General features: G+C 61.2%; 55 protein-coding genes and 1 pseudogene (1 of these 56 only partly in view). 24 read left to right on the top strand and 32 right to left on the bottom strand.

The window, feature by feature from the left end:
• Window positions 1-32 carry the start of a GntR family transcriptional regulator gene (locus QP324_RS06985; protein WP_284815261.1) on the bottom strand. It extends 337 nt beyond the left edge of the window, so the window shows 32 of its 369 coding nt (coding positions 1-32); the start codon lies at window positions 30-32; the stop codon falls past the left edge of the window.
• Between the two features lie 360 nt (window positions 33-392).
• On the opposite strand from QP324_RS06985, the gene QP324_RS06980 reads away from it, so the two are divergent.
• Window positions 393-3,824 carry a pyruvate carboxylase gene (locus QP324_RS06980; RefSeq protein WP_284815259.1) on the top strand — a complete coding sequence of 1,144 codons (3,432 nt, stop codon included), beginning with the start codon at window positions 393-395 and terminating at the stop codon, window positions 3,822-3,824.
• Between the two features lie 172 nt (window positions 3,825-3,996).
• Here the strand turns inward: QP324_RS06980 and QP324_RS06975 are convergent, their stop codons facing one another.
• The 7 genes from QP324_RS06975 to QP324_RS06945 all read right to left on the bottom strand — a co-directional run bounded on the left by QP324_RS06975 (window position 3,997) and on the right by QP324_RS06945 (window position 10,528).
• Window positions 3,997-5,121: a DUF1648 domain-containing protein gene (locus tag QP324_RS06975; RefSeq protein WP_284815258.1), complete on the bottom strand. Its 1,125-nt coding sequence runs from the start codon at window positions 5,119-5,121 to the stop codon at window positions 3,997-3,999.
• On the bottom strand, window positions 5,118-5,495 hold the full coding sequence (locus QP324_RS06970) for a GntR family transcriptional regulator (RefSeq protein WP_179387448.1): 378 nt from the start codon (window positions 5,493-5,495) through the stop codon (window positions 5,118-5,120). Before QP324_RS06970 ends, QP324_RS06975 begins: the two co-directional genes overlap by 4 nt.
• Window positions 5,496-5,635: 140 nt before the next feature.
• On the bottom strand, window positions 5,636-6,658 hold the full coding sequence (locus QP324_RS06965) for an ABC transporter permease (protein WP_284815255.1): 1,023 nt from the start codon (window positions 6,656-6,658) through the stop codon (window positions 5,636-5,638).
• Window positions 6,655-7,236, bottom strand: coding sequence for an ATP-binding cassette domain-containing protein (locus QP324_RS06960; protein ID WP_284815253.1), 582 nt, complete (start codon window positions 7,234-7,236; stop codon window positions 6,655-6,657). Before QP324_RS06960 ends, QP324_RS06965 begins: the two co-directional genes overlap by 4 nt.
• Before the next feature lie 42 nt (window positions 7,237-7,278).
• Window positions 7,279-7,722 carry a hypothetical protein gene (locus tag QP324_RS06955; protein ID WP_225745886.1) on the bottom strand — a complete coding sequence of 148 codons (444 nt, stop codon included), beginning with the start codon at window positions 7,720-7,722 and terminating at the stop codon, window positions 7,279-7,281.
• Between the two features lie 23 nt (window positions 7,723-7,745).
• Entirely contained in the window at window positions 7,746-9,509 is a 1,764-nt protein-coding gene (locus tag QP324_RS06950) for an acetyl/propionyl/methylcrotonyl-CoA carboxylase subunit alpha (RefSeq protein WP_284815250.1), read from the bottom strand.
• A gap of 155 nt (window positions 9,510-9,664) precedes the next feature.
• A complete protein-coding gene (locus QP324_RS06945; protein ID WP_150850515.1) occupies window positions 9,665-10,528 on the bottom strand; it encodes a sulfurtransferase in 864 nt (287 codons plus the stop codon).
• Between the two features lie 248 nt (window positions 10,529-10,776).
• Between QP324_RS06945 and QP324_RS06940 the strand changes: the two genes are divergently transcribed.
• Both QP324_RS06940 and QP324_RS06935 read left to right on the top strand, forming a co-directional pair.
• On the top strand, window positions 10,777-11,838 hold the full coding sequence (locus QP324_RS06940; protein ID WP_250411331.1) for a Cj0069 family protein: 1,062 nt from the start codon (window positions 10,777-10,779) through the stop codon (window positions 11,836-11,838).
• 88 nt (window positions 11,839-11,926) lie between these two features.
• Entirely contained in the window at window positions 11,927-12,820 is an 894-nt protein-coding gene (locus tag QP324_RS06935) for a DUF4282 domain-containing protein (protein ID WP_284815247.1), read from the top strand.
• Window positions 12,821-12,931: 111 nt separating this feature from the next.
• Here the strand turns inward: QP324_RS06935 and QP324_RS06930 are convergent, their stop codons facing one another.
• Genes QP324_RS06930 through QP324_RS06910 form a run of 5 tightly spaced genes read right to left on the bottom strand, consistent with a single transcriptional unit; the run spans window position 12,932 to window position 16,401 of the window.
• The gene (locus QP324_RS06930) at window positions 12,932-13,672 is read right to left on the bottom strand and encodes a hypothetical protein (protein ID WP_284815245.1); all 741 of its coding nucleotides are present in this window, start codon (window positions 13,670-13,672) and stop codon (window positions 12,932-12,934) included.
• Between the two features lie 15 nt (window positions 13,673-13,687).
• Window positions 13,688-14,104 carry a DUF3151 domain-containing protein gene (locus QP324_RS06925; protein ID WP_284815243.1) on the bottom strand — a complete coding sequence of 139 codons (417 nt, stop codon included), beginning with the start codon at window positions 14,102-14,104 and terminating at the stop codon, window positions 13,688-13,690.
• Between the two features lie 31 nt (window positions 14,105-14,135).
• Window positions 14,136-14,723, bottom strand: coding sequence for a nucleoside triphosphate pyrophosphatase (locus tag QP324_RS06920; RefSeq protein WP_284815241.1), 588 nt, complete (start codon window positions 14,721-14,723; stop codon window positions 14,136-14,138).
• Window positions 14,723-14,932, bottom strand: coding sequence for an acyl-CoA carboxylase subunit epsilon (locus QP324_RS06915; protein ID WP_284815239.1), 210 nt, complete (start codon window positions 14,930-14,932; stop codon window positions 14,723-14,725). Before QP324_RS06915 ends, QP324_RS06920 begins: the two co-directional genes overlap by 1 nt.
• Before the next feature lie 8 nt (window positions 14,933-14,940).
• Window positions 14,941-16,401, bottom strand: a complete 1,461-nt coding sequence (locus tag QP324_RS06910) for an acyl-CoA carboxylase subunit beta (protein WP_284815236.1) — start codon at window positions 16,399-16,401, stop codon at window positions 14,941-14,943.
• Between the two features lie 349 nt (window positions 16,402-16,750).
• Here QP324_RS06910 and QP324_RS06905 point away from each other — a divergent pair, with 349 nt between their 5' ends.
• Genes QP324_RS06905 through QP324_RS06895 form a run of 3 tightly spaced genes read left to right on the top strand, consistent with a single transcriptional unit; the run spans window position 16,751 to window position 19,206 of the window.
• Window positions 16,751-18,019 carry a hypothetical protein gene (locus QP324_RS06905; RefSeq protein ID WP_284815234.1) on the top strand — a complete coding sequence of 423 codons (1,269 nt, stop codon included), beginning with the start codon at window positions 16,751-16,753 and terminating at the stop codon, window positions 18,017-18,019.
• Window positions 18,020-18,052: 33 nt separating this feature from the next.
• Window positions 18,053-18,625 (top strand): hypothetical protein, encoded by a 573-nt coding sequence (locus tag QP324_RS06900; protein ID WP_198492602.1) that lies wholly within the window; start codon window positions 18,053-18,055, stop codon window positions 18,623-18,625.
• A 2-nt stretch (window positions 18,626-18,627) separates the two neighbouring features.
• Window positions 18,628-19,206, top strand: a complete 579-nt coding sequence (locus QP324_RS06895; protein ID WP_005326721.1) for a hypothetical protein — start codon at window positions 18,628-18,630, stop codon at window positions 19,204-19,206.
• A gap of 112 nt (window positions 19,207-19,318) precedes the next feature.
• Here QP324_RS06895 and QP324_RS06890 read toward each other — a convergent pair whose 3' ends face one another.
• The 5 genes from QP324_RS06890 to QP324_RS06870 all read right to left on the bottom strand — a co-directional run bounded on the left by QP324_RS06890 (window position 19,319) and on the right by QP324_RS06870 (window position 24,189).
• Window positions 19,319-20,809, bottom strand: a complete 1,491-nt coding sequence (locus QP324_RS06890) for an alpha-amylase family protein (protein WP_284815232.1) — start codon at window positions 20,807-20,809, stop codon at window positions 19,319-19,321.
• Window positions 20,806-20,991: a hypothetical protein gene (locus QP324_RS06885; RefSeq protein ID WP_284815230.1), complete on the bottom strand. Its 186-nt coding sequence runs from the start codon at window positions 20,989-20,991 to the stop codon at window positions 20,806-20,808. Before QP324_RS06885 ends, QP324_RS06890 begins: the two co-directional genes overlap by 4 nt.
• Window positions 20,991-21,812, bottom strand: coding sequence for a carbohydrate ABC transporter permease (locus QP324_RS06880; protein ID WP_086587903.1), 822 nt, complete (start codon window positions 21,810-21,812; stop codon window positions 20,991-20,993). Before QP324_RS06880 ends, QP324_RS06885 begins: the two co-directional genes overlap by 1 nt.
• Window positions 21,812-22,726: a carbohydrate ABC transporter permease gene (locus tag QP324_RS06875; RefSeq protein ID WP_239278927.1), complete on the bottom strand. Its 915-nt coding sequence runs from the start codon at window positions 22,724-22,726 to the stop codon at window positions 21,812-21,814. Before QP324_RS06875 ends, QP324_RS06880 begins: the two co-directional genes overlap by 1 nt.
• Window positions 22,727-22,938: 212 nt before the next feature.
• A complete protein-coding gene (locus QP324_RS06870; protein WP_284815229.1) occupies window positions 22,939-24,189 on the bottom strand; it encodes an ABC transporter substrate-binding protein in 1,251 nt (416 codons plus the stop codon).
• 401 nt (window positions 24,190-24,590) lie between these two features.
• On the opposite strand from QP324_RS06870, the gene QP324_RS06865 reads away from it, so the two are divergent.
• The 3 genes and pseudogenes from QP324_RS06865 to QP324_RS06855 form a co-directional block, all read left to right on the top strand.
• Entirely contained in the window at window positions 24,591-26,243 is a 1,653-nt protein-coding gene (locus QP324_RS06865; RefSeq protein ID WP_239278901.1) for an ABC-F family ATP-binding cassette domain-containing protein, read from the top strand.
• Window positions 26,240-27,484 carry an MFS transporter gene (locus tag QP324_RS06860; RefSeq protein ID WP_239228946.1) on the top strand — a complete coding sequence of 415 codons (1,245 nt, stop codon included), beginning with the start codon at window positions 26,240-26,242 and terminating at the stop codon, window positions 27,482-27,484. The genes QP324_RS06865 and QP324_RS06860 overlap by 4 nt, the downstream gene beginning before the upstream one ends.
• Window positions 27,484-27,932, top strand: a pseudogene (locus QP324_RS06855) (integrase core domain-containing protein); the annotation flags it as partial. The gene QP324_RS06860 and the pseudogene QP324_RS06855, both read left to right, overlap by 1 nt.
• Window positions 27,933-27,961: 29 nt before the next feature.
• On the opposite strand, the gene QP324_RS06850 reads toward QP324_RS06855, so the two are convergent.
• A complete protein-coding gene (locus tag QP324_RS06850; protein ID WP_284815225.1) occupies window positions 27,962-28,948 on the bottom strand; it encodes an ABC transporter ATP-binding protein in 987 nt (328 codons plus the stop codon).
• A 44-nt stretch (window positions 28,949-28,992) separates the two neighbouring features.
• Between QP324_RS06850 and QP324_RS06845 the strand changes: the two genes are divergently transcribed.
• The gene (locus tag QP324_RS06845; RefSeq protein ID WP_284815224.1) at window positions 28,993-29,862 is read left to right on the top strand and encodes a biotin--[acetyl-CoA-carboxylase] ligase; all 870 of its coding nucleotides are present in this window, start codon (window positions 28,993-28,995) and stop codon (window positions 29,860-29,862) included.
• 24 nt (window positions 29,863-29,886) lie between these two features.
• Window positions 29,887-30,327 (top strand): hypothetical protein, encoded by a 441-nt coding sequence (locus QP324_RS06840; protein WP_284815222.1) that lies wholly within the window; start codon window positions 29,887-29,889, stop codon window positions 30,325-30,327.
• Here the strand turns inward: QP324_RS06840 and budA are convergent.
• Window positions 30,305-31,036 carry an acetolactate decarboxylase gene (gene budA, locus QP324_RS06835; protein ID WP_204610019.1) on the bottom strand — a complete coding sequence of 244 codons (732 nt, stop codon included), beginning with the start codon at window positions 31,034-31,036 and terminating at the stop codon, window positions 30,305-30,307. The two genes, QP324_RS06840 and budA, sit on opposite strands and share 23 nt — an antisense overlap.
• A gap of 79 nt (window positions 31,037-31,115) precedes the next feature.
• Between budA and QP324_RS06830 the strand changes: the two genes are divergently transcribed.
• The 3 genes from QP324_RS06830 (at window position 31,116) to QP324_RS06820 (ending at window position 33,877) form a co-directional block, all read left to right on the top strand.
• Entirely contained in the window at window positions 31,116-32,231 is a 1,116-nt protein-coding gene (locus tag QP324_RS06830) for a 5-(carboxyamino)imidazole ribonucleotide synthase (RefSeq protein WP_284815289.1), read from the top strand.
• 24 nt (window positions 32,232-32,255) lie between these two features.
• Window positions 32,256-32,756, top strand: a complete 501-nt coding sequence (gene purE, locus QP324_RS06825) for a 5-(carboxyamino)imidazole ribonucleotide mutase (RefSeq protein ID WP_005322524.1) — start codon at window positions 32,256-32,258, stop codon at window positions 32,754-32,756.
• 257 nt (window positions 32,757-33,013) lie between these two features.
• On the top strand, window positions 33,014-33,877 hold the full coding sequence (locus QP324_RS06820; RefSeq protein ID WP_284815220.1) for a type IV toxin-antitoxin system AbiEi family antitoxin domain-containing protein: 864 nt from the start codon (window positions 33,014-33,016) through the stop codon (window positions 33,875-33,877).
• Here QP324_RS06820 and QP324_RS06815 read toward each other — a convergent pair.
• Window positions 33,874-34,125, bottom strand: coding sequence for a type II toxin-antitoxin system Phd/YefM family antitoxin (locus QP324_RS06815; protein ID WP_284766786.1), 252 nt, complete (start codon window positions 34,123-34,125; stop codon window positions 33,874-33,876). The genes QP324_RS06820 and QP324_RS06815 overlap by 4 nt on opposite strands.
• A gap of 69 nt (window positions 34,126-34,194) precedes the next feature.
• Between QP324_RS06815 and QP324_RS06810 the strand changes: the two genes are divergently transcribed.
• Entirely contained in the window at window positions 34,195-34,461 is a 267-nt protein-coding gene (locus tag QP324_RS06810; RefSeq protein ID WP_284766785.1) for a type II toxin-antitoxin system RelE/ParE family toxin, read from the top strand.
• Here QP324_RS06810 and rbsD read toward each other — a convergent pair.
• The 6 genes from rbsD to QP324_RS06780 are packed head-to-tail and all read right to left on the bottom strand — an operon-like array spanning window position 34,458 to window position 40,125.
• The gene (rbsD, locus tag QP324_RS06805) at window positions 34,458-34,832 is read right to left on the bottom strand and encodes a D-ribose pyranase (protein ID WP_284766784.1); all 375 of its coding nucleotides are present in this window, start codon (window positions 34,830-34,832) and stop codon (window positions 34,458-34,460) included. The genes QP324_RS06810 and rbsD overlap by 4 nt on opposite strands.
• The gene (locus QP324_RS06800) at window positions 34,825-35,733 is read right to left on the bottom strand and encodes a ribokinase (RefSeq protein WP_284815218.1); all 909 of its coding nucleotides are present in this window, start codon (window positions 35,731-35,733) and stop codon (window positions 34,825-34,827) included. Before QP324_RS06800 ends, rbsD begins: the two co-directional genes overlap by 8 nt.
• Window positions 35,730-36,644 carry a substrate-binding domain-containing protein gene (locus QP324_RS06795; RefSeq protein ID WP_284815217.1) on the bottom strand — a complete coding sequence of 305 codons (915 nt, stop codon included), beginning with the start codon at window positions 36,642-36,644 and terminating at the stop codon, window positions 35,730-35,732. Before QP324_RS06795 ends, QP324_RS06800 begins: the two co-directional genes overlap by 4 nt.
• Window positions 36,645-36,656: 12 nt before the next feature.
• Window positions 36,657-37,598, bottom strand: coding sequence for an ABC transporter permease (locus tag QP324_RS06790; protein WP_239234986.1), 942 nt, complete (start codon window positions 37,596-37,598; stop codon window positions 36,657-36,659).
• Window positions 37,595-39,139, bottom strand: coding sequence for a sugar ABC transporter ATP-binding protein (locus QP324_RS06785; protein ID WP_284815215.1), 1,545 nt, complete (start codon window positions 39,137-39,139; stop codon window positions 37,595-37,597). Before QP324_RS06785 ends, QP324_RS06790 begins: the two co-directional genes overlap by 4 nt.
• Window positions 39,136-40,125, bottom strand: a complete 990-nt coding sequence (locus tag QP324_RS06780) for a LacI family DNA-binding transcriptional regulator (RefSeq protein ID WP_284815214.1) — start codon at window positions 40,123-40,125, stop codon at window positions 39,136-39,138. Before QP324_RS06780 ends, QP324_RS06785 begins: the two co-directional genes overlap by 4 nt.
• A gap of 130 nt (window positions 40,126-40,255) precedes the next feature.
• Here QP324_RS06780 and QP324_RS06775 point away from each other — a divergent pair, with 130 nt between their 5' ends.
• From QP324_RS06775 to galK, 6 genes are all read left to right on the top strand, one after another.
• Window positions 40,256-40,699 (top strand): YdcF family protein, encoded by a 444-nt coding sequence (locus tag QP324_RS06775; protein ID WP_284815212.1) that lies wholly within the window; start codon window positions 40,256-40,258, stop codon window positions 40,697-40,699.
• A 195-nt stretch (window positions 40,700-40,894) separates the two neighbouring features.
• Complete coding sequence (locus QP324_RS06770; protein WP_284815210.1) at window positions 40,895-41,794, top strand: aldose epimerase; 900 nt, start codon at window positions 40,895-40,897, stop codon at window positions 41,792-41,794.
• An 11-nt stretch (window positions 41,795-41,805) separates the two neighbouring features.
• A complete protein-coding gene (locus QP324_RS06765; protein WP_284815208.1) occupies window positions 41,806-43,455 on the top strand; it encodes a sodium:solute symporter family protein in 1,650 nt (549 codons plus the stop codon).
• Window positions 43,456-43,465: 10 nt separating this feature from the next.
• Window positions 43,466-43,708, top strand: a complete 243-nt coding sequence (locus tag QP324_RS06760) for a hypothetical protein (RefSeq protein WP_005322508.1) — start codon at window positions 43,466-43,468, stop codon at window positions 43,706-43,708.
• A complete protein-coding gene (gene galT, locus QP324_RS06755) occupies window positions 43,708-44,802 on the top strand; it encodes a galactose-1-phosphate uridylyltransferase (protein WP_284815207.1) in 1,095 nt (364 codons plus the stop codon). The genes QP324_RS06760 and galT overlap by 1 nt, the downstream gene beginning before the upstream one ends.
• Window positions 44,795-45,994 (top strand): galactokinase, encoded by a 1,200-nt coding sequence (gene galK, locus QP324_RS06750; protein WP_284815205.1) that lies wholly within the window; start codon window positions 44,795-44,797, stop codon window positions 45,992-45,994. The genes galT and galK overlap by 8 nt, the downstream gene beginning before the upstream one ends.
• A gap of 139 nt (window positions 45,995-46,133) precedes the next feature.
• Here galK and QP324_RS06745 read toward each other — a convergent pair whose 3' ends face one another.
• Complete coding sequence (locus tag QP324_RS06745) at window positions 46,134-47,177, bottom strand: RNase H family protein (protein WP_225745858.1); 1,044 nt, start codon at window positions 47,175-47,177, stop codon at window positions 46,134-46,136.
• A gap of 251 nt (window positions 47,178-47,428) precedes the next feature.
• Here QP324_RS06745 and QP324_RS06740 point away from each other — a divergent pair, with 251 nt between their 5' ends.
• The 3 genes from QP324_RS06740 (at window position 47,429) to QP324_RS06730 (ending at window position 50,452) form a co-directional block, all read left to right on the top strand.
• Entirely contained in the window at window positions 47,429-48,331 is a 903-nt protein-coding gene (locus QP324_RS06740; RefSeq protein WP_239278913.1) for a DUF559 domain-containing protein, read from the top strand.
• Between the two features lie 187 nt (window positions 48,332-48,518).
• On the top strand, window positions 48,519-49,682 hold the full coding sequence (locus QP324_RS06735; RefSeq protein ID WP_284815287.1) for an NRAMP family divalent metal transporter: 1,164 nt from the start codon (window positions 48,519-48,521) through the stop codon (window positions 49,680-49,682).
• Complete coding sequence (locus QP324_RS06730) at window positions 49,682-50,452, top strand: putative hydro-lyase (protein ID WP_284815203.1); 771 nt, start codon at window positions 49,682-49,684, stop codon at window positions 50,450-50,452. The genes QP324_RS06735 and QP324_RS06730 overlap by 1 nt, the downstream gene beginning before the upstream one ends.
• Here the strand turns inward: QP324_RS06730 and QP324_RS06725 are convergent.
• The 4 genes from QP324_RS06725 to QP324_RS06710 form a co-directional block, all read right to left on the bottom strand.
• The gene (locus QP324_RS06725) at window positions 50,449-51,069 is read right to left on the bottom strand and encodes a GntR family transcriptional regulator (RefSeq protein WP_284815201.1); all 621 of its coding nucleotides are present in this window, start codon (window positions 51,067-51,069) and stop codon (window positions 50,449-50,451) included. The genes QP324_RS06730 and QP324_RS06725 overlap by 4 nt on opposite strands.
• Window positions 51,070-51,137: 68 nt before the next feature.
• Window positions 51,138-52,919 carry a biotin carboxylase N-terminal domain-containing protein gene (locus tag QP324_RS06720; RefSeq protein ID WP_284815200.1) on the bottom strand — a complete coding sequence of 594 codons (1,782 nt, stop codon included), beginning with the start codon at window positions 52,917-52,919 and terminating at the stop codon, window positions 51,138-51,140.
• Entirely contained in the window at window positions 52,909-54,483 is a 1,575-nt protein-coding gene (locus tag QP324_RS06715; protein WP_284815198.1) for a 5-oxoprolinase/urea amidolyase family protein, read from the bottom strand. The genes QP324_RS06720 and QP324_RS06715 overlap by 11 nt, the downstream gene beginning before the upstream one ends.
• Window positions 54,483-55,244: a LamB/YcsF family protein gene (locus QP324_RS06710; RefSeq protein WP_269954103.1), complete on the bottom strand. Its 762-nt coding sequence runs from the start codon at window positions 55,242-55,244 to the stop codon at window positions 54,483-54,485. Before QP324_RS06710 ends, QP324_RS06715 begins: the two co-directional genes overlap by 1 nt.
• Window positions 55,245-55,467: the final 223 nt, after the last annotated feature.

The following is a 55,467-nucleotide window of genomic DNA, read 5'->3' as shown; positions in this document are numbered from 1 at the left end:
AGCTGTTGATAAATAGGCCGAGTATCGCTCATGGTGCGGCCTCTCGTGTATGTGGCATGTGATTCCTTCCCTGGTGTGTGGGTTTACCACCTATGTGGGTAACCATATAGCCGGGGAGGCGTTTGGTCAACAACGGTTTACTTGGGTACGCAGGTGTCCCCGCTGCATATTTTGTTGAGGTAAAAATTTGCAAGATTTACAGAATAGCTAACCCTGTTATTACTGGTCGGGCGGCAGAAACCGTCCGTGCAGCGGTTTAAGCGCTGGATGGTGTGGCAAACTCCGCTTGAAAATGGGCAGACAAGGAAGGTTTCGATCTCTAAACTGAGATACGGATCACCCGAGTGGAGACGTTGTATCTCAGCGCCTTCCGAGTTGAAAGGAACACCGAAGTGGCTAATCCCGCGCTTCCATCGTTCAAAAAGATTCTGGTAGCCAACCGCGGCGAAATCGCTGTGCGTGCATTCCGTGCTGCCTTTGAGACCGGGGCAAAGACCGTCGCGGTCTATCCTCGCGAAGACCGAAACTCCTTCCACCGCGCCTTCGCGGATGAGGCCGTCCGCATCGGCGCCGAGGGGCAGCCGGTCAAGGCATATCTGGACATTGATGAGATTATCCGCGCCGCCAAGAAGGCCGAAGCGGATGCCATTTACCCCGGCTATGGATTCCTTTCGGAGCGCGCGGATCTTGCTCGTGCGTGTGAGGACAATGGCATTAAGTTCATTGGTCCGACCCCAAGCACGTTGGACCTCACCGGTGATAAGGCGGCTGCGGTTAGTGCGGCAAAGGAAGCCGGGCTGCCGACGTTGCAGGACTCGGAGCCATCGACGGACGTCGATAAGCTGGTGGAATACTCCAAGGACTTTAACTTCCCCGTATTCGTTAAGGCTGTCGCCGGTGGCGGCGGGCGCGGCATGCGCTTCGTGGAATCCGAGGATCAGCTGCGCGAAAAGGCGGCCGAGGCTTCGCGCGAGGCGGAGGCGGCGTTCGGTGACGGCAGCGTGTACCTAGAGACCGCGGTCATCAAACCACAGCACATCGAGGTACAAATTCTGGCCGATAGCCAGGGCAATGTGGTGCACCTCTTTGAGCGTGACTGCTCGGTGCAGCGCCGCCACCAGAAGGTGGTAGAGATTGCGCCGGCGCCGTCACTGGATTCCGAGCTGCGTGACCGCATCTGCCAGGATGCGGTGAAGTTCTGTGAGCACATCAATTACGAAGGCGCGGGCACCGTGGAATTCCTTGTCGATGAGCGCGGCAATCACGTCTTCATCGAGATGAACCCGCGTGTGCAGGTGGAGCACACCGTGACCGAGGAAATCACCGGCGTAGACATCGTCAAGGCCCAGATGAATATCGCGGCCGGCGCTTCGCTGGAAGATATTCACCTCGCCCAAGACAAGATTTCCATCACCGGTTCGGCCCTGCAGTGCCGCATTACCACCGAGGACCCGAATAACGGCTTCCGCCCGGATACCGGCACGCTGACCGCGTATCGTTCGCCGGGCGGCGCCGGCGTGCGCCTGGACGGTGCAACGTCCGTGGGCGCAGAGGTTTCGCCCAACTTCGACTCCCTGTTGGTGAAGATGACCTGCCGCGGCGTCAACTTTGAGCAGGCCGTCCAGCGCGCCCAGCGTGCGCTGAATGAGTTCCATGTCTCTGGCGTAGCCACCAATATTGGATTCCTGCGTGCTTTGCTGCGCGAGCCGGACTTCACCAAGACGCGCGTGAACACGGGCTTCATTAGTGATCATCCGGACCTGCTCAAGGCTCCACCGGCAGTCGACGAATCTGGTCGCATCCTCGAGTACATCGCGGAGACCACCGTCAATAAGCCCAACGGTACGCGCCCAACGGCGCTGCGCCCCTTTGATAAGCTCCCCGAGCTAGACCTTTCCGAGCCGCTGCCGCGCGGTTCCCGAGATGACCTGCTCGAGTTTGGTCCGCAAAAGTGGGCGGAGAAGATCCGCCAGCAGAATGCGCTGATGGTTACGGATACCACCTTCCGCGACGCCCACCAGTCCCTGCTGGCTACCCGCGTGCGTAGTACCGCCCTGGTTTCTGCAGCCGAAGCCGTAGCCCGCATGACCCCGAACCTGTTCTCGGTCGAGGCATGGGGTGGTGCAACTTATGACGTCGCCATGCGCTTCCTTCACGAGGACCCATGGGTCCGCTTGGACATGCTGCGCGAGGCTATGCCAAACCAGAACATCCAGATGCTCCTGCGCGGACGCAACACTGTGGGCTATACCCCGTACCCAGACTCGGTCTGCCGCGGCTTTGTCCAGGAAGCAGCCAAGTCCGGCGTGGACGTCTTCCGCATCTTTGATGCTCTTAACGACGTCTCCCAGATGCGCCCAGCCATCGATGCCGTCCTCGAGACCAATACCACCGTTGCTGAGGTGGCCATGGCGTACTCCGGTGACCTTTCCTCGCCGAAGGAGAACCTGTACACGCTGGATTACTACCTCAAGCTGGCCGAGCAGATTGTAGAGTCCGGAGCCCATATCCTTGCCATCAAGGATATGGCCGGTCTGCTCCGCCCTGAGGCCGCTTCCAAGCTGGTTATGGCGCTGCGCAAGGAATTCGACCTGCCGGTGCACGTGCACACGCACGATACCGCGGGCGGCCAGATGGCAACCTACTATGCGGCCGCCTTGTCCGGCGCCGACATTGTCGACGGCGCCTCCGCGCCGTTGGCCGGCACCACCTCGCAGCCGTCGCTGTCCGCCCTTATTGCAGCATTCTCTCAGTCCAAGCGCGATACCGGCATCGACCTGCAGGCCGTATCGGATCTCGAGCCCTACTGGGAAGCCGTCCGCCAGCTCTACGCCCCGTTTGAGAACGGTATCCCTGGCCCGACCGGTCGCGTGTACAAGCACGAGATTCCGGGCGGCCAGCTGTCCAACCTGCGTGCCCAGGCCGTTGCCCTCGGTTTGGCAGACCGCTTCGAGGTCATCGAGGACACCTATGCAGCAGTCAATGAGATGCTGGGCCGTCCGACCAAGGTCACCCCATCCTCCAAGGTTGTAGGCGATCTTGCCCTGCACCTTGTTGGCGCCGGCGTCGATCCTGCAGACTTCGCCGCTAATCCGACGAAGTTCGATATTCCGGACTCGGTCAACCAGTTCCTCCGCGGCCAGCTCGGTACCCCTCCGGGCGGTTGGCCGGAGCTGCGCGATAAGGTGCTCGATGGCCGCGAGGAAACCGGCGCCAAGGTGAGCGAGGTTCCTGCGGAAGAGCAACCGCATCTGGAATCCGATAACTCGGATGAGCGCCGTGCCAGCCTGAATCGCCTGCTATTCCCGAAGCAGTTCGAGGAATTCAACGAGTTCCGCCGCAAGTACGGCAACACCGAGGCACTGACGGATACCACCTTCTTCTATGGTCTTACCGAAGGCGAAGAAAAGGTCGTCCACTACTTCCCAGAGGACTCCACCGATCGCGCTGACCTCAAGCAGGTCGTGGTGCGTCTCGACGCCGTGGGTGAGCCGGACGAAAAGGGCATGCGTAACGTGGTTCTCAACGTCAACGGCCAGATCCGCCCGATGAAGGTGCGCGACGAGAACGCCGAATCCACGGTCGCTACCGTAGAAAAGGCCGACCCCTCCAACGAGGGCCACGTCGCCGCACCATTTGCTGGTGTGGTCAACCCGACCGCCAAGCCTGGCGACGAGGTTAAGGCCGGCGACCAGATCGCGGTCATCGAGGCGATGAAGATGGAAGCATCCATCTCCGCCACCAAGGATGGTGTGGTCGAGCGCGTGGCCATCGGACAGGCCACCAAGGTGGAAGGCGGCGACCTCATTGCCGTCATCAACTAACTGACGCACGCCAGCGCCCCGCTTCCTTCGCTCAATCCTCTAGGAAGCGGGGCGCTGTGCTATCTGCGGGTGGCTTTTCGCGATTTTCGTCCATATAAACCACCAAAACCGTCGACGAAATCGGCGGTTTATATGGACAAAAATCGTGATTCAGTGTGGAGTGCTAAAATTTTCAGCCTAGTAGGGAAGGCAGCGCTATTGAGCCGACTAGAACTAGAAGTGTGATGGCGAGGAATGCCTTGGCCTGCCAGCGGGCGAAGTTAAACGACACGCCGGTGCCGAAGCGCTTATCCACTAGTACCGCCGGATCCTCTGGGTTGTAGTACATCACGCCCCATTTATAGAGATGGTCATTGTCCGGTGATTCTTTGTCTTCATCGGGAAAGCGGATTCCACGCAGTTGCTCGGATAATTGAGATTGTTTGGAGAGAAGAAATGCAACCAGTCCGATGCTGCCACCGATGGTAAGAACCAACATCGTGATAACGGCGGCGCCGTTAAACCGCTGAAATTGCGGTACAGGGCCGGTTACTTGCAGGAAGGCCATGCCGGCACACACGAGCAGGGTGAGAACTCCCATTCCGGTGTTTGTGAAGGCGAGGTTGGCTTCATTGCGCAGTCGAGCTTTAATGCTGCGTTCTGAACGTGGGGATACCTCACTATGTGCGATAAAAGAGCAGATGATGGCGAAAAGCAAGAGCATTCCTAAGGCGATGAAGGAGATAGAAAATACGCTGCCGATATTCTTTTCGCTCCAATTATCCGCCTCCATGGAAGAATTCCAGTGCACTGGAACGGGGTCAGGAATATCCGACCAGTGGGAAGCGACGATGATGGCACCGGCCGCGATGCACAATAGGGAGGCGAGCATTGTTACCCACGGAAAAGTCGGCGTGGGGATGCCTTCGAATTCGGGTGTGCCATTGGCGGTGGTGGAAACACGAGCAGCGATGGTGGTTTCGACCTCGTCGAACCAATCGCCGGCCTTTTTCGCCGCGATGATGCGGCGGCGTTGAGAGATGTAAGCCCACAAGCCGCCGAGCGTCACCAAGAGGGACGGTACGGCGGCGAGTAGTGGCAATTTCCAGGCAAAGAGGGACAGAATTGTTGCCGCGATGCCGGAGCCCCAAGTACGGACCTTGTATCCAGCAAGCGCAGAGGTAACTGCACTATCGGAAAGGTAGTCCTTTGGCACGCGCACACCGAGCGGTGTGCCGGGCGAGGCAAGGGAGGGCGTTTGGGCCATAATCCAGGTAATAGCGAGAGTTGTGGCGGCCATTAAAAGTGCGAAAATCATGACGATACTTCCAAGTGTTTAAGAGTGGAGCTGAGGTGGGTGTGGAGCTCATCTGGGCTAAAGCCTTGGGCACGAGCGAGCGCGACTACGCGGCCTAATTGCTCAGCTAGTTGTCTTTCTTGAGCCTCGGTGTGAGCGCCGGGTCTGACGATGGAGCCGGAGCGGCCGGCGGTTTCTACGAGGCCGTCAGAAACCAAGAGGTCGTACGCCTTCTTCACGGTGGCCGGGTTGATGCCTATGTCTTTGGCGACGCGGCGGACGGGGTCTAGCTTGTCACCATCAGAGAGCTGGCCGCGAGCTATGGCCAGTACTAATTCATCGTGGATTTGTTGGAAGACAGGGACATCCGAATCGGGGTTGAGGTTAATAAACATCTGTCACCTCCTATCTTTGTTCTGTATTACTTATAGTAACACAAACTGTGTTATGTGAAGTAATACAGAATAATGTCAAAAAGAAATCCCCAGGTATGTGCATGTAATGCAGTGACGTACCTGGGGAAAGTGCAGGGTGACTAGATGAAGAGGGCCACAGCTATGGTCGCAATGCCGTAGCCACCGCGCAGGAAGTAACCGAAGACTTCGGGGGAGAATGAAGCGCCGAAGCCACCGGTGTCGATGATATTCATCGTGGTTACGCGCGCTGGGCGGGAGCGCTTAAAAGCGGCGTAGGTAAGTCCTAAACAGCACGCGGCGAGTACGAGTACAGGCAGCTTCCACACGGCGGCGACGAAGGCGGTACCGAGAACGGCGGCACCGGCTGTCGCGGTCAGGGGAAGTCCCCAGTCGGGCCAGGCTCCGTCGATGATGCGGCCGAAGGATGCGGAGCGGCCGGTGGCGGCGCCGACGATGGTCCATGCGGCAGCGAATCCTATGAGCGCCAGGCTGCCGAGTTGTGGGACAAGGCCTAGGGTGAGGCCGATGACAGCTACCGCGCCGAGCGGGATGTACCAGCGGCGGTATAGGCGCCGGAAAAAGAGGCAGCCGGGCGACGCCGTGGCGCGCGAGCTGGGGCGCAGGCGGGCCGACTGGGAGGCAATGGCATCGGCAGAAACCTCAGAATCCAAAAGTCCAAAGGAGGACGAGCCGACGGCACGGGTGCGGCCCGCGCGAAGAAGCGAGGCGAGGTCGAAGGAACGCCAGCCGAGCGCTATGCGCAGCAAAGGGAGGGTCATCGCCGCATAGAGCGGAAGGCGCAGCGACGCGCACAGGGCTAGGCCGAGGAGGCTCACGCCGGCGAGCTGGGCAACGGACAGCTTATCGACGCCCCGCATACGCCCCCGCGGCCTATCCACATAGACCCACCGGCTCAGGGAAAGGCTGCGCAGCGGATAGAGCGCCTCGAGGAGAACGATGAGGGCGAGGGAGCCGAACGCAGCGCCGATGGTCGCGGTGGCGGGCAGGGACGCGGCAGTGCGCTGCGCGAGCGAGGGTAAAACCTCGGCGGCATTCTGCCAAGCGTAGACACTGACGCTCGCGATGAGCGCCGCGATGAAGGCGTAATAGATAGCTGAAGAGGCGTGGGATAAAAGCTTCATGAAATCTCCACCACTTCATCACAGGCATCGAAGATGGCCGGGGAGTGGGAGGCCAGCACTACACAACGGCCCTCGTCGGCGAGGTGGCGCAGCTCCTCGGCCAAGAAGGCGGTCCAGGTGTGGTCAAGGTGGCGCTCGGGTTCGTCGATAAGCAGGGCCTTGGCCGGCTGATAGAGCTGGGCGGCGAGGTAGACGCGTTGGCACTGACCAGAAGAAAGGTCGCTGACTGCGGAGTTCCGGATGTCGTCGTCGATGGCCCAGAGCTCATGGACCTCGGCAAAGTCTACGCCGGAGCGGCGCGAAAGCAGGGTGAAGTGCTCTCCGACGGTGAGGTCGGGCAAGAAGACCGGGTCCGCGACTGCGATGACGGATCCGGCGGCCTCAGCGCTGCCGGGTGCGGCACCGTCGATGGAGACGGTGCCTTTCAGTGGGGCAATTTCGCCGCTCAAGGTCTGCAGCAGCGTAGATTTACCCGCACCATTGGGACCCTTCAAGCCGTATACGCGCCCGGCGTCGAAGGTGCGATTCAGGTGCCCCAAAGCGGTGGAATGTCCGTAAGTTGCATCTATTTTCAGCATCGTAGCTAGGTTAGCAGGAGGGCGGACGGACCTAGGGGCGAGCTAGAAGCGGCGGAAGAACTTGCCGGGTGCGAGTTCCTCGAATCCGGGCAGGGCCGTGGCAGAAGAGATGCCGGGGGCAGTCTGCTCGGCCGCGAGGTCGATGGCGTTGGCAATAAGCAATTCGCGGGCGGCGGGGTCATCGCTGGAGACGATGAGCTCGGGAATGTCTTCGGGATCGAAGGGGGTGAGCCAGGTGGCGTCGTCAAGCGGGTGCGCCGAGGGGTCGCCCAAGAAAGCTGGGCCTTTGTCGGCGGCGGGGTAGTAGCGCAGGAGCGCGGCGCCGCGGGGAGCAACGGTAGGGTCCTCGTTGGCGGCCATGGGCAGGGCGATGACTCCGCCGTCCACAATGGGGGACCAGTCCGCGATAGAAGAAGGGAAGAGGCCCGCAAGATAATCGCGGTCCTCTTCCTTGGCCAAGCGCACGCCGAGGGAAGAATCAGTCATTCTTCCAAGGCTAGCGGGGCAGGCTACTTGATTTCCAGCAGTACGCTGCCCTTAGTGGTAGAAGCGCCTGCTTCCACGGCAAGACCGGTTACGGTTCCGGCCTTATGTGCCTTGACGGGGGTTTCCATCTTCATGGCTTCGAGCACGAGGAGAACCTCGCCTTCGGCGACCTCTTGGCCTTCTTCGACGTTGACCTTGATGACCGTGCCTTGCATTGGGGAGGTCACGGCATCGCCGGATACGGCGGCCTTGGCACCAGAGCCCTTACGCTTCTTCTTTTTGCGTGGGGTGCCGTTGGCGCCGAAGGAGGCGGGGAGGGCAACCTCGATGCGGCGGCCGTCGATTTCCACGGTGTGCACCTGGGAAGGCTCTGCGTCGGCGGCTTCGGCATCGGTGGACTCATCGTGGGCGGGCAGCTGGTTATCCCATTCCTCTTCGATCCACTTGGTGTAGACGCCGAAGTTGCCGTCTTCTGCAGCGAAGGCGGGGTCAGCAACGACAGCCTGGTCAAACGGGATGACGGTGGGCAGGCCCTCCACCGTGTACTCGGACAGGGCGCGGGCGGAGCGACGCAGCGCGGTCTCGCGGTCTGGGCCCCAGACGATGAGCTTGGCCAGCATGGAATCGAATTGGCCGCCAATGACGGAGCCCTGGACGACGCCGGAATCAACGCGCACGCCCGGACCCGCTGGCTCGGAGTACTTCACGATGGTGCCAGGGGCCGGCATGAAGTTTGCCGCGGCATCCTCGCCGTTGATGCGGAACTCGAAGGCATGGCCACGCGGGGTGGGGTCTTCCTTCAACGAGAGCTCGTGGCCCTCAGCAATACGGAACTGCTCGCGTACGAGATCGAGGCCGGTGGTTTCCTCGGAAACTGGGTGCTCCACCTGCAGGCGGGTATTGACCTCTAGGAAGGAAATGAGGCCATCGGCGCCTACCAGGTATTCCACGGTGCCGGCGCCGTAGTAGCCGGCCTCGCGGCAGATGCGCTTGGCGGATTCGTGGATGGAGGCGCGCTGCTCCTCAGTGAGGAAAGGAGCCGGGGCTTCTTCGACCAGCTTTTGGAAGCGGCGCTGCAAGGAGCAATCGCGCGTGCCGACGACCACTACGTTGCCGTGCTTATCCGCCAGTACCTGGGCCTCGACGTGGCGCGCCCGATCCAGGTAGCGCTCTACGAAGCACTCGCCGCGACCAAAGGCGGAGGTTGCCTCACGGGTAGCGGATTCAAAAAGCTCCGGGATTTCCTCTGCGGAGTACGCCACCTTCATGCCGCGGCCGCCGCCGCCAAAGGCAGCCTTGATGGCCACAGGCAGGCCATATTCCATGGCGAAGGACTGCACCTCATCGGCGCCGGCTACCGGATCCTTGGTGCCTGGGGCCATGGGGGCTTCGGCGCGCTCGGCGATATGCCGCGCGGTGACCTTATCGCCCAAGTCACGAATGGACTCGGGGGAGGGGCCAATCCAGGTCAGGCCGGCGTCGATGACGGCCTGGGCAAAGTCGGCGTTTTCAGACAAGAAGCCATAGCCGGGGTGGATGGCATCGGCGCCGGACTTTTCTGCGGCGTCCAGAATCTTGTCAAAGACGAGGTAGGACTCGGCAGAAGTGGTGCCGCCGAGGGCAAAGGCTTCGTCGGCAAGCGAGGCAAAAGGTGCCTGGGCGTCTGGCTCGGCGTAGACGGCGACGGAGGCAATGCCAGCGTCGCGGGCCGCGCGGATCACGCGAACGGCGATCTCACCGCGGTTCGCCACGAGAACCTTAGAGATCTTTTTGGTTTCTACTGCCACGGCAGCAACCTCCTGAACACATTAGGTTGAATACGCAATCTATTCTTGCACACAAAAGCATGAGTTAATTTTCACGCACGCGAGTGGGGATGTTTCTGAACAAAAATAAACCCACATCCATGCCGGATATGGGTTTATGTGGCGAAACCGAAAAGTTAACGCTCAATCGGCATTTTCACCATATTGCCCCACTCAGACCACGAACCATCGTAGACCTGCGTCTTTGTGAATCCCAAAAGATGCGTCAACACAAACCAGGTGTGCGCGGCCTGCGCGCCCACGTGGGAGTAGAGAATCGTTGCAGATTCAGGCTCCAGCATTCCGTAATTAACCTTGAGCTCCTCGGCCGAGCGGAAGCAGGAGTTGGGATAGTTGGAACGGTCCCATTCGAGGTTGATGGCGCCGGGGATGTGGCCGTGGCGCATGGTGGTGCCGTAGGCGGAATCGCCATTGGGATCGTGCTCGGTGGCCTCGCCCGCAAACTCCTCTGGGGAGCGGGTATCCACGAGCGCTCCTTCGGACTCTCGCACCTGGTCTACGAAGGCACGCAGGACGGAATCATCGCGGCTTACCTCGGGGTATTCGGATTCGGGGAAGTCCGGCACCATGAAGGAAGTATCGCGTTCCTCGGCCATCCAGGCATTGCGGCCACCATCGAGCAGGCGAACATCCTTGTGGCCAAAGAGGGTAAATACCCACAGGGCGTAGGCGGCCCACCAGTTGGACTTATCGCCATAAAGGACAATCGTATCGTCGGCATTAATGCCCTTGTCCCGCATCAAGGCAGTGAACTCTTTGCCATCGATGAAATCGCGAGTAAGTGGGCTCAGTAGCTCCGTGCGGAAGTTGATGCGGGTGGCGGTGGGGATATGGCCAATGTCATAGAGGAGCGAGTCTTCATCGACCTCAATGACGCGCAGGCCCTTGATGCCTAGGCGTGCGGACAGCCACGGTGCAGACACGAGGCGCTCGGGGTGTGCGTATTCCTGAAATGGGGGATAGGGATCAACGTCAGCCACTGTCCGCCTGCCTTTCCTATAAGGGTTAGTAATTTGCTCCCACCACTTTAACCCGAATTTTCCCGTGGTGATCACTCGGGGATTATTCCTGTGGTGTGCGATACAGGGCTCGGCCGGGGAAATGGGGGCGCCGGCCGACGGGGTTAGGCAGAGGGGGCAGTTGGCCGCGCGGGGGAGGAAAAGCTGGGATAAACTTGGGATATGGTGCGAAAACGTGCTATGAACACCACCTAAGAAGGGAACTGCTAGTGCACAAGGCAATCGTTGTATTTGAGGTAGAGGGCGGCTCCGATAAAGGCGCAGATGGTCACCGTAAGGACACCATGCCGATCGTCAACGCGATCAAGGAACAAGGCTGGGATGCGGAGGTCATCTACTTCCACCCAGACAAGGCAGAGGAAATCTACGCCCAGGTTTCTGAAAACTTTGATGCTTATATCTCTCGCGTGAACCCAGGCAATATCCCCGGTGGCGAAAAGGGCTACTTCCAAATGCTCACCAAGCTGGCAGATGCCGGCCTGGTAGGCATGTCCACTCCGGCGGACATGATGGCCTACGGCGCCAAAGATGCACTGGTCAAGCTCAATGACACCCCGCTGGTGCCGGACGATACTGCCGCGTACTACGAGGTAGAAGAGCTGCACAATACTTTCCCCACCTCGCTGTCTTATGGCGAGCGCGTACTCAAGCAAAACCGCGGTTCCACCGGTGAGGGCATCTGGCGCGTGCGCCTCGCGGACCAGGAGCTTGCCCAATCCGTGGAACCGGGCACCGCGCTCCCGCTCGACACCGCCCTGAAGTGCACCGAGGCAGTAGACAATCAGACCCATGACTATAAGCTGGGCGCCTTCATGGACTTCTGCGACCAGTACATTGAGGGCGATAACGGCATGCTGGTGGACATGCGCTTTATGCCGCGCATTGTGGAAGGTGAAATCCGCATTCTCCTCGTGGGTGACGAGCCGGTATTCATCGTGCACAAGAAGCCAGCGGAAGGCGGCGACAACTTCTCTGCCACGCTCTTCTCCGGCGCAAAGTACACCTACGATAAGCCGGAATCTTGGCCGGAGTTGCTCGAGATGTTCGAGAAGGCTCGCCCCGTTATCGCAGAGAAGCTCGGCGATACCAAGGACGTTCCGCTGATTTGGACCGCGGATTTCATGCTTGACGATGCCCCCGATGGCACCGACACCTATGTCCTCGGCGAGATCAACTGCTCCTGTGTTGGCTTCACTTCAGAGCTAGACATGGGCATCCAAGAAAAGGTTGCCGCCGAGGCGATTCGTCGCGTTCAGGACGCGAACGCCTAGCGCACGCTGTATTCTGCCAAGTGGCCCCACGGGTGACCGTGGGGCATTTTCCTACCATCCCCCTAAAGCATTTTCTAAGGACCAGATTATGGCTGATAATGATTTCAACTCCGACGGGTTTCCGAAGGATTTTTCTCCGTGCGATTTTTCTGAAAACCCGCGTCACCACGCCGAGGACGCTGCGAAAAGCGCCGAAGGTGCCGGCGCCTCCGAGGTGAATGAGACCAAGGAATTTGGCTCTACTGATGCCAAGGAGACGAAGTCTTTCGGCCACACCGAGAAGCCTGGTAAGTCTGGAAATTCGAGTGCTCTTTCCTCCCCGAAGCCGAGCGCGGAGGGCACCTCCTCTGACTTCTGGGCCTCCTCGAACTCCTCCACCCCAAGCGAGGGCGCTGCCTCCCGTGCGCATAATCCATTTACGGATTCGGCATCGTCGGACGCTGCTGCGAACGGCAACCAATTCGGCTCCGCCCAGTCCGCTAACGATCAGCCGGTTTTCGGCGGCTACACCCAACAGCAGGGCACGAGCCAGGGATTCGGACAGTTCCCCCAAGCAGGCGATGCTCCTGCCGATTCCGGCCAGACTCTCGGTAATAAGAAGAACCAGATGAGTGACGCCCTCAAGGGCTTGGGCAAGAAAGACGGCCTATTGGGCGGACTCTTTGAGTTCGAGTTCAAGCACTTCCTGACACTTACCCACGTGAAGGAAATCTACAAGGTTGCCATGATTCTTGGTGGCATCATGTGGATCCTCCACCTCCTCGGTGCCTTCTTGTTCGCCACCGGCATGGGCATTTATGGCATTCAGGAAGATTCCGCGTCCGCCATCTTCGGAAGCATCTTTGCCTTCATCTTCCTGGCGGTACTGAGCACTGTCATCTACTACGCAATCATGGTTGCCATCAGGCTATTCCTGGAAGCGATGGTGGCTAACGTGCGCATTGCGCAAAACACCGGCGACATCTTGGACAAGATGGACTAGCGCTGTAATGAGCTGCTTGCGCAATTAAGCGAGCAACGACATGCGCCCCAGCGGAATCCCGCTGGGGCGCATTGTATTGCCGGCATAGGCGGTTAAGTGCCGGCCTAAAAGTTAGTCGTAGGTGCCAAGCTGATAGCTGGGAAGGTCAACCCACATCTTGTTGAATTCCGCGACTTCGCCGGATACCGGTTCGAGGGAATCGCCCTGTGCCCGCAAGCGCACGGTGTGGTGGGCGGTAATGCCCTCTGCGGTGGTGCGGCTGCGCTCTCCCCACGTGAAATCGACCTCGTTGTCTGATACCGGGGTGACGCTCTCTACCTTGTGGAAGACGGACATGTCCTTGGCCGGAGCGCCATTGATGTAGAAAGCTATGCCATCAGCAATAGAGGCGCCGGTGCCCGCCGGACCGTTCAAATCGCCCATTGAGCCGCGGAAGATGATCCAGCTAATCGTGGCGCACGGGTCATAGGAGTTGTCGATATCGGCGATCCAGTAATTGAAATCGCTGCCGTCATCGGCGGGCATGCGCCCGGGGGCCGTGCCAGAGGCGTAGACCTTGCGCGGGTCGTTGGGCAGCTCCGTGCACTCGCTGTCCTTGCCCTTATCCTGCTGCTGCGTGGTCTCCTCCTCGTCCCCGTCGGTGGACTCAGATGGGGAGGGTGCTGCTGCGGAATCCGCATTCTCCCCGCTGGAGGACTCGTCCTCGGCAGGTGCTTGGCTGGAAAAGACCGGCTCTGGGGAGGAAGAAGAATCCTCCTGAGCGCCGCAGGCGCTTAGCGCGAACGGCACGGCAGCGGTGAGCAGTGCGGCAGCGGAGAAACGGCGTAGGCAGCGCGGTGTCACGGCAGGCATGCGGGAACTCCAGGATTAGTCGAGGAGGGTGGCGACGGAGTCCGGGTCGGCGTCGGAAAGCATCTGGCGAATGCGGTCGTATTCGTCGTCCTCGCCGATGGCCTTGGCTGCGTGGCCGAGCGCGGCGATGGCGCGTAGGACACCCTGGTTCGGCTCATGGGAGAAGGGGACAGGGCCCCAACCCTTCCAACCATTGCCGCGAAGACGGTCGAGGCTGCGGTGGTAGCCCGTGCGCGCGTAGGCGTAGGCGGTGATGAAAGTGGACGGTTCAGAGCCTTCCTGCTCCTTGAGTTCCTGCTCCGCTAGGAGCGCCCACAGCAGCGGGGAATCGGGGTGGGCAACAATGCCGGCGGCGAGATCCGAGGTGGACTCCGCGCCGGGATCGGCTGGCAGCTCGATGGGTTTCGGGGCAAGCATGTCTTTCATTTCCATGCCACCCCACTGTAGCGACGCCGGCGCGCTGCTACCAGAAATCGGAGACGTTCAGATCAAAGGTATAGAGCGCGCGGCGCACCACCGGCAGCGATAGCCCGATAACGGAAGAAGGATCGCCTTCGATGCGGTCAATGAACCAGCCGCCCATTGCTTCCAAGGTGAAGGCGCCGGCGCAGTGGAGAGGCTCGCCGGAGTGGGCATAGGCGGCGATATCGGCCTCGTTGGCCTGGGCAAAGTGCACCGTGGTGGTGGACGTTTCCACATGGCGCTTATCACCAAAGATGAGGCAGTGACCGGTAAGCAGCTCGGCTGTGCGGCCGGCTTGCTGATGCCAGCGCTCAATTGTGGCTTCCTCAGTAAGGGGCTTGCCTTGGAGTTCGCCGTCAAGCAGCAGCATGGAATCGCCGCCGATGACGGGCTCGGCGGGGTAGCGCTCGGCCACCTTTTCAGCCTTGGCGGTGGCGAGGGCCGCCACGATATCGGCCGGCGGGTGGCCCGCGAGCGAGGCTTCCAGGGAGCGCTCGTCAATATCGGCTGGCTCCAATACGGGCTCCACGCCCGCGCCGCGCAGAATAGACGCGCGCGAGGGTGATTGGGAGGCAAGGATAAGCCGCATTAGAAGTACCGCACGGTATGGAAGGCGGAGGGGTTGTAGACGCGCTGCGCGCCAAAGCGCTCGAAGCTCTCGGCCGGGTTGCCCCATTCATTGCGTTCTCCGGCAACGCCCGAGTGCTTGGCGCTCATCTGCGCCAATACGGTGCGCAGGGCCGCGAGCTCATCCTCGGTGGGATTGCCCTTGACTACCTTGATTTTCGGCGTAGACATTTCCCCTCCTAAACGGTTCCGTGCTTCTTTGGTACCTGGGCCACGGCCTTGCGCTCGAGCAAGCGAAGGCCTTCTACCAGGTAGTGGCGGGTTGCAGATGGCTCGATAACGTTATCTGCCAGCCCGCGCTCTGCTGCGGCATACGGGTGCAAGAAGAGCTCGTCCATCTCCTCTTCCTTGTCCTCCGAGCCATAAATAGCCAGGGAAGCTTGGGAGGCCTGGGTGACGGCAACTTCCGCGGTGGGCCATGCGTAGACTAGGTCCGCGCCGAGGTCCTTGGCGCCCATAAATACGTAGGCCGGGCCAATGGCCTTGCGGGTGATCACAGTGAGCTTGCCGACGCTCGCTTCAGCCTGCGCATAGGCAAACTTCGACGCCCTGCGCAGTAGGCCGGCCTTTTCCTCCTCCGGGGTAGGCACAAAGCCTGGGGAGTCCACGAATTCCACGATGGGAGTATTGAAGGCATCGCAGGTACGCACGAAGCGTGCGGCCTTTTCTGCCGCGGCGGAGTCCAAGGCACCGGCCAGTGCCAGCGGTTGGTTGGCAACGATGCCGACGGCGCGGCCATCGATGTAAGCAAAGCCAGTAACGATGTTTTGTGCCGCCTCGGCAGAAAGCTCGAAGAAGGAGCCTTCATCGACGACAGCCTTGATGACTTCGCTCATGTCGTAGGCCTGCGCGGCGGTATCCGGGATGACGCTATTGAGATCAAAGTCCGCGACGCTACCGGCCTCCACTCGCGGCGCCGCGGCGCGGTTATTGGCGGGGAAGTAGGCCAAAACGTCGCGCACGAGGGACAAAGCCTGCTTGTCGTCGCTGGCCACCAGGTGAGCGGTGCCAGACTCTGCGTGGGCTGCGGCGCCGCCGAAGGTCTCTGGCTCCGCGCCGGCCACGTGGCTGGCGGCCTGGTGGAGGGCGGTGCCTTGGGTAACTACGAGGACATCGGCAAACGTCGGCGCGAACGCCGCAATGCCGCTGGTATTGCCCGCGACAACGGAAATCTGCGGGATGAGGCCCGAAGCCTGGGAGACTCGCGCCATGAGGCGGGCGTATCCTGCCATGGTGACGATGCCCTCTTGCACACGCGGGCCGGTGGATTCATAGATGCCGATGATGGGCACGCCGGTCTTGATGGCGAGGTCATATACCTTGGTGAGCTTTTCGGCATAAACCTCACCCATCGTGCCGTCGAAGATTTCGCCGTCCTGGCTAAAGACGCACACGCGGCGGCCGTCGATAGTGCCGTAGCCGGTGACCACGCCATCGGTATAGGGGCGGTCATGCTCACGACCAAAGTCGGTGGAGCGGTGACGGGCTAGCGCGTCCGTTTCCACGAAGGAGCCCTCATCGAGCAGCTGCGTCACGCGGGTGCGGGCGGCCGGCTCGCCTTCTCCCAGCGGCGCGCGGGACTCGGCGAGCTTGGTGTCCAGGTCCTCGATCTTGCCGGCGGTGGTTTTCAGGTCAGTCATAGGCCCCCACACTACTAGCGCACCCCGCTCAATGCGGAATGGAACGCTGCGGGAACGCGGAGTGGAAAACGATTGTGTGGTAAATGCCACTGCAACGTGGGCAGTGCGTAGAATCTGGGGATTCCCTGGGTGACACCAGGTCGAAGGGCCCTAATCTGGGGGTGGTTTCTTCTGTAAACATTTAACGGTGCTGGGCAGGTGAGCACCCATTATTGCACCTCAAGGTGGGTAAAGCATTAGAAAGAATTTCATTCAACTATTGATGTGAGACCTGTAAGCCCTTATTATTACCTGAGTCTTCATGAATGTTTCCCCTAATTTTTAACGATCTATTAAGGACGGTCTTCTGGTGATTAAAAAGGGACTGCGTTTGCTCGCACCGCTCGCCGTAGCGGCTCTTTTCACGCCAGTGGCACACGCGGGAGATGTTCCCCCGATGCCGCAGGCATATCCCATTTCCAACCTCTACAAGAGCTGCAGTGCCGCCGGCGACAATGCAGAGCGTGAATGGCGCTTTGCGGAAACCGGCCGCCGCTACATGAGCGACGGCACCCTGCAGTTTAAAAACACCACCAACCAAGAAGTGCCCTACACCGCCGAGGTAGAAACTGGTACCAATCACGAGATTGAAGCCAATTCCAAGGCCAAGCTGCCTTCCGGTTGGGACACCACCGCTAAGTCCGATATCGGTCTGAAGATGACCAACGGCTGGCGCGATAAAGAAACCTTCGGCCCTGTGAAGCTGAAGCCAGGTGAGTCCTTCCGCGTCGAATACGGCGTCATTGAAAAGGACTTCATCTCCATGTTCGTAGGCTGCAACGATGACCGCCTGGAAAACATCCCAGGCTCCAACGTCATCCGCGGTAAGGGCCCGGCCGAGCGCTACGCCTTTGCCTACATCATCAAGGCGGACGGCTCCGTATCCGATTTGGCCATGGAAATTCCATCCCGTTCCCCGGGTGCAAACTCCAAGCCGATCGAGGGCAATTACACCTCTGTATCCGGCCCGAGCCTAGAAAAGATCGCCGATCCGAAGAAGGACGAGATCATGCAGCCTTCTGCAGATCTGCAGCGCGATCCCTCCTGGCCTAAGGAAGGCGATAAGTGTGAAGCCGGCGATACCTCCTGGTACCCGCTGGACATCACCGCGGTAAAGCCGACCTACCGCAAGGCTGGTTACTCCACGGACTTCCTCAACTGGTCCAAGGGTGACTACGAGTTTGCACCGGTAACTGACTTCGTCGTTGGTGCCGAGCACGCCCCGTACACCAATTGGCAGGGCAACCGCGGCGATATTCCGAAGGGCTGGCTGGAGTCCGTCGGTGCCGTAAAGCGTGCCTACATGCCGGTCGGCACCGAGCTCAAGCACGTCGACCTCAAGCCAGGCGAGCGCGTGCGTGTGGAGTATGGCACCACCATGACCCGCATTAACTACCGCGAGATTCACTGCGGCAAGAGCGGAAACTACGACCTCACCTCTAACTACAAGCAGACCTCCGCCCCGAGCGGCTTCTGGGCAGAGGCCAAGATCACCGATAAGGCCGGCAATACCCGCACCGAGGACGTCACTCCAGACGAATTCCGCGACCTGCCGGTTCCTACCCAGACCATCTACTAAACACCACCCGCATCTACGCAAGGAGAAAATTCCATGTTCAAGTCCAAGATTGCTTCTACCACCGCGGCTCTTGCCGTTGCTTCCGGCCTCATCTTCGCTCCGGCCGCTAACGCCCTGCCGCAGCGTGACCTCGGCCCGGCTAACCCGACCACCATCGGTGAGCGTTGCTCCAACCCGGGCGACACCGGCCAGACCGTTGACATCAAGCGCACCTACTTTGATGGCTCCGCCGGTTCCTGGACCGTGTCCAACTACAACGATGAGCCGTTGCCAGTAACCCGTTCCATCACCGAGACCAAGACCAAGACCTGGAATGTGTCCGCTGGCATTGACTTCAAGCTGATGGACCTCATCAACTTCACCTTCTCCTCCAGCTACACCGATAGCCAGTCCTATGAGGTAGGCGAGCAGGTTGGCCCGTACAACATTGCTCCGGGCAAGACCGCCGTCCTGCGCGCAGGCTGGGTTGTCTCTGACTTCGAGGGCCAGAAGACCGTGTGCGGCTCCGACCACAAGTGGCAGGCCAACGGCGGCACCTTCACCGCCACCCTGCCGAAGGAGCGCCACATCGAGGTCTCCACTCGCGATAACAACGATTGGGGCTAAACGTGAGCAAGACGTCCATCGCTAGCGCCCTCGCGGCGCTGAGCCTGGTGGCCGCTCCTGTTGCCCACGCCGCTGATTTCGGTGGGGACTTTGAGCTGCCCCAGCGCTGGAATGACGACTATAAGCCGGGCACGCATTGCTCGACGCCAGGTGAAAACGGCACCTACGTCACCGCAAAGCGCCGCTGGTTCAAGCAGACCGACGCCACCAGCGTGGCTAACCGCAACGCCGAGGAAGTACCGGTCAAGCACACCGTCACCCAAGCTCGCACCCAGACCATCGAGGTCTCCGGATCTGTTGAGGGCACCGGCGAGCTGGCCAAGGTGCTGACCAAGACCTATGGCTTCAACTACGTCAGCGAGCAGCACTGGAAGCTAAACCAGGTGGTTGGCCCGTACACCCTGCCTGCGAACTCGCAGGGCAAGCTGGTGTGGGGCTTTACCATGCTCGACACTGACGGTCAGGACGTGCGCTGCAACTCTGACCAGCAGTGGGAAGCCCAAGGCAAGCCGTATTCGGCCTCCGTGCCAGAAGCGCGCTACTCCGAGCTGCGCCTCGAAGACGCGCCTGAGTGGAACTAGGCCACCACAACTATTAAGCGCCCTCTCGGCCCATAAGGACCGACAGGGCGCTTTTCTCTGTGGGTTGCGCAGTGCGCCAGTAGGAGAGGAGGCTGCAGCCGCGCGCTAAGGCTTAGGCCGGCAGCCAGGCGTAGCCGTACGGCCCGAGCTCTACTGGGCCCAAGTCGATGGAGCGATCGCTGAAGTTGTGCAAGCACAGCAGATCGCCGCGCTGGTAGCCAAGGACGGCTTCCTCGCCCGTCTCTACTGGTTCGCACGGAGCGGTGCCGAGGTCCGGATGGGCATGGCGCTCGGCAATCATGGAGCGGACGGTGTTGAGCAACGAGGTGGCATCCTCAAGCTGCGCGGCCACGGAGGTACCTCCCACAATCGGAAGGCGGGAAGGTGCTTTGGTGCTAAAACCAGAATGCTCGGAATCGTCCCACTGCATCGGGGTGCGCACCGCATAGCGATCCGGCAGCGAGGTGTCATCGAGCATGCCAATCTCATCGCCGTAGTAGATAAACGGTGCGCCCGGCAGGGTCATCAGCAGCGAGAACATGAGCTCCACCTTGCGGCGATCGCCGTTCATCAGCGGCATCAGCCGGCGGGCAATGCCCACATGGGCGCGCATTTCATCATCGGGGAGGAAAGCTTCATACATCAGCTCGCGCACGTCATCGTCCACCATCTCCAGAGTGAGCTCATCGTGGTTGCGCAGGAAGGTACCCCATTGGCAGCCATCTGGCAGGGCAGGCAGCTCATCAAGGATGGAGTAGACCGGGGTGGCGTCGGCAAGCGCCAATGCTTGGTACAACCGCGGCATAACCGGGAAGTTGAAGACCATGTGGAAGCGCTCGCCCTTGCCATAGAACTGCATGGTCTCGGCCGGAGGCTGGTTGGCCTCCGCGATGAGCACCGCATCCGGGTAGTGGGTATCCATGAAGGAGCGAATCTTCTCCACAAACTCGATGGTCTCCGGCAGGGACTCGCCACCCAAACCATCGCGCTCAAAGAGATAAGCAATGGCATCAAGGCGCAGGCCGTCCAATCCTTTGTCCATCCAGAAGGACAAGATCTTGAACACTTCCTCCTGCACGGCCGGGTTATCGTAGTTCAAATCCGGCTGGTGGGAGTAGAAGCGGTGGAAGTAGTACTGGCCGCGCTGGTCATCCCACGTCCAATTGGATGTTTCCACGTCGGTGAAAATGACACGAATTTCGGGATAGCGCTCCGGGTCATCGCCCCAAACATAGAAATCGCCATAGGGGCCGGTGGGATCCGTGCGGGAGGCCTGGAACCACGGATGGTCGGAGCTGGTGTGATTGAGCGCCAAATCCGTCATAATGCGCATGCCGCGGCGGTGCAGCTGCGCAATGAGCTCTTCAAAGTCCTCCATCGTGCCGTAATCCGGATGGATGGAATAGTAGTCCGCGATATCGTAGCCATCATCGCGCAAGGGGCTGGCATAAAACGGCGAGAGCCACAGGCAGTCCACGCCGAGCCACTGCAGGTAATCCAGCTTATCGATGACCCCGCGCAGCGTACCTACCTCCTTATCGCCGTCGGCTTTGAAGGAACCGACGAGGGCTTGGTAGAAGACAGCATTGTGGTACCAGCTCATGAAAGGTCCTTTCTTTTCGCCCGCCAGGTCAGATAGGTAAGGAGGCACAAGACGCCGGCCAGGAGGCCGGGCCAGACGGCGGGGGAGTCGTGGAAGAGATTGAGTACAGCTTGGATAACCGCGAGGAGGCTAAAGAAACCGAGGAAACCTAAGGCGGTATCCCACAGCATGGCCCGGCGCATTAGGCCTTGACACCACCTGCGGTCAGGCCGGCGACGATGCGGTGCTGGAAAATGAGCACCATGATGACCAATGGGATGGTCACCAACGCGCCGGCGGCCATGGTGGCGGCATAGGGGTACTCGAAAGCGGACGGGCCGGAAAAGCGCGCGATGGCCACGGTCACCGGCTCGGTATCGGTGGTGGACAGCTGCTTGGCCAGCATGAACTCATTCCACGTGGTGATAAAAGCGATGATCGCGGTGGTAAATAGCGCTGGTGCCGCCAGAGGTAGGAGTACGAGGCGGAAAGCCTGGGAGCGCGAGGCGCCATCCACCCGGGCTGCTTCTTCTAGTTCCCAGGGCAGCTGGCGGAAGAAGCTCAGCAGCGTATAGACAGTCAGCGGAAGCGCGAAGGAAATATTGGGGATGATCATCGCGCGGTAAGTACCAATCCATTCCAGGTTGCCAAAGAGCTGGAAGAGCGGGGTGACCAAGGCAATGGCCGGGAACATGGAGGCGGCCAGGATAATACCGGTGACGATTCCTTTCCCTGGGAAGTCATAGCGGGAGAGCGCATAGGCGGTAAAGACGCCGATGAGCACGGCCACAGCGGTGGTAACCAGGGAGATAAGCAGCGAGTTACCAAGCGCGGCTAGGAAGTCATTTCCCTTATCGGTAGCCAAGGCATCGCGGAAATTATCCAGCGTGACGTGGGTGGGCCACGGGGTGGTATCGAAGGTGAAACGCTGATCCCGCAGCGCCGTCACCAGCATCCAGTAAAAGGGCGCCAAGCCCCAAAACATGATGAAGACGATGCCGGCATAGTGTCCGAATTTACGCATTATTTAGCTGCCTTCCTGCCGGAGACATCCGCACCAAGGAAGCGGATGAGGATAAAGGCGACGACGAAGATGAGAAGGAAAATAAGGGTGGAGAGCGCGGAGGCGGAGTTGAAGTTACCCTGGCGCATATCCTCTACCACCAGCTGCGAGATGGTCGCGGTGGGGGAGTTGGAGGAACTAGAAATCATGATGACCGGTAGGTCATACATGCGCAGCGCATCCAGGGTACGGAAGAGTACGGCCACCATGAGCGCCGGGCGCACCAGCGGGAGCGTGATGCGGAAGAAGGTCTGAATACGGTTGGCGCCGTCCACGCGGGCGGCATCGTAAACGTCCTTGGGAATCATCTGCAGGCCGGCCAGGATGAGCAGCGCCATAAACGGGGCGGTCTTCCACACGTCCGCGATAATGACAGCCAGGCGAGCGTAAAACGGGTCCGTGGTCCAAGCAATGTTCGCACCGAGTAGCGAGTTAACGATGCCCTCTGGGGCGAACATGAACTGCCACAGCTTGGCCGTGACGGCCGTAGGAATGGCCCAGGGGATAAGCACCGCAGCGCGCACCAGCCCGCGGCCGCGGTACTCACCATTCATAATGAGCGCCATCAGCATGCCCAGGATGGTCTCCAGCAGCACGGTAACGATGGTGAAAAAGAGCGTAATCTTTACCGCCGGCCAAAAATCCGTGGCGATAACGCCCGGCGGGCAGGTAGAAATCTGACCAGTGCCGGAAACGCACCGGTTATTAATCCAGTACAGGTAATTTTCCAGCCCGGCGAAGCCGCCCTCCTCAAAAAGCCCCGTTTGCGGGTTGAGCTGCCTATTGCCTTGGAAGGACAGGACAATGGCGCGGATGATGGGGTAGCCGATGATGACGGCGAGCACGATGAGCGCCGGAGCAATCAGCCCGGCCACGCGTCCATAATTCTTGCGCTGGGGCTTCGGCGCGCTTGCCGACGCCCCCTTCGGCGCCCCCTTGGACGCAGTCGGCGAAGCTATAGCCACGCTGGACCGCCTTTCTGTTCAAGAAATGCTAAGTATTGGCTAGATTCTATCCCCATTAGGGGAGTGAAAACCACAAAGGGTGAGGCGGCGGTGTGCCCGCCTACCTCACCCGGATTGGGCGTTTAGCCCTGGGAGGCCGATTCGATGGCCGCCTTCATATCGGCGGTGGCATCATCGACAGACTTGCCATCCGTCAATGCGGCGTAGGCATTGTCTTGGATGGCCTTAGAAATCGCCGAGTAGAACGGGGAAACCGGGCGCGGTGCCGCGTTCTCCAAAGATTCCTTCAGCGCCGGCAGGTACGGGAATTCCTGCTGCAGCTGCGGGTCATCGTAGATGGAAGCCAAGACCGGCGGGAAGGACTGCTCCGCAAAGGACTTCTGGTTGTCCTCGTTGATGATGAACTTCATGAAGTCGAGCGCGGTGCCCTTATTCTTGGAGTTGATATTGATGCCGTTGTTATAGCCACCCAGCGTGGACACGCCTACGCCGTCCTTGCCCAGCGGGGCCTGAACCTCGACGTCGACGCCGGCATCAACCGCATTGGAGTACATATAGGGCCAGTTCACGGCGAAGGCGGTCTTGCCTTCAGTAAAGGCCATATTGGTTTCTTCCTCGGTAGCGGCGGTGGAGTCCTTGGAAATGGTCTCCTCCTTGTAGGCATCCACCATGGCCTGCAGGCCGTCCTTGGCCTCCTTGGAATCAACGGTGACGTTGCCGTCCTTATCCAGGACAGAACCACCCCAACCTTCCATAAAGCCGGCGGTGTTGAGTGCCAAACCCTCGTACTGCTTGAACTGGGTGGTCAGGCAGTCCTTGCCCTTGTCCAGTGCCTTACAGGCGGACTTAAGATCCGCGAACTTCTCCGGCGCCTTATCCGCGAGCTCGGTATTGCGGAAAAGAAGCTGTCCGTTGGTGTTTTGCGGCAGGGCGTAGAGCACGTCGTTATAGGTGGCAGACTCCACGGTGGCCGGCAAAAGCTCATCCGTATTGGTTTCAAAGTCACCATTGAGCGGCTGGAGCCACTGGTTGGCGGCGAACTCTGCGGTCCACACCACGTCGAGGGCCATGACATCGTAGTCATCGCTGCCTGCCTGCAGGGACTGCACCAGGGTTTCGCGCTGGGCGTCGGCCTCGCCGGCCAGCTCCTTGAGCGTGACCTTTTCGTCTGGGTGCTCCTCGTTCCATTTCTCGATGATGGGCGTCACCTTGTCCGTGTCATTTTTGCCCATGGCAAAGGTGATGGGGCCGTGCGCATCCGCGCCGCCCTCGGAGGAACCGCCCGCAGCGGAATCGGAGGAGGAAGAAGAGCAGCCGGCCAGTGCCAAAACTGCGGTTGTCGCAACGGTGGTGCGAAGCAGGAATTTCTTCATGGAATTCACCTTTCGGAAAACTTTCGGTTCTTTAAACCTAAAATACGGAAACCAAAAGGTGGATAATTTTGGCCTATTTAACTCTAAATGGGGGTAGTAAAGGGGGATGTGGCTGGCTTGGCCGTGTACCTGTTCTACGACGGCCTAGCTGCCTTCGCGGCTAAGTCTCCTCCGTGGGGAATCGTGGGTGCTAGTTGTATTGACCTTAGATGTTAATTGGTTTGCCGAGATCCGCCCCGCTGGGTAGACTCTGCCGCATGTACTCAGGCATCGCTTCCATGAAGCTGCGTTCCGCCCGCTGACGGCGGCGGGACCCCTTCTGATCTTTCGTCTGCCGTCCTGGCCATCTGCCGGGCGGCCATCTTGTGCTGCCCGGCTCCATGACGAGCTGAGAGTATGCAATGCCAAACACACCAACCTTGCGGTCATGTGTGTGGAGTGGAACGCCCCAAGGGCTCGCCGCACACATCCGCGCTGAATCAATCCACATCACCTTGGGGGACAGGCACCTCCTGAACGGGCTGGACGTCACCGTCTCCGCCGGCTCACGTCTGGCGATCGTCGGGGACAACGGTCGTGGCAAGACCACCTTGCTTCACATTTTGGCCGGGCTCCTGACCCCTGACTCGGGAGTAGTGACCCAGATGGGTTCCCGCGTCTTGGTTAAGCAGGACATGTCTGCCGAGGGTAACCGCACCGTCGGCGACCTCATCGCCGAAGCGACTGCTCCCTCTAGGTCTGCGCTCGAGGCCCTTGACGTCGCGAGCGCTGCACTCGCCGCGGGTGACGACGCGGCCGATGCCTATTCCGCAGCGCTCGAGACCGCCACGCTACTGGACGCCTGGGACGCAGAAAGGCGGGTGGACATCGCACTGGCAGGCCTTGACGCCTGCAGCGACCGCGCTCGCATCCTGTCGACCTTGTCGGTCGGACAACGTTACCGGGTCCGGCTCGCCGTCGCACTTGGATCGACCCCCGACCTGCTCCTGTTGGATGAGCCCACCAACCACCTGGATGCTGAAGGACTGTCTTTTCTAACCGAGCAACTGCGTGACCACCCTGGTGGCCTGGCTCTGGTCAGTCACGACCGCGCGCTGCTGCATGATGTGGCGACGACCTTCCTGGATCTCGACCCGACCCGAGATGGTGTCCCGCGAACCTACTCGGGCGGCTACAAAGGCTGGATTGAAGGCCGCCGACGAGAACGCCTCAAGTGGGAACAGGATCACGCCGCCCAGGTTGCCCGACACGAGGAACTGACACGCGCTGCAGCCGAGGCGCGCTCCCGCCTGTCCCAGGGTGGATGGAGACCTGAAAAGGGCACAGGCAAGCACCAACGCGCCACACGCGCTGCTGGAGTGGTCCAAGCCTTCAACCGACGTATCGAAGACCTGAAAAGTCATGAAATCGGCGTCCCGGCGCCGCCACTGCGTCTTGCGTGGCCCGCCTCGGCAACCCGTGCCGGACAGAGCATCATGAACGCCACCCAGGTTACTGTGAAGGACCGATTGGACGCTCCGGTTTCGGTCGACGTGAACGGCGGTGACCGGTTGGTGGTCACCGGACCGAACGGCACGGGAAAATCCACCCTGTTGGCACTTGTCGCAGGGCGGCTGGCCCCCACCACGGGACATGTGCGAGTTAATCCGAGAGCGCGCATCGCTCTGCTGTCCCAAGAGGTCCCCGACTGGGACCGCTCCAGCCCCGCACACGAGGTCTATGAGGCGTACCTGACGAAGCTAGGCCGTCGAGCTCAGGCGCCGTCCCTCGGCTCGCTCGGGCTGCTGGAAGCCTCCGCAACCGGCACGCCGGTGGGGCGCTTGTCGCAAGGACAGCAACGCCGTCTCCACCTGGCCATGTGTCTGGCCCAGGATCCAGACCTGCTGCTCCTGGACGAGCCCACCAATCATCTGTCCTCGATCCTCGTTGATGACATCACCACCGAGCTGCTGCAGACCTCCTGCGCGGTGATCGTTGCCACGCATGACCGGCAGATGCTCCACGACCTGGCCGACTGGCCCCACCTGAACCTTGACCTGAAGGACATGCCATGAACCCGCTTCACCCCTTGACCATCACCACGTACCGTCAGCTGTTCGCAGCGATGGTGCTGACCATCTTCGCCCAGGGTGCCTGGGCCCTCTACCTTGCCATGCAGACCCTCGACCTGGGCGCCACGCCAGCCACCCTGTCGGGTGTCGTAGTCTGGAGCGGCATTGGCCTGCTTGCAGGATCCCTCCCAGCTGGCGTAATTGCAGACCGGATCCCCAATAAGTCCGTCATCGTGGGCGTGCTCACCCTGAACCTCGCTATCGCGACCGCGACGTCCACGGCAGCAATCCTCGACATTGTTACCTTCTGGATGCTCGCGGTTTCCGCGTTCATTATTGGCACTTCAACCGCCTTCTTCTTCCCCGCCTACACGGCGCTGGTGCCAGTCCTGGTGGACGGTGACGACTTAATGGCCGTCAACGGCCTCGAAGGTGCCGCCCGCCCGTTGGTCGGACAGGCAATTGCGCCCGCCGCCGTCGGAGCGGTCATCGGTGCCAGCATGCCCGCCGCTGGCGGATACCTCATCGCAGCAGCACTCGGACTTGCCCTGCTTGCGGCTCTGCAGCTTCCCGCCCCCACCCGCGCCGAGCCCGAGACCGACGGTGCGGAAGACTCACTGATCACCGACCTGCTCGACGGCTTCCGCTACGTTTCCCGCACACGTTGGGTCCGCTCCAGTGTCCTGTTCGCGGCCGTAATGGGACTGGTAGTGACTGGACCACTCGAAGTCCTCCTACCTGCCCTCATGCGCTCATCGCATGACAACGGACCTGCACTCTACGGCACCGTCCTGGCTGCCCTCGGCGCGGGCGGGGTGGTGGGTTCTCTGCTAGCTGGGTCGTGGCGCACACCGGAACGCTTCCTGCCGGCCATGGTCGGTGCCTGGGTGATCGGATGCCTGCCCCTGTCCATCCCGGCGCTCACCAGCAATTCGTGGGCCATCGGCGCAGGCCTCGCGTTCTACGGGGCGCTGATCGGGATCGGAATGGTCATCTGGGGAGCAGTACTCCAAGAACACGTCCCCTTGGAGATGCTCGGCCGGGTCGCCAGCCTCGACTTCTTTATATCCATCGCCTTCATGCCTCTGTCCATCGCTCTCACCGGACTCCTCAGCCGCCACATCGACATCAGAACTCTGTTTATCGCCGCCGGACTAGTGCCACTGGCCACGGGAGCACTCCTCGCAGCCCTGGGACAACTCAAGATGCCGCAGAAGACGCTTGTCGAGGCAGGAGAGGATTAATGCATGCCAACGCCATCCTCACACCTCGCCACCGCTCGGAGGTCGCCCAACTCCTCGTCGACGACGGATGGCCGATTAGCGAGGTCGCTGCCCGCTTCCAGGTCTCATGGCCGACCGTATCCTCTCGTCTTGCCATTTCAACCGGCTGACTCGCGTCGGCCGCGCTACGAGCATGACCACCCCGGAGCAAGCCCTACGACCCGTGGATAGGCACGGTCTACGTCCACGCCGTCATCGACGACTACTTCTGCCTCGTCTACGCCGAGATTCACGATGGCGAAACCGCAATCACCGCCACCGCGGTCCTGGTGGGGTTGGCGAGTGATTCAACGCCCACCGGTATACTTCCGAAGCCGAACGCCGCGGTGAGCTCGACGCCTGGCTGCATTACTACAACCGGCATCGTCCCCACACTGCGTGTGGAGACCAGCCGCCGTTTTCACGTTTGACTTACCGCTCCGGTTAGTTCAGCTAGTCCTAGGCGATGCGACGGCCCGTTTCTGGATCGAAGCGGTGCGCCTCGCGTGGGTTGAAGGTCAGTACCACCGCTTCACCCCGCTGCGGTGGGGTACCTTCGGCGCGGGCAACTAGACGATTGTCGCCAACGGTGACGTAGACATAGGACTCGGCTCCCAGCTCTTCCACAATGTCCACCACGCCTTGGAAGCCCACCGGGCCTTTGTTGATAAACATCTTTTCTGGGCGCACGCCTACGCGGGAACCGTTGTAGTCAAAGATATTCATGGCTGGTGAGCCGATGAAGCCGGCGACGAATTCGTTCGCGGGGGCGTCGTAAAGCTCGCGCGGCGGGGCAACCTGCTGCAGCTCGCCGTCCTTGAGCACCGCCACGCGGTCACCCATGGTCATAGCCTCCACCTGGTCGTGGGTGACATACACCGTCGTCGTACCCAGGCGCTGCTGCAGGCTGGCCAACTCCGCGCGGGTCTGTACGCGCAGCTTGGCATCCAAGTTAGATAGCGGCTCGTCCATAAGGAAGGCCTTCGGCTCGCGCACAATAGCTCGGCCCATAGCCACGCGCTGGCGCTGACCGCCGGACAGATCCTTGGGCTTGCGCTTGAGATACTCGGTCAGGCCGAGCGTTTCCGCCGCCTCGTGCACCTTGGCTTTGATCTCGGATTTGGGAAGCTTTGCCAGCTTCAGGGCAAAGCCCATGTTTTCCTCCACCGTCAGGTGCGGGTAGAGGGCATAGTTCTGGAAGACCATGGCGATATCGCGATCACCTGGCTCCAGGTCGGTCACGTCCTTGCCATCGATGGTGATGCGGCCGCTGGATGTAGGTTCCAGCCCCGCCAGCGCACGTAGCGTCGTGGACTTGCCGCAGCCCGAAGGGCCAACGAGGACTAGGAATTCGCCGTCCGCGATATCGAGGTCCAAGTCTCTTACCGTGGGCGCGCTCGCGCCGGGGTAGGTGATGTTGACCTTTTCAAAAGTGACCTTTGCCATGCGCAACACACTAGCACCATTGGCGGCCGGTATCCTTGAAGCTTATGACTGCACTTGATTTGGAACGCATTCGCACCGCGCTGGCGGACGATTTCACCACCATCGATTTCGTGGAAAAGACCGGCTCCACCAATACCGATTTGATGCAGGCCACCAACGTTGCGGATGGCACCGTGCTGCTTGCCGACGAACAACTTTCCGGCAAGGGCCGCCTCGGCCGCACTTGGACCGCGCCGGCCGGCTCCCAGGTCATTTTCTCCGTGCTCTTGCTGCCGGAATCCCTCGAGCACCTGGGCACACTGCCGCTGGCCGCGGGCCTCGCGGTGACCGATTCGATCGAGGGCACCGTGCTGAAGTGGCCAAACGACGTGCATATCGACGGCAATAAACTGTGCGGCATCCTCGCCGAAGCCGGCCCCGTGGGCCAGGCCTTCAAGGCCGCGCCGAAGACCGAGCTCACCAAGGTAGAGGTAGGCAAGACTGAGGTTAACAAGGCCGAGGTTAATAAGGCCGAAGTGAATAAAGCAGAGGTTAATAAGGCAGTAGGTGGCGCCGCACCATCTGCGCGCGTCGTCGTGGGCATGGGCATCAATGTCACCCTGACTCGTGAGGACCTACCGATTGAAAAGGCCACCTCGCTCGCACTCGAAGGCCGCGATACGGACCGCACCGAGCTGGCCATTACCGTGCTGAAGAACCTGCGCCGCCGCATCGTGCAGTGGGAGAACCAAGATCCGCAGCTCCTGCGCGACTACCGTGCGGTCTGCTCCTCGCTTGGCCAGGAGGTGCGCTTGGAAACTCCGTCCGGCGATGTCACCGGGCACGTCGATGAAATCGGCGAGGACGGCCGCATCATGGTCGCCGGCGAGTACTACTCCGCAGGTGATGTCACGCACCTGCGTCCACGGAAGTAGACACGCGAGGTAGCATCCATAGCTATGGGACTAATGAAGATGGGCCAAGGTGAGGTCAAGCGCGCGGATGTCTCCGCGCCGTTTCGCGCGCTGATTTTCCCCTTCCTCGAGCTCATCCTCATCACCGGCCTGCTGTGGATCGCCATCGGCTGGTGCGATGTCCAAGCAGTAGACCCGATGCTGCGAAATGGTCTCGTCGCGGTATGGGCGCTGCTGGGAATCTGGCGCTTTGTCATTCCCCTTTATAAGGCTCGCCGCAAGCGCTTCATCGTGACCAACCGGCGTGTCATCGCGCGCGAGGGCCGCAGTATCGATTCGATTCCGCTGCAGGATATCCGCGGCGCCCGCAAGCGCCGGGGCGGGGTATCCCTAGCAATTCACGGCTGGGACCGGGCCATGTATTTTCCCAACGTGGCTAAGCCCAAGCGCGTGGCCGAGATTATTAATGATCGCCCTTGGTTTTAACCTCGGTGGTATGAAGCTGGCTATCCAAATCCTCAGGGGAGAGGTTAGCTCGGCTAAATTCTTGCGTCAGCGGCAGGCGCAGCTCTAGGTCGGAGGCGGGGCAAAGCTCAACCGTTGCCTTATCCACTACGTAGTCCAGCACGTGGCCACCGGAGGTGCGGGCGGCGTCGATAAAGTGCACGTGGCAGCCCGGTACCGAGATTCCCTTTTCATAGACGGGGGTGCGGAAGCCGCCGATGACGCCCTCGACGTCCTTAAAGTGCAGCTCCTTATCGCCGCCCACGGCCTCAGACATTGGCGGGTAGGGCTTTTCTTGTTTGACCACCGTGCGGGTGGTCACCTCTTTGAACGTGCCCACGATGCGCACCGCGTACATATAGTTAGCGGAAGGCTCGAGCTTGTCGATGAACGCGGAGAGCTGATCGCGGCGCAGGCCCGCGGGGGCGTCGGCAGTAATGCGCGGGACAAAGTTCGTGGCTACCGCGTAAGGGGTGCGCTGGTCTAGGTCTGCAATCTGCGCGGAGCCATCGCCGCGCAGCTGGTAGCAGGTGCCATCCAAAATGATCATCTCTCCGTCGAGGCCATCAAAGGTGCCGAGGCCAAAATTGCCCTTACCAAGCAGTTCCGAAATGGTCATTTCGCCGTCATAAATGCCGTCCAGCAAAGCGGTCATGAGGGAATTTTGGAAGATGGTATGACGAGTGAACATAGTATCCAGGCTAGTATTGGGGGACGTGAGTGACTTAAAGCCTATTGTAACTGTTTGTGGCGACGGCCAGCTGGCTCGCATGATGCAGCCGGCCGCCGCGGAACTCGATGTTCACCTGCGGATTCTGGCCAGCAAGCCGGACTCCTCCGCCGCGCAGGTTACCCCGGACGTGGTGCTGGGGGATTACACCTCCTTGGAGGAGCTGCGCGGTGTGGCAGAGGGCGCGGATGCCATTACCTTCGAGCATGAGCATGTGCCCAACGAGCACTCCGCCGCGCTTATCGACGCCGGATTTAACGTCCAGCCCCAGCCCACCGCCCTCATTTATGCGCAAGATAAGCTCAAGATGCGCGAAAAGCTCGCCGCGCTGGGCGCTCCCGTGCCGCGCTTTGCCGCCATCGACTCGGTGGCCGATGCCCGCGCCTTTTTCGACGCCGTCGATGGCCGCGTGTGCCTCAAGGCCCGCCGCGGCGGTTACGACGGCAAGGGCGTGTGGTTCCCCACCGCCGATAATTGCTTTGAGCTGGTCTCCGAGCTGCTCGAGGCCGGAACCCCGCTGATGGCCGAGGAAAAGGTGGAACTTACCCGCGAGCTTTCCATCTTGGTCGCCCGCCGTCCTTCCGGCGAGGCCAAGGTGTGGCCGATTACCCAATCCCGTCAGGAAAACGGCATCTGCGCCGAGGCCATTGCCCCCGCCCCTGGCCTTACACCGGAACTTTCCCAGCGTGCGTCCGAGCTGGGCCTGTCCATCGCAGAGTCCCTCGGCGTGACCGGCGTGCTGGCCGTCGAGCTCTTTGCCTTCGACGGCCCCGAAGGCGAGGATATCTCCGTCAACGAACTGGCCATGCGCCCGCATAACACCGGCCACTGGACCCAGGATGGCTGCGTGACCTCTCAATTTGAGCAGCACCTGCGAGCCGTGCTCGACCTCCCCTTGGGCGCAGTCGACGCGCTTGCACCTGTAACCGTGATGGCCAATGTTTTGGGCGCTGACGAAGATCCCGCCATGCCCATGCCGGAGCGCGTCCGTGAAGTACTGCAGCGCTACCCGCAGGCCAAGATTCACCTTTACGGCAAGGACCACCGCCCTGGCCGCAAGATTGGCCACGTCAACGTCACCGGTGACTCCACCGAGGAAACCCTTTCCATTGCCCGCCAGGCCGCGCACTTCCTCGTGCACGCCGAATGGGCTTAAATTCCTGCCTGTAGAAAGGACACTATGCAACCGCACGTAGGCATCATCATGGGTTCCGATTCCGATTGGCCCACCGTTGAACCCGCCGCCCAGGTCCTCGCGGACTTCGGCATCCCCTTCGAGGTCGGCGTGGTCAGTGCCCACCGCACCCCGGAAAAGATGCTGGCCTATGCAAAGGAAGCCCACACCCGCGGGTTGAAGGCGATTATCGCCTGCGCTGGCGGTGCCGCGCACCTTCCCGGCATGGTCGCTGCGGCCACGCCGCTGCCGGTCATCGGCATCCCGCGCGCACTGAAGGATCTCGATGGCCTCGACTCCCTCCTGTCCATCGTGCAGATGCCCAGTGGCGTGCCGGTAGCCACCGTCTCCATCGGCGGTGCGAAGAACGCCGGCCTGCTCGCCGCCCGCATCCTCGGCGCTGGTGACCCCGCCATCCAAGACAAAATGGTGGATTACCAGAAGCAGATGGCCGAGGAAGTAGAGCAGAAGGATAAGAACCTGCGCGACAAGCTGCTAGGGGAGTAGCTCTCCGGTCTAAGGCCAAACAAAACAAGCACGTTTTAGCCAAAACAACGTAGTTTTTCGGCAAAACGTGCTTGTTTTGTCTCCTAGTCTCTAGCGAAGTTCTCGTCGCCCCTTGCCAACATGCCAAACAAGCACGATTGGGCAAAATTCGCGGAGGAAAAGGGTAAAACGTGCTTGCTTTGCATCGTTGTAGCCTGCGGGGTGAGGAAGCGTGCTTTAAGCTTTCGGGCAGGGGAATAATGCTCAAAGGGGGAAGCATGGAAGAAGTACTGGTTTCAGGCTTAAGCAGGGGCGAGCTTAAAACTCATGTAGCGAATGGAAAGATAATCCGAATCGGCCGCGGGATCTATACGTGGCGGGAACCGACTCCCATGGAAGTAGCTCGCATCCTGCACAAGCGGTGGCCTGGAATCATGCTTGGAGGCAGCTCTGCGGTGCAGCTGTACTCCAAGAAGGAGATGACCTTTCCTCTGAAATTTGCCTACAAGCATGTCGTGAGTGGTTCGCAGTGGTTTGAAGTCGAGCGAACGCGGCAGAAAACGAGATTTACGTTTGAAGGTATCCCTGTGCAAAATCCCCTGCTAGCGGCTGCTGCGGTGGATGACGATCAAGCAGTAACGATGCTTGAAACGCGATATCAAAACAGGCGCGGTAAGCAAGCCTTAGAAAAAGACCTCGGATGTATCGCACGGGTACCAGCTCGGGTTCGGGAATTAGTGAACAAATCTGCGGTAGGAGCCGATAGCGAAGCAGAAAGGAAAGTAGTCCGCGCGCTTCAGCGGCGTGGGAAGAAGGTTCAGGTAAACCACCAGATAGGTCCCTATTTATGGGACATCGTTGTAGGGAAGGTCGCCGTTGAAATCGATGGCTATGACTTCCATAAGGCGGAGGATTTGGGGACTTTCGTTAAAGACCGCTGGAAGGGAAATGATGCGGCGCTAAGAGGGTATACCGTTCTTCGCTATTCAGGCAGCTGCGTTAAGCATCACTTGGTGGATGTGGTTCAACAGATTTCTGAGGCTCATGAGGGGCGAACGAATTTCGGCTCTCTTGCTCACGAATCCGTGTGGCGTTGGCATTGGCTTTTAGCCGGGTATGCAGCCGAGCCGATTTACGGCTAGCGCCTTTCAATTTCTTCCGTGACCTGCTCAAAAGAGAAGCGTTCGCCGGTATCGGCGGCGCGGGCTTGGCGGAGGGCTTCAGCATCTGCGGCGGCTTCGAGGCGGTCAAGGAATGCTAGTTCTTGAGGCGAAATGATAACTGCGGCTTCCTTACCGTTGCGGGTGACAACGGTGCGGGTGCCTGCGTAGTGGGCTTGGTCAATGACCTGGCCTAAGCGGGTGCGGAGTTCGGAAAGTGGCAAAGACAATGAAAGCTCCCAAAACATCAAAGTACTACTAGTACCAAGTTAGCAAAGAGTACAACTTTTTAAGAGGTCATGGACTACAACATCGCGTTTACGCGGCAGGCCAAGCGAGAGTTACAAAAAATCCATCAGGGAAACCGAAAGCAATATCAACGGACTAAGCGCGCGATCGGTGGACTGGCCCAAGACCCATATCCACCAGGATCTATCGCTTTGTCCGGCAGGAGTGGCCGAAGAATAAGGGTGGGAAATTACCGCGTGCTGTACTCCGTTGAGGAGCAAGAAGTGCTGGTGGAAGTGTTTACCGTAGGGGCACGCGGAAGCGTTTATAAGCGCTAGAAAGGCACGCCGGAGCGCAGGATGACATTGGCAAACGGCGTGGTGGAACCGGTGCGCACGACGAAGGAGGCGCGGGCGACCTCGCGCTTGAGGTCATCGTGGGAGACCTCGGTAAGCGGTACTGCGGGAAGCAGGGAGCGCACCTCGGGCGGGGTGGCATCGGCGATGGTGGCGGCTTCGACCACGACCTCCTCAAGGAGGGCGGACAGCGTATCGGCGAAGGTGGGGATGCCGAAGGTCAGCGTGAGGTCGATGACGGGCACATCGTGGGGGATGGGCAGGCCGCAATCGGCGATAACGAAGGTATCGGTGTGCCCGAGGCGGGCGACGGCGCTGGTGAGCGCGGGATTGAGCAGGCCGGATTTACGCATCGGTGACCTCCGGCAATGCGGATTCGGTGGTGGGGTAAGAAGGTTGTGCGCCGTTACCGGTGGCGGCGAAGGCGCCGACGCGGGCGGCGAAAGTGGCGGCATCGACAAGCGAGGCACCGGTGAGCAGCTGGGCGCAGAAGGCGCCTGCGAAGGCATCGCCGGCGCCGGTGGTATCCACGGCGGTCACGCGCGGGGTGGGGATATCCGTGCCGCCCTCCGGGGTGGCCACGTAGGCGCCGTGGGCGCCAAGGGTGAGAACGACAGAGCGGAAACCGGCCTCTACCAGGCGGTGGGCGAGCTCGCGCGGGGCGCCCTCCGCAGACAGGCCGAGCTGGTCCAGGATGAGCCCCGCTTCATGTTCATTGGCCAGCAGGGGATCGGCTTGCAGGAGCGAGTCGCGGTCGACCTCGACGACGGGCGCGAGGTTGACCACCACTCGGCCTTGGGCCGCCTCGACCGCGGCCTGGAAACCGGAAGCAGGGATTTCGCCCTGGAGGAGGACTACATCGGCATCGGCGATGGTGGAGGCGCGGGAGGAGACAAAGGGGGCGTCGACAAGCGCGTTGGCACCGGGGGAGATGACGATGGTGTTCTCGCCATCGGCCGAGACGGTAATGACAGCCAGGCCGGTGTTGGTATCGGCCTGCTCCACTGCGCTCAGATCGATGCCGGAGGTGCGCATGTAGTGCATGGCGGGCTCGGCATAAGGATCGGAGCCGACCGCGCCCACGAAGGCCACGGTGGCGCCCAGTTGCGCGGCCGCGACAGCCTGGTTAGCGCCCTTGCCCCCGGCCAAAATGTCGCCGCCAGAGCCCAGCAGGGTCTCTCCCGGCTGTGGGTGGCGCTCGGCGTGCACGATGAGATCGGCATTGATGGAACCGACGACGGTTAGCTTGCTCATTGGAAATCCTCCACATTGTCGCGGGTGACGGTGATGACCTCGACGGGGACGTTCTTCTCCGCCGCGCCACCGTGCAGGAGCGCTGCGGCTTGTTCGATGGCGCGGGCACCGAGCTCTGCGGGCTGCTGGGCGATGGTAGCTTCTAGCTTGCCATCTTTGACCGCCTTGAGGCCATCGAAGGTGCCATCAAAAGCCACCACCTTGACCTCAGATCCAGCGCGCGAGCCCAACGCCTCGACTGCGCCGAGCGCCATTTCATCGTTCTCTGCAAAGATGGCCTTGATATCCGGGTTGGCCTGCAGCAGGTTGGTGGCGACGTTGAGGCCTTCCGTGCGGTCGAAATTCGCCGATTGCTTGCCGACGACCCGAATGTCCCCGTACTTCGCAATCTGCTCTTCAAAGCCCTTGCCGCGCTCCCGCGAGGCCGAAGTGCCAGCGGTGCCTTGGAGGATGAGGATATCGCCCTCCTCCCCGATGGACTCGGCGAGCTTATCCGCAGCCTGCGCGCCACCGGCGACGTTATCGGAGGCCACCATGGAATCCAGCTCTACGCCGTTGACATCGCGATCCACGCCGATGACGGGCACGCCGTCATTTTTGATGCCGCGCACGGCTGGGGCAACGGCATCGGAATCGGTGGGGTTGACCACGACGACCTTGGCGCCCATGGAGGTGGCATTGCCCAGCTGATTGACCTGTTGGGCGGGGTCATCGGAGGCGTCTTGGATATCTAGCGGAACGCCGAGTTCCTTTGCCTTATCTTGTGCGCCGTGGCGCAGCTCGACGAAGAAGGGGTTGGTCTGCGTGGAGAGCGCTAGGGTGATGCGGTTGCGGTCTTCTTCCGAGCGATTGCAGGAGGCAAGGCCTAGCGCGAGGGCGGGTACGAGGAGGGTGGCGATGAGCTTTTTCATGGCGGGTGCTCCTTAGTTGGCCGTCTTATTGCGGATGACGTCGAAGCCGACGGCCAGCGCGATGACCAGGCCGATCACGATCTGCTGCCAGAAAGAGGAGACGTTGAGCAGGTTCAAGCCATTGCGGATGACCGCTAGCAAGATCGCGCCGACCAGGGTGCCGGTGGCCTTGCCTTGGCCACCGGAGAGCGAGGCACCACCGATGACGACGGCCGCGATGGCATCCAATTCGTAGCCGGTGCCGGCCTGCGGCTGTGCGGATTCGAGGCGGCCGGCCATGACCATGCCGGCCCAGGCGGCGAAGAAACCAGAGAGTGCGAAGACGGCGATCTGGATGCGCTTGACCGGCAGGCCTGAGAGGCGGGCGGCCTCCAGGTTGCCGCCGATGGCGTACATGGAACGGCCGAGCACCGTGCGCTCCAGGATGAACCAACAGATGAGCCCGGCGATGACCATCATGATGATGGGCACGGGGAAGCCGGCGATATCGCCGCCAAAGGCATTGACGGACGGGGCAGTCTCAATTGGCGAGCCCTGGGAGATGACCAGGGTGAGGCCGCGGGCGATGGACATCATGGCCAGCGTCGCGATGAAGGAAGGGATCTTGCCCCACGCGGTGGCCATTCCGCAGATGGCGCCGGCCAGCGCGCCCACGAAAAGGCCCAGGAGCAGAGTGAGCCAGCCAGGCAGTCCCGCGGTGGAGAACATATAGGCAGAGACCATGGCGCCGAGCGCGGCGACTGAGCCCACCGAGAGGTCGATGCCGGCGGTGACAATGACAAAGGTCATGCCGAAGGCCAAGATGGCCACCGTCGCGGCTTGGATGCCGATATTGAGCAGGTTCGCCACGGTAAGGAAATACGGCGTAGCGATAAACAGCGCGATGCACAGGGCAATGAGGCCGACGAGCGCGCCATTATTCATCGCCCAGTTAACTACTCGATTCTTGGTCATGTTTCATCCTTGGGGTTAGTGCCGGCAGGCGCGGCAGCAGAGGCAGAGGTAGAAGAGGTCACATTGGATACGGCAAAGGCCATGACCTCGTCCTGGGTGGAGTCCTTAGGTAGCTGGCCGGCGAGTTGGCCGCCGGACATGACGAGGATGCGGTCGGACATACCGAGCACCTCAGGTAGATCGGAGGAGGCCATGAGCACGGCGCCGCCGGCAGCGGTGACTTCATTGATGATGTTGTAAATCTCCACCTTGGCGCCGACGTCGACGCCGCGGGTGGGCTCATCGAGGAGGAGGACCTTGGAACCGGCCAGTACCCAGCGGCCAAAGACAGCCTTTTGTTGGTTGCCACCGGATAGGTTCCGGATGGGCTGGGAGAGATCAGCCATGCGGATGCGCAGCTTCTCCGCTACGTCACCGGCGCGGCGGCGTTGGCCGCTGCGGTCTGCAAGCCCCGCCTTAGCGGTGGGGTAGAGGGTGGCGAATCCGAGGTTATCGCCCACGGAGGCATCTAGAACTAGCGCTTGGGATTTGCGGTCTTCGGGGATATGGCCCACGCCGGCGCGGATGGCAGCACGAATATCGCCGCTGCGCAGCTGCGTGCCGCCGACACGGATGGTGCCGGAATCGTAGGGGTCGGCGCCTGCGATGGCGCGAATGATTTCGGTGCGGCCGGCGCCCACGAGCCCGGCCAGGCCGACGACTTCGCCGGCATGGACGGTGAAGGTGACGTCGTGAAAGGCGCCGTCGGCAGTCAGCTCGGAGACCTCCAGCAGGGCCTCACCGCGCTCAGGAGGAACCTCGCGCGGGTACTGGTTTTCAATCTCGCGGCCGACCATGAGGCGCACCAGCTCGTCTTCGTCCGTATCGGCTGGGACCTCGGCGATGAAAGAGCCATCGCGCAGCACGCTGATGGTCTCCGCGATGCGCGCCAGCTCCTCCAGGTGGTGGCTGATAAAGACCATGGCCACGCCCTTGGCCTTGAGTTCCTCGAGCACGGCAAAGAGCGCATCAACCTCCTTGCCGGTGAGCGCGGCCGTGGGCTCATCCAAGATGAGAATGCGCGCGTTCATAGACAGCGCCTTGGCGATTTCCACGAGCTGCTGTTTGGCCACGCCCAGCTCACCCACCGGCATGTCTAGGTCCACGTCCAAGCCGATAAGGTGCAGTGCCGCTTGGGCTTGTGCCTTGAGATGCTTGCGATTGACCAACCCGAAGCGGCGTGGGGTGCGCCCGAGCATGATGTTCTCGGCCACCGACATGGTGGGCACAAGGTTGAGCTCCTGGTGAATGGTGGCGATGCCCAGTGCCTCAGAGGCCTTGGTATCTGGGATCTTCACCTCTGTGCCATCTACCAGGATGCGGCCGAAATCTGGTTCGTGAACGCCGGCAATCATCTTGATGAGGGTGGACTTGCCGGCGCCGTTTTCACCCAGCAAGGCCTGGACCTGGCCGCGGCGGACGGTGAGGTCTACACCCTTAATGACCTCCACCGGGCCGAAGGATTTGGTGACATTGTCCAGGCGCAAAACGCAATCACTCATGGCGTGGCTCCATCGAGTTGGTGGGCGGTGGACATGCGTGGGATGTAGCGGGTTTCTAGCACCTCGCCTTCCGGTTGGTGCTTATCATTGATGGCCGCGATGAGCTTGGCCGTGGCGGTCTCGCCCATTCTGGCCACATTTTGGTCCACCACTGAGATAGGGGAGGGTTGGAAGCGCAGGTAGATAAAGTCATCGAAGCCGACGAGCGCGATTTCTTCTCCGATGCGCTTGCCCGCATTATGGCAGGCCTCCAGCGCGCCGGCCGTCATCATGGAATCACCGGCAATGAGCGCGGTGACGCCTTCTTGCAGGAGTGTGAGAGCTCCTTTATAGCCCTCGCGGTGGCGGTAGCTGCCGTGGTGGATATGGGTAGGCATACCGCGGGTGGAGGCCTTGAATGCTTGGAGGCGCTGGCGGCCGGTGGAGGTTTCCTGCGGCCCGGAAAGGTAGCCGATGTGCGTGTGCCCCTTCTCTTTGAGCTGTTCCACGGCTTGTTTCATGCCCGTGTGGGGGTCTGATAGCACTGCTGGAATCTGGCCCAGGGCGCGGTCAATGAGCACGAGCGGGCGGTAAGCGCGCGCCTGCTCCAGTGCTACTTCGGCGCCTTCGAGAGGTACCGCGATAATGCCGTCTACCTGGCGTTCCATCAGGGCATCGAGGGCTTTGACTAGCCGCTGCGGATCCTCGCCGCAACTGGTAATCATCGTGGCGAGTCCCTGCTTATCGGCGGCTTCTTCAATGGCTGCGGCCATTGCGGCGAAGTAAGCATTGTCTAGGCTGGGGATGACCAAGCCGATGGCGTTAGATCGGGAGCTGCGCAAAGCTCGTGCTTGGGCATTGGGCCTATAGTTGAGCTTGATGGCCGTGTCCTTGACGCGTTGGCGCGTGGACTCCGAGATGGCCGGGTTGCCCGAGAGCGAACGGGACGCGGTGGAAATGGATACTCCAGCAGCAGCGGCCACGTCCTTGAGAGTGGTTCCGGCCATGCTGTCCTCCTTGGCTTAGGCGTGTGGGCCGGCTTCTGGCCCTCCTGGGTGCAATCGATTGCACATTTGAGTTAAAGGTACGGCCATTTCCATCTTCCTGTCAAGAGCCGGCGAGTCTATGCTGGTATCCATGTCTGACCCGCTCCTTGTTTTGGGCTCCCGCGTAACCCACGGCTATCCCGGCGCCATGCTGCGCTCGCGCCTAGACAAGGCGCTGGCACTTTATAACGGTCAGCAGATTATTGTCTCCGGCTGTGGTGAGGCGGGGCCTATGGCTACATACCTCAGTGAGCGCGGCGTGCCGGCCGAGCGGGTAGTGGTGGAGCCGGAAGCCACGAGCACTAATGAGAATCTAGAAAATGCCCACCGCTTGGCCCCGGATGCCGTATTGCACGTGGTGACCAATGATTTTCATATCCTGCGCACGGCGCTGTGGGCCTGGCACCTCGGCATTGCCGTACGGCTGCATCCCGCGCGCACCCCGTGGCGGTTGATGCCGCGCAATTACCTGCGCGAAGTCCTGGCCACGCCACACTCCGCGGCGCGAATAGTGTGGCGGCGGATCCAGGGATAGCGCTCTTGCTTGGTGTGGCGGACCGCTGCCCACAGGTGCCTCCAACCCCGAAAGAGGTTAACAGGCGGTTAACTCTAGGGTTGTGAGCAGCTGAAATAGAAGGTATTCGCGGGTAGTTATGCAAACGATTGACCGGCGCTTTGCCGTACTCCTAGGCTAAATCCAACGAAAGTTATAGCCAGAAAGGTCTTTGTTATGACCAGTGGAGCAGCGGCTGGCCCTGACGCTGACTACCCCAGCGTCGCACTTGCCCATGGCGATTATGCGGCCGAGATTGGTCTATTCGGCGGTGCACTCAAGGCGCTGACCTATCGCGGTGCGCCCTTGGTAGAAAGCTACGAGGGTAAGCCGCCGCTGATGGCCGGAGTGGTGCTGGCGCCGTGGCCAAATCGCACCGAAGATGGCTGGTTTGAATGGCAGGGGACCGGACACCAGTTGGAGATCGACGAACCGGAGCGCAATAACGCCATCCATGGATTCGCGGTGGATTGGTGGCGCATCAAGGAACGCTCGGCCAACCGGGTGGCTCTCGCCTTTGATATTGAACCGTGCCGGGGCTGGCCGTGGACGATTCAACTAGAGGCCATCTACGCCCTCGATGAGCAGGGATTGCACCACCAGCTGACCGCACGCACCACGGAGCCCGGCGAGGTTCCCTTCGCCTATGGGCTGCACCTCTACCTCTCCCCACAAGGGGCAGGGGCGGAGGAAGCGGTGCTCAGCGTGGACGTCGGCAAGCGCCACCAGCTCAACGCCCGCAACCTGCCTACGGGAAAGACGGAGCAGGTGCGCATTGTTAATCAACCCATCGCCGAGGTGGATTGGGACGATTGCTTCCACGGCGAAGGCCCACTGACGGCCGTGTATTCGGCCGGTGGAAAGGGCGTGCGCTTGGAGATGGGCGAAGGCCTGAACTGGGTGCAGATGTTTACCCCGGCCGATTTCCCGCGGGCAGGCGGCCCCGGCAAGGCATTAGCCGTGGAGCCCATGAGCGCGCCGCCGAATGCGCTGCGCAGCGGGGAAGACCTCGCGCGTTTGAGTGCTCAGAACCCGCAGAGATTCACGCTGCGCCTTGCAGCAGAGAACAATAACTAGAAAGGTCAGCCATGGAGACTGCTGAATCCGTATTGAGGCTCGATGCCTCCTGGGTGGACTACTTCTTGGTAGCCATCTACTTCCTCTTCGTGCTAGGCATCGGCTGGGCCGCTAAGGCCCGAGTGTCTAGCTCCATCGACTTCTTCCTCTCCGGCCGGGGATTGCCCGCCTGGGTGACCGGCCTAGCCTTCGTCTCGGCCAACCTGGGTGCGGTGGAGATCATCGGTATGTCCGCCAATGGCGTGGAGTATGGCTTCCAAACCATGCACTACTTCTGGATCGGCGCCATCCCGGCAATGGTCTTTTTGGGCATCGTGATGATGCCGTTCTACTACGGCTCCAAGGTGCGCTCGGTGCCGGAGTTTATGCGCAAGCGCTTTGGCAATGCCGCACACCTGGTGAACGCGATTTCCTTCGCCGTGGCCCAGCTGCTGATTGCCGGCGTGAACCTGTACTTGCTGGCCACCATCGTGGAGGCCCTGCTGGGCTGGCAGATGTGGGTATCGCTCCTCGTGGCCGGCCTCATCGTGCTGTCCTATATCACCCTGGGTGGCCTTTCGGCCGCCATTTATAACGAGGTCCTCCAGTTCTTCGTCATCATCGCCGCACTCGCCCCGCTGACCATCATTGGTTTGAACCGCGTTGGTGGTTGGAATGGGCTGAAGGACGCGGTGGCCCAGGATTCGCACTTCCACACCTGGCCGGGCACGGACATCTCCGGTTTTGAGAACCCAGTGTGGTCCGTCATCGGCATCGTGCTGGGCCTCGGCTTTGTGCTTTCCTTCGGTTACTGGACCACCAACTTCGTAGAGGTGCAGCGCGCCATGGCCTCCGATTCCATTTCGGCCGCCCGCAAGACCCCGATCATCGGCGCCTTCCCCAAGATGTTCGTGCCCTTCCTCGTGGTCATTCCAGGCATGGTTGCCTCTGTATCCGTGGCTGATTTGATGGAGGAGCGCGCGGAGCCCAACGACGCCATCTTGCTGCTCATGCGCGACCTATTGCCCAATGGCCTGCTGGGCGTGGCGATCGCCGGCCTGCTGGCTTCCTTCATGGCGGGCATGGCCGCGAATATCTCGGCCTTTAATACCGTCATCTCCTATGACATCTGGCAAACCTACGTGGTCAAGGACCGCGAGGATGACTACTACCTGAAGTTCGGCCGCATCGCCACGATTATCGCCACCGCTATTGCCATTTTCACCGCGCTGCTCGCGCAAAACTTTGGCAATATCATGGACTACCTGCAAACCCTGTTTGGCTTCTTCAATGCGCCGCTGTTTGCCACCTTCATTCTGGGCATGTTCTGGAAGCGCATGACCCCGCACGCCGGTTGGTCCGGTCTTGTGGCCGGTACCGCTTCCGCCATCGCCTTCTGGTACGTCGCGTCTTTCACTGACCTCATCAACCTGCCGGGCCAAGGCACGGCCTTTGTGGCGGCCGGCGTGGCCTTCGTGGTAGATATCGTGGTTTCCATCGTGGTCACCCTATTCACCCAGCCTAAGCCGGATAGCGAGCTAGTTGGCTTCGTCTCCTCCGTAACCCCCAAGGACCACTTTGAGGACTACACCGAAAAGTCCTTGCCGTGGTACCAGCAGACCGTCCCGCTGGGCATCATTTGCCTGGTGATGGCTGTAGCCCTCAACGTCATCTTCGCCTAAGGAGCCTTTCATGTCTGAGAAAAAGCGCGCGGGCGCATTCGACCTGCGCAATGTCATCGCCGCACTCCTCGGCCTCTACGGCCTGATTTTGCTCGGCTGCTATTTCTTCCTTGACCCAGGCATCAACCCGGATACCGGGCAGGCGAAGAACGCCAGCGATAACCTATGGGCAAGCCTTGCTTTGCTGGCCGTGGCCGCCGCCTTTGTGCTGTGGGCACGCCTGAAGCCCATCACCATCCCAGGAGAAAACTAATGGTTGAGATTACCTCTGCCACGCTTGCCGACGGCCGCGAGATCCTCTACTTCGACGACCAGCCCCACCCCGACCGCGTGCTTGTCGACGCCCGCGACATCCCCACCGTCGCCCCCGCTTCCGAAATGCGCCGGGATCCCCTAACGGGGGATTGGGTGGCCTTTGCCGCCCACCGCATGAACCGTACCTTCTTGCCACCGGCCAACGAGAACCCGCTGGCGCCCACGCGCGAAGGCCAGCTGCCCACGGAGATCCCGAGCCCCAGCTATGACGTGGTGGTCTTTGAAAATCGCTTCCCGTCTTTTGCCACCACCGCGGACATCGAGCATCCGGAGGATGATAACCTGCTCGGCATGGTGCCGCGCCTTCCCGCCCGCGCCCGCTGCGAGGTGGTCTGCTTTACCGAGGACCCAGCCCTATCCTTCAAGGATCTGCCGGAATCGCGCATCCGCACCGTCATCGAGGCCTGGGCTCACCGCACCGCCGCGCTATCCCCGATCGACGGCGTGCAGCAGGTTTTCCCCTTTGAAAACCGCGGCGAGGAAATCGGCGTGACCCTCCAGCATCCGCACGGCCAGATCTACTCCTATCCCTTCCTCTCGCCGCGCCTGCGTTCCATCGTGGATTCCGCCCGCGCCTATGACGGCGACCTCTTTCAGGATCTCCTTGATCGCGAGCGCGCCGCCGGTACCCGCATCATTGCTGAGACCGAGCACTTCACCGTCTTCGTTCCCGCCGCCGCGAAATGGCCGCTGGAAGCCATGGTCCTGCCCAACGAGGAAATCCCCGATTTCGCCGCGCTTTCCGATGCCCAACGCGCCGACCTCGCACCCCTGCTCAAGAAGCTGTACTCCGCCGTGGACCGCTTCTTCGATGGCGTGGAGAAGACCCCGTATATCGCCGGCTGGACACAGGCACCGGTGGACCCGGACCTGCGCCCCGGCATCCGCATGCACCTGCAGCTCTTTTCACTTATGCGATCGCCTGGCCGCATGAAGTACCTCGCCGGTTCCGAGTCCTCGCAGGCCGTGTGGATCAATGACACCACCCCGGAGCGCATCGCCGCCCGCTTTAAGGAGATCTGGGATGCTTAACTGGATTGACACCCGCAGCGATGACGAGCTTGCCGCCGCAGCCCGCGACCTCTTCGCCGCAGCCTTCCCGGATACGCCCGAGCCCGCCGGCGTGTGGGCCGCTCCCGGCCGCGTCAACCTCATCGGCGAGCACATCGATTACGCTGGCGGCGCCTCCATCCCCTTTGCGCTGGAACAAAACACCGCCGTTGCCGTCGCGCCCCGCACCGATGGCCTTATCCGAATGGCCTCCGAATTCGACGGCAGCGTTGCCCAGGCCAGCCTCCCACTCTCCGAAGTCCGCCCCGGACACCCTTCCAACTGGTCCGGCTACGTCGCCGGCACCATCTGGGCCGCCACTGCGGCGGATGTCCTGACCTGCACCGGCCTCGATATTGCCATCGTCTCTGATGTCCCCGTCGGCTCTGGCCTGTCCAGCTCCGCCGCCCTTGAGTGCTCCGTGGCAGTGGCCGCCTACGAGCTCTGCCACGGCAACGCCCCCGATGACGCCGCCCGCGCGCAGCTGGCCCAAGCCTGCATCCGCGCCGAGAACGAAGTGGTTGGCGCCTCTACCGGCGGCTTGGATCAAAATGCCAGCCTGTTCGGCCAGCGCGGCAAGGCGCTATTCCTGGACTTTTCCACCGGCGCCGTCGAGCGCGTGCCGTTTAATATCGAGGCCCAGGACATGGTGCTGCTTATCGCGGACACCAATGCGCCGCACACGCTTTCCGACGGCCAATATGCCTCCCGCCGCGGCATCATCGACGCCGTCCAGGCTGCCGCCGGCCGCTCCATCCGCGAAATCCCAGATGCCGTCGCCTTCGCCGCGACCGTCAACCCCCAGGAGGCTGAACTGTACCGTCGTCGCGTGCGCCACGTGGTGGACGAAACCGACCGCACCCTGGCCGCTAAATCCGCTTTAACCAAATCCCATTTAGACGAATTCCGCCGCCTCATGCGCGAAAGCCACATTTCCCTGCGCGACCTGTACGAAGTCACGACCCCCGAGCTTGACTCCGCTTTCACCGCGGCCGGCGAAATCGGCGCTCGCATGACTGGTGGCGGCTTTGGCGGCGCCGTCATCGCGCTCATCCCGCGCTCCGACGTAGAGTCCACCGCCCAAGCCATTAACGACGCCGCAGCATCCCGCGGCTTCCCAGAGCCCACCTTCTTGGTGGCCCGCCCGGGAGACGGTGCCCGCCGCCTGGCTTAAGCTCCGGCCCCTTCCCAACGCGCCTCTTGTCGTTAGGTCCATACTGATCAGGCTGATCTGAAGGCTGGGCCGCCTCAGATCGGCCTTAACTCCCTCAATTCGGCCTGATCAGATCAGCCCTAAGCCCCAATCGTTTGGATCACAACGCCGAGAGAGCTTTCTGAATCCCCTCGCGCAGCGTCTCGCGAGACTGCTTCATCGGATGCGCAATCGCGCGCAACCCCATGTACGCAATCTGGTCGGCCGCCCGATTCAGCGGATCCCCCGCATGCCCGAGCACACGGCGTATGTCGACCTCGCATTGGCCTTGGATATCGCCCCAAGCTTGCTGGAATCGGGACCGCGCACCCGAAGACACCCCTCGCCACGTGCGCCCCGGCCGCGATGCTTTAGAGCCGCGCTTATGCACAATCTGCTCGACCGCCTCCAAAGCGGCTACGGAATCGGACTCAATAACCGCCTTGCGCGCACCCACCTTGAGCAGGTATTTCAGCGCGAGCGTTAGTGCTTCGAGCTCGAGCTCATCCGTGCTCGCCTTGGTTTCTCGAGTCCGTAACCGGTAGTCGCCGTTGCCCGCAACGAAGCACATCGACCCCTTGAATACGGTATCCGAGGAAGCATCGGTGGCTATGCGCACCACGTCGCCCTCGGCCCACGAGGAGGCGCGCGAGAAGTTCGGCCACCAGTGTGCTTTCGGCGTCTCTACCTGTGCCGCTTGCTTCTTTTTCGGCGCCTCACCCATCTTGCGCGCCTTGCGAGCGGTCAGGCCGGCTTGTTTTCTGCGCACGGAGCTCGCGCTTTTCGAAGCCCTATTTTCTCCCGCAAAGCTTCCCGTCACCGTGAAACCGTCAGCCGTGAGTGCCGCTCGCAACGCATTCTGCCTGCGACCAGTGACAATCCACACTCGTCCGTCGAGTCCCTTGAGCGCGCGTTTGACCTCGCGCACGGCGATATCGACGATATCGCCCTTCTTCGTCTGGCCGCGGCGCACAAAACGCGTCTGCTTGGTATTGACTGCGATGACCCAGCCTTCGATGGTGCCGTTGGGGGCGGAATCCCAACGCTCGTCCCAGAGCGCGACCGCAACATGGATTGGTGCTGAGACCATGTCCGAGGTGATCTTGCGGGTGCCGTAGGTGCGCGATTGCGTACCGGTTAGTTCTGAGAGCTCGATGGGTTCCATTATCTCTAGTAAAGCACGGTTAACCGCGCTGCTGAATTATCCCCCACACCGCCGCTGTGAACTACTTCCCCTTAGGTCGAAGGTGATCGAGCCGATCTGAGCACAACCCGCCCTCAAATCAGCCTCAACGCCTTCAACTCGGCCCGATCACCTTGGACCTAACGTTCCGCCTCTCACTCAAGGCCCTCGGAAATTCACCTTCCTGAGCCGCATGATGCGTGCCCCGCCCCGCCAGCCGCGAAGATGAAACCATGATTACAGATCACTTCATCAACCTTCGTTACGCCGGAGCCGAAAGTCCGCACCATTTAGCCCTCCAGCGCGGTGAGCTCACCCAGATAGCGCCCTGGGTCGCCGTTCCTACGGCCACCTGGAGGCAATGGGTGCGCCATAAACAACAATTCGCCAAAGTAGTCGCTGCCGGGTGGAGCACCCACCGCGCCGTCCTCATCGGTAAATCGGCCGCGCGGCTGTGGGGAATGTGGGTAATTTCCAGGGAAGGGGAGGAGGTGGAGTTAGCGGTGCCTTCGGGAAGCGTGCCCCCACGAAGGCTCACCGCGAAAGGCTATCGGTACCGCCGGGTAAAGTCCCTCCAGGAATCCACGGTGTCGATAGCGGGTGTGCGCGCCACGAATCCCGCCCGCACCTGCCTCGAAATCGCCCGGCTACACGGATTCCCAGATGGCCTGGTAGCTACCGATTCTGCCCTCAGACAACACGACGTCACCACATATGACTTGCACGAAGAACTAGCAAAGATGCGGCGCACGAGGAGACAAGCGGCCATGCGTAAGGTTATCGAGCACGCGTATGGCGGATCGGAATCGCCCTATGAGTCCTATCTGCGAGCCCTCATTATTGAGCGTTTCCCGCAGGTGAAAATTGAGCCGCAGAAACCACTGCTCGGGAAGTATCGGGCGGATCTCTGTCTCGATGGATGGCTGGTGGTCGAGGTCGATGGTGATGCCAAATATGACGGTACCTATGGCGAGGCGCCCGCCCACGTGGTCAAGCAGCAGATAAAGAGGCAGCGAGCGCTAGAAAACCGCGGATACGTGGTGCTGCGCTTTGGCCCCAGCGAAATGAAAGTGCCGGACGAGGCTTTGCAGATAATCGCCAGCCACCTGGGAAAACGCGGCAGGAAAGTAGCCTAGATCACCCCCGCGCCACCCCGTAACACATAAAAGTTGTTGAACAAAAGGCATAGCTACCTTTAAGATGATGCGCATCACAAATTAATGCGACCTGCATCACGAAAGGTGAAATCTAGTGAGTGCTGAGACATCACACGCCACTCCGGCGCAGGCGGGGGACAAGACCCCGCCCAAAGGCCTCGGCGCCATGGCTGGTGCCATGTTCCTTATGGCCACCTCCGCCATCGGTCCGGGATTTTTGACCCAGACCTCGGTCTTTACCGTGCAGATGGGCGCGTCCTTCGCATTTGCGATCATGCTGTCCATCCTCGTGGACATCGCTATCCAGCTCAATGTGTGGCGCGTTTTGTGCGTGACCGGCATGCGCGCCAATACCTTGGGCAATACCGTGCTCCCTGGCCTGGGCTGGGTGCTTGCCGTATTCGTGTTCATCGGCGGCGCGGTCTTTAATATCGGCAATATCGCCGGTTCTGGCCTGGGCATTAACGCGATGCTGGGCATCGATTCGCGCATCGGCGGTGTCATTGCCGCGGCCATCGCGATCTTCATCTTCCTCTCCAAGAAGGCGGGCATGGCCCTCGACCGCCTCGTTGCGGTCTTGGGTGCGGTCATGATCTTGCTGATGCTCTACGTTGCGGTGGTCAGCCAGCCACCGGTGGGGGAGGCGCTAAAGAATACCGTCGCACCGGGCGAGATCGACTTCTTCGTCATCACCACCATCATTGGCGGCACCGTGGGCGGCTATATCACCTTTGCCGGCGCGCACCGCCTCATCGATTCCGGCCACACTGGCGTGGAAAACGTCAAGAACATTACCTATACCTCGGTAAGCGGCATCGTGGTCACCGGCATCATGCGCATGCTCCTCTTCTTGGCGGTTCTCGGTGTGGTGGCCACCGGCGTGGCGCTTTCGGACGACAACACCGCGGCGGATGCCTTCTACAATGCCGCCGGCGAGTTTGGCCTGCGTGCCTTTGGCGTGGTCCTCTTCGCGGCCGGTTTGTCCTCGGTTATCGGCGCCGCCTATACCTCGGTATCCTTCGTGACCTCCCAGGACACCTCGACGCGCACCCGCAATATCCTCACCATCGTCTTCATTGCGGTGTGCACGGTAGTCTTTGTGGCCATCAACTCCGCGCCGCAGAAGTTGCTCATCTTCGCCGGTGCCATCAATGGCCTGATCCTGCCTATCGGTTTCGCCCTCGTGATGTGGGTGGCCTGGCACCGCCGCGATCTCCTGCAGGGATACAAGTATCCCAAGTGGTTGCTGATTATCGGCACCCTGGCGTGGGTGCTCACCATCTTCATCGGCTTCAAGGCTTTCTCCGGCATCACCGAGCTGTGGGCATAATGCAGACCCCAGAGCAGGTGCGCGAGTATGCGCGCAGCCATGACATGGCCACCACCGCCGGGCATGCCCGCGGTTTCATGCAGGCTAACCTGCTGGCCGTGCCGCAGGAATACGCGTTTGATTTCTTGCTCTTCGCTCAGCGTAACCCCAAGCCGTGCCCGATTGTGGGCGTGCTGGAAGCCGGTCAGTACACCTCCGAGCTTCTGCCGGGTGGGGACATCCGCACCGATATTCCGGCCTACCGCGTCTTTGAAAACGGTGAGCATACTGCCACGCTTGCCGACGCCACCTCGTACTACACCCCAGACATGGTCAGCTTCCTTATCGGTTGCTCTTTTACCTTTGAGACTGCGCTGCAGGATAACGGCATTGAGGTCGCGCACATTGCTCAGCAGCGCAACGTGCCGATGTTTAAAACCACGATTCCCACCACCCCGGCCGGCGTCTTTTCCGGCCCCATGGTGGTCTCCATGCGCCCGATTCCGGCCGCGCAGGTCTCCGATGCGGTGCGGATTACCTCCCGTTACCCATCGGTGCACGGCGCCCCGGTTCACGTGGGTGACCCGGCGGCCATTGGCATTGAGGATTTAAACCGCCCGGACTTTGGTGATCCGGTCGAAGTGCCGGAGGGCTGCCTGCCGGTCTTTTGGGCCTGTGGGGTGACCCCGCAGGCCATCGTGATGGAATCTAAGCCGCGCTTAGCTATTACGCACGCACCGGGTCAGATGCTCGTGACCAACGCCCGGGATCAAGATTTTCTCATTCCTTAATCGTCTAGCACGGCGAGGATCTTCTCGCAGGTATTCATGAGGCTGTCATGCGCAAGCGTGGCGGCCTCTTGGCGTTTTCCGTCCGCGATGAGCGTGGCCAAGGTGATATTTCCTTGAATGTGGTCCGCATGTAGCTGCGGGTAGCGCGGGATGGCTAGCAGGAAGGTGAGCCGCATTCGGGCGAGAAGATTATCCATCTGCTCATTGAGCGTAGGCGAGCCCAGCGCGGCCACCAGCGTGCGGTGGAAGCGTTGGTTGATGGCGGAGACTTCCTGGTGCTCGCCGCGTGCCGCGTAGTCGAAGGCGGAGGAAGTGAGGGTGACGAGCGAGGGGGCGTCGGCAAAAGCGCCCCACCGCACCGCCGCTGGCTCGATGGCCGCGCGGGCGGCAAAGAGGTCGCGGATATAGTCTGCATCGGGCGTCGCGAGGAAGACGCCGCGATTAGGGATGCGCTCGACAATGCGCTCCGCGGCAAGCCTGGTGAAAGACTCGCGGAGGGTATTGCGCGAGCAGTGAAAACGCTCGGCCGCCTTGACCTCGCTGAGCTGCTCGCCCGGCTGAAACTCGCCGGCGGAGATGGCCTCGCGCAACTCGGAGGCGACAGACTGGGAAAGCATGACCACAACTGTACTAAAAAGTTATACACCTCACATTGAAGATGGGGTGCATAACGATGGCGAGAGCGCTAATCGATGGTCGCGATGACCTTGGAGGAATCCAGACGGTCACCCTCGGAGGCCAGGAGCTTGATGGTACCGCCGCGCGGAGCCTTGATGGCCGATTCCATCTTCATGGCCTCGACGGTGGCGATGGCATCGCCCTCGGCCACGGTATCGCCGTCCGCAACGTTCCAGGCCACGAGGTTGGCCTCGAACGGGGAGGTGACCGCATTGTCATCGGTAGACTGCGCGCCGGCCGAAGACGGCGCGGTGGAGGCAGAACCACCGGCCGAGGCGGCGCCCGGCGCGGCAAGGAAATCCACGGGGACGCCGACGTTGACCAGCTTGCCGTCGATTTCTACGGCCACAGTGCGGCGCTGGGTGTAAATGGCCTCGACTTTTTCCACCTGGTTGGCGGCAGACGGGCGGTAGTTGTGATCCACCCAGTCAGTAAATACGCCAATCTCGGCGGCGCCGGCGGCAGCGGCATCGTCTGCTGGGGCGGCCGTGCCGATGAGTGCAGGCTCATCCATCATGTCGCGGTGGAACGGCAGCACTGTGCGCACGCCGGTAACGGTGAACTCGCGCAGGGCAAAGCGGGCGCGAGCCAGGGCGATCTCGCGGGTCGGGCCCCACACCACCAGCTTGGCAATCAGGGAATCATAGTACGGCGGAATGATAGAGCCAGAGCGCACCGCGGAATCTACGCGGATGCCCGGGCCGGTGGGCGGCTCGAAGGAGACGATGGTGCCGGGGCATGGGGCGAAGCCATTGAGGATGTCCTCGGCATTGATACGGAATTCAAAAGCGTGGCCGTGGGACTCCGGATCCGCATCGAAGGACAGCGGCTCGCCGGCCGCGATGCGGAATTGCTCGGCGATGATATCGGTGCCGGTGACTACCTCGGTAACTGGGTGCTCGACCTGCACGCGGGTATTGACCTCGAGGAAGGAAATGGTGCCGTCCTCGGAGACAATGTATTCCACGGTGCCGGCGCCGGTGTAGCCCACCTTGGAACAAATGGAGCGGGCGCCTTCGATGATGCCGTTGCGTTGGGCGTCGGAAAGCGCGGGCGCCGGAGCCTCCTCAATGAGCTTTTGGAAGCGGCGCTGGGTGGAGCAATCGCGGGTGCCGAGCACGCGCACATTGCCGTGCGTATCGGCCAGCACCTGGGCCTCCACGTGGCGCGGGTGGGTGAGGAACTTCTCCACGTAGCACTCGGCGCGGCCGAAAGCCTCCATGGCCTCGCGGCCGGCGGAGTTGAACGCGCCCTCGATTTCTTCCATATTGTCCACGACCTTCAAGCCGCGTCCGCCGCCGCCATATGCGGCCTTAATGGCAATGGGCAGGCCGTGCTCTTCGGCGAATGCGCGGGCCTCCTGCCAGTCATCGATGGGATCGGAGGTACCCGGTGCCAGCGGCGCGCCGACCTCCTCGGCCACGCGGCGCGCCGCGATCTTGTCACCGAGCAATTCGATGGACTCCGGGGATGGGCCAATCCAGATCATGCCGGCCTCGGTAACCGTGCGGGCAAAGTCGGCGTTTTCGGACAAGAAGCCATAGCCTGGGTGGATGGCATCGGCGCCGGCGCGCACCGCGATATCAAGCAGCGCGGGCACGTTCATGTAGGTATCGGCCGCGGTATTGCCTGGCAGGGCATAGGATTCGTCCGCTACCTGGGTATGCAGGGCACCAGCGTCTGCTTCGGAGTAAATGGCGATGGACTTAATGCCCAGGTCGCGGGCGACGCGGGCAATACGCACGGCAATCTCGCCGCGGTTAGCAATGAGGACGGTTTTAATCTGCATTCTGTTCTCCAGTGTTCAAGGCTTGGGGTGCTACGAGTTCAAAGTTCACGCGCGCGCCGGGTGGCAGCTGCGCGGCGATATCAATATCTTCTTCCAATACGGTGGCGATGACGGGGTAACCGCCGGTCACGGCATGATCGCGGAGGAAGACCACGGGCTTGCCATTGGGTGGGATTTGGATGGAGCCGGCGACCATGCCCTCGGAGGGGAGCTCGCCGTCTTTAACGCGTTCAATTGGTTCTTCGCCATCGAGGCGCAGGCCCACGCGGTTGGAATCCGAGGTGACGGTCCACTCGGTATCCAGGAAGGCGGAAACATTATCACCAAACCAGTCATCGCGCGGTCCGAGTACGCAGCGCAGGGTGGCGCGGGTTTTTCCATCGGAGCTTTCACGCACGCGCAGTGGGTTAACCAGCTGGGCGTCGGTCATGCCGGTAGAGCGCGGCAGCACGCCGATGACATCGCCGGTGGTGACCGGGTCCGGGCCAAGGCCAGAAAGGACGTCGGTGGCCGCCGAGCCGAGCTCGGATTCGGCGATGATACCGCCGCGGATGGCAACGTAATTGCGCATGCCTACCGTCGCAGGGTCTACCGTGACGGTTTGCCCGGCCGTGACCAGCACGGGGCGAGCAAGGTGAACCGGCATCTCGCCGAGGCGCACACGCGCGGTCGCGCCGGTGACGCAAATGACGGTATCGGTGAGCGCGTGGAGCTTAATGCCGCCGATATTCTCCAGCACTGTTGCCCCGCGCGGGTTGCCCACGGCCACATTGGCGGTCGCGGCGGCGGCGCGGTCGGCGGCACCGGAGGGGGTCACGCCGAGATCGCCCACACCGGGGCGTCCCAAGTCCTGGTAGAGGGTGAGCAAGCCGGCATCGATAACCTCCATGCGCGGCAAGCGGGCAGGGGCGCGCTTCGAGCGGGCAGAGTGATCAACAAGCTCCGGCAGCTTATCCACGCTGCGATAGCGCACGCGGTCTCCCGGCTGTACCAGCGCCGGCGGGTTGGCATTGGAATCCCACATCGGCGTATTGGTGGTACCCAAAAGCTGCCAGCCGCCCGGGGAAACGCGCGGGTACACCGCGGAAAACTCGCCCGCGATACCTACGGCGCCGGCCGGTACCGCGGTACGGGGATTGGACCGGCGGGGCACCGCGCGCGCCTGGGAGGGGTCCGACGGCGCGCAGTAGGTAAAGCCTGGAGCAAAGCCACCGAATGCTGCGGTCCACTCGGTAGAGGTATGCCAGTTAATGAGCGCTTCGCGCGAAAGTCCCAGCAGGTCTGCGGCCTCGTCCACATCCTCGCCGTCATAGAGCACATCAATTTCTACCGTGCGTGCCTCCGCAGCCGTCGCAGCGGCAGGGGAGAAGTCCTGCAAAAATTCCGCCGCATCGCGCGCCGAATCGGGTGCTTCAAAGGTCAGCAGCAAGGTGGTGGCGGCCGCGATGCAGTCCACCTGATTCTTCAACGGCTTGGCAGAAAGCGCCGCGTGCCAATCCATCACCTGGTTCAATCCATCCAGGTCAATGAGCAACGCGCGCGTGCCCACAAAATTAATGTGCATTAGATAAAGCTCCGAATCTCGATGCCTTCTTCCCGCAGGCGCTCCACTACGCCGCGCAGCAACTTCACCGCGCCGGGCGAATCGCCGTGGGTGCATACGGATTGTGCATCTACCTCTAACTTCGTGCCATCCACGGCCGTGATCGACCCGGTCTGCGCCACCTCCAGTACTCGCTGCACCACCTCATCGGCGCTACCCAGCACCGCATTGGCTTCCTTGCGCGAGACGAGCGTGCCATCGGGGTTGTAGTTGCGGTCCGCAAAGGCTTCACGGATGACGGTAAGCCCGCTGCGCTTGGCGACGTCCACCGCTACTCCCCCCGGCAGTAGCATCACCGGCAAATCACCAAAGGCCTTAATGCCCTTGATGACGCCTTCTGCCTGCGCCTTATCCTTCACGATGGCGTTATACATCGCACCGTGCGGCTTCACATAGGAAACCTTGGTGCCATTGGCGCGGGCCAAAGCGTCGAGCGCGCCAATTTGGTAAGTCACCTCGTCTGCGAGTTCGTTCGGGTTGTAATCAATGAAGCGGCGACCGAAACCTGCGGCGTCGTTATAACCCACGTGCGCGCCTACGGCTACGCCTGCTCCTGCAGCCGCCTTGAGCGTGCCGGCAATCGAGTGTGGGTCACCCGCGTGGAAGCCCGTGGCCACGTTTGCGGAGGACACCATCTCCAGCATCGCCGCGTCATCCGCGACCGGATTGCCCGCGGTCGTTTCTCCCAAGTCCGCGTTCAAATCAATATGGAGCGAGGACATTCAACACCGTCCTTTAAGATTGTTGAACAATTCGAATACCTTTTAGTGTAACCCTCGCCACTGTCATTTGTGAAGACGGTTACTTTTCATTTACCCGCGTGCGCACCCCCACCTAGGCATGAGAAAACCGCCCCGCCCCGGGTAAGTGAACTGCTCCCCATTAGTTGGACTGAGAAATCAGTTGCCAACAACTAGTGGGGAGCATTTTCTTTGAGAGCACGTA

The sequence above is a fragment of the Corynebacterium sp. UMB0012 genome (assembly GCF_030216265.1).
Classification (GTDB): domain Bacteria; phylum Actinomycetota; class Actinomycetes; order Mycobacteriales; family Mycobacteriaceae; genus Corynebacterium.
This window is presented reverse-complemented; position numbering and strand designations above follow the sequence as displayed.

Excerpts from the sequence above, each read along its gene's own strand:
- QP324_RS06840 (WP_284815222.1), top strand. The coding sequence starts at position 29,887 with ATGGGACTAATGAAGATGGGCCAAGGTGAGGTCAAGCGCGCGGATGTC.
- QP324_RS06870 (WP_284815229.1), bottom strand. The coding sequence starts at position 24,189 with ATGAAGAAATTCCTGCTTCGCACCACCGTTGCGACAACCGCAGTTTTG.
- QP324_RS06770 (WP_284815210.1), top strand. The coding sequence starts at position 40,895 with ATGACCAGTGGAGCAGCGGCTGGCCCTGACGCTGACTACCCCAGCGTC.
- QP324_RS06970 (WP_179387448.1), bottom strand. The coding sequence starts at position 5,495 with ATGTTTATTAACCTCAACCCCGATTCGGATGTCCCTGTCTTCCAACAA.
- QP324_RS06845 (WP_284815224.1), top strand. The coding sequence starts at position 28,993 with ATGACTGCACTTGATTTGGAACGCATTCGCACCGCGCTGGCGGACGAT.
- QP324_RS06740 (WP_239278913.1), top strand. The coding sequence starts at position 47,429 with ATGATTACAGATCACTTCATCAACCTTCGTTACGCCGGAGCCGAAAGT.
- QP324_RS06795 (WP_284815217.1), bottom strand. The coding sequence starts at position 36,644 with ATGAAAAAGCTCATCGCCACCCTCCTCGTACCCGCCCTCGCGCTAGGC.
- galT (WP_284815207.1), top strand. The coding sequence starts at position 43,708 with ATGGTTGAGATTACCTCTGCCACGCTTGCCGACGGCCGCGAGATCCTC.
- QP324_RS06965 (WP_284815255.1), bottom strand. The coding sequence starts at position 6,658 with ATGAAGCTTTTATCCCACGCCTCTTCAGCTATCTATTACGCCTTCATC.
- QP324_RS06735 (WP_284815287.1), top strand. The coding sequence starts at position 48,519 with ATGGCTGGTGCCATGTTCCTTATGGCCACCTCCGCCATCGGTCCGGGA.
- QP324_RS06935 (WP_284815247.1), top strand. The coding sequence starts at position 11,927 with ATGGCTGATAATGATTTCAACTCCGACGGGTTTCCGAAGGATTTTTCT.
- QP324_RS06765 (WP_284815208.1), top strand. The coding sequence starts at position 41,806 with ATGGAGACTGCTGAATCCGTATTGAGGCTCGATGCCTCCTGGGTGGAC.
- QP324_RS06920 (WP_284815241.1), bottom strand. The coding sequence starts at position 14,723 with ATGCGGCTTATCCTTGCCTCCCAATCACCCTCGCGCGCGTCTATTCTG.
- QP324_RS06885 (WP_284815230.1), bottom strand. The coding sequence starts at position 20,991 with ATGCGCCGGGCCATGCTGTGGGATACCGCCTTAGGTTTCCTCGGTTTC.
- QP324_RS06720 (WP_284815200.1), bottom strand. The coding sequence starts at position 52,919 with ATGCAGATTAAAACCGTCCTCATTGCTAACCGCGGCGAGATTGCCGTG.
- rbsD (WP_284766784.1), bottom strand. The coding sequence starts at position 34,832 with ATGCGTAAATCCGGCCTGCTCAATCCCGCGCTCACCAGCGCCGTCGCC.
- QP324_RS06900 (WP_198492602.1), top strand. The coding sequence starts at position 18,053 with ATGTTCAAGTCCAAGATTGCTTCTACCACCGCGGCTCTTGCCGTTGCT.
- QP324_RS06785 (WP_284815215.1), bottom strand. The coding sequence starts at position 39,139 with ATGAGTGATTGCGTTTTGCGCCTGGACAATGTCACCAAATCCTTCGGC.
- QP324_RS06925 (WP_284815243.1), bottom strand. The coding sequence starts at position 14,104 with ATGGAAATGAAAGACATGCTTGCCCCGAAACCCATCGAGCTGCCAGCC.
- QP324_RS06730 (WP_284815203.1), top strand. The coding sequence starts at position 49,682 with ATGCAGACCCCAGAGCAGGTGCGCGAGTATGCGCGCAGCCATGACATG.
- QP324_RS06880 (WP_086587903.1), bottom strand. The coding sequence starts at position 21,812 with ATGCGTAAATTCGGACACTATGCCGGCATCGTCTTCATCATGTTTTGG.
- QP324_RS06800 (WP_284815218.1), bottom strand. The coding sequence starts at position 35,733 with ATGAGCAAGCTAACCGTCGTCGGTTCCATCAATGCCGATCTCATCGTG.
- QP324_RS06790 (WP_239234986.1), bottom strand. The coding sequence starts at position 37,598 with ATGACCAAGAATCGAGTAGTTAACTGGGCGATGAATAATGGCGCGCTC.
- QP324_RS06715 (WP_284815198.1), bottom strand. The coding sequence starts at position 54,483 with ATGCACATTAATTTTGTGGGCACGCGCGCGTTGCTCATTGACCTGGAT.
- QP324_RS06910 (WP_284815236.1), bottom strand. The coding sequence starts at position 16,401 with ATGACTGACCTGAAAACCACCGCCGGCAAGATCGAGGACCTGGACACC.
- QP324_RS06960 (WP_284815253.1), bottom strand. The coding sequence starts at position 7,236 with ATGCTGAAAATAGATGCAACTTACGGACATTCCACCGCTTTGGGGCAC.
- QP324_RS06760 (WP_005322508.1), top strand. The coding sequence starts at position 43,466 with ATGTCTGAGAAAAAGCGCGCGGGCGCATTCGACCTGCGCAATGTCATC.
- QP324_RS06810 (WP_284766785.1), top strand. The coding sequence starts at position 34,195 with ATGGACTACAACATCGCGTTTACGCGGCAGGCCAAGCGAGAGTTACAA.
- galK (WP_284815205.1), top strand. The coding sequence starts at position 44,795 with ATGCTTAACTGGATTGACACCCGCAGCGATGACGAGCTTGCCGCCGCA.
- QP324_RS06915 (WP_284815239.1), bottom strand. The coding sequence starts at position 14,932 with ATGTCTACGCCGAAAATCAAGGTAGTCAAGGGCAATCCCACCGAGGAT.
- budA (WP_204610019.1), bottom strand. The coding sequence starts at position 31,036 with ATGTTCACTCGTCATACCATCTTCCAAAATTCCCTCATGACCGCTTTG.
- QP324_RS06775 (WP_284815212.1), top strand. The coding sequence starts at position 40,256 with ATGTCTGACCCGCTCCTTGTTTTGGGCTCCCGCGTAACCCACGGCTAT.
- QP324_RS06955 (WP_225745886.1), bottom strand. The coding sequence starts at position 7,722 with ATGACTGATTCTTCCCTCGGCGTGCGCTTGGCCAAGGAAGAGGACCGC.
- QP324_RS06975 (WP_284815258.1), bottom strand. The coding sequence starts at position 5,121 with ATGATTTTCGCACTTTTAATGGCCGCCACAACTCTCGCTATTACCTGG.
- QP324_RS06830 (WP_284815289.1), top strand. The coding sequence starts at position 31,116 with ATGATGCAGCCGGCCGCCGCGGAACTCGATGTTCACCTGCGGATTCTG.
- QP324_RS06780 (WP_284815214.1), bottom strand. The coding sequence starts at position 40,125 with ATGGCCGGAACCACTCTCAAGGACGTGGCCGCTGCTGCTGGAGTATCC.
- QP324_RS06820 (WP_284815220.1), top strand. The coding sequence starts at position 33,014 with ATGGAAGAAGTACTGGTTTCAGGCTTAAGCAGGGGCGAGCTTAAAACT.
- QP324_RS06890 (WP_284815232.1), bottom strand. The coding sequence starts at position 20,809 with ATGAGCTGGTACCACAATGCTGTCTTCTACCAAGCCCTCGTCGGTTCC.
- QP324_RS06745 (WP_225745858.1), bottom strand. The coding sequence starts at position 47,177 with ATGGAACCCATCGAGCTCTCAGAACTAACCGGTACGCAATCGCGCACC.
- QP324_RS06865 (WP_239278901.1), top strand. The coding sequence starts at position 24,591 with ATGCCAAACACACCAACCTTGCGGTCATGTGTGTGGAGTGGAACGCCC.
- QP324_RS06850 (WP_284815225.1), bottom strand. The coding sequence starts at position 28,948 with ATGGCAAAGGTCACTTTTGAAAAGGTCAACATCACCTACCCCGGCGCG.
- purE (WP_005322524.1), top strand. The coding sequence starts at position 32,256 with ATGCAACCGCACGTAGGCATCATCATGGGTTCCGATTCCGATTGGCCC.
- QP324_RS06725 (WP_284815201.1), bottom strand. The coding sequence starts at position 51,069 with ATGCTTTCCCAGTCTGTCGCCTCCGAGTTGCGCGAGGCCATCTCCGCC.
- QP324_RS06710 (WP_269954103.1), bottom strand. The coding sequence starts at position 55,244 with ATGTCCTCGCTCCATATTGATTTGAACGCGGACTTGGGAGAAACGACC.
- QP324_RS06860 (WP_239228946.1), top strand. The coding sequence starts at position 26,240 with ATGAACCCGCTTCACCCCTTGACCATCACCACGTACCGTCAGCTGTTC.
- QP324_RS06930 (WP_284815245.1), bottom strand. The coding sequence starts at position 13,672 with ATGCCTGCCGTGACACCGCGCTGCCTACGCCGTTTCTCCGCTGCCGCA.